41 protein-coding genes and 1 pseudogene (1 of these 42 running past the window's edge) are annotated in these 41,193 nt (G+C 72.2%); 17 read left to right on the forward strand and 25 right to left on the reverse strand.

The genetic code is table 11. The features are described 5' to 3' along the window. The 6 genes from AAH979_RS04955 to AAH979_RS04980 all read left to right on the forward strand — a co-directional run. Positions 1-1,184, forward strand: the 3' portion of a protein-coding gene (locus AAH979_RS04955; RefSeq protein WP_346256811.1) for a Pls/PosA family non-ribosomal peptide synthetase. 2,887 nt of this gene lie to the left of the window's left edge; the window shows 1,184 of its 4,071 coding nt (coding positions 2,888-4,071); the start codon falls outside the window, past its left edge; the stop codon is at positions 1,182-1,184. Positions 1,185-1,387: 203 nt separating this feature from the next. Further along, positions 1,388-2,947 (forward strand): glycosyltransferase family 39 protein, encoded by a 1,560-nt coding sequence (locus AAH979_RS04960; protein ID WP_346256812.1) that lies wholly within the window; start codon positions 1,388-1,390, stop codon positions 2,945-2,947. Between the two features lie 438 nt (positions 2,948-3,385). Further along, positions 3,386-4,372 (forward strand): efflux RND transporter periplasmic adaptor subunit, encoded by a 987-nt coding sequence (locus tag AAH979_RS04965; protein ID WP_346256813.1) that lies wholly within the window; start codon positions 3,386-3,388, stop codon positions 4,370-4,372. Then, positions 4,369-5,187: an ABC transporter ATP-binding protein gene (locus AAH979_RS04970; protein ID WP_346256814.1), complete on the forward strand. Its 819-nt coding sequence runs from the start codon at positions 4,369-4,371 to the stop codon at positions 5,185-5,187. The genes AAH979_RS04965 and AAH979_RS04970 overlap by 4 nt, the downstream gene beginning before the upstream one ends. Further along, entirely contained in the window at positions 5,184-6,503 is a 1,320-nt protein-coding gene (locus tag AAH979_RS04975; protein ID WP_346256815.1) for an ABC transporter permease, read from the forward strand. The genes AAH979_RS04970 and AAH979_RS04975 overlap by 4 nt, the downstream gene beginning before the upstream one ends. Positions 6,504-6,709: 206 nt before the next feature. Further along, the gene (locus AAH979_RS04980; protein WP_346256816.1) at positions 6,710-7,174 is read left to right on the forward strand and encodes a hypothetical protein; all 465 of its coding nucleotides are present in this window, start codon (positions 6,710-6,712) and stop codon (positions 7,172-7,174) included. 51 nt (positions 7,175-7,225) lie between these two features. Here AAH979_RS04980 and AAH979_RS04985 read toward each other — a convergent pair whose 3' ends face one another. The 6 genes from AAH979_RS04985 to AAH979_RS05010 form a co-directional block, all read right to left on the reverse strand. Continuing rightward, a complete protein-coding gene (locus tag AAH979_RS04985) occupies positions 7,226-7,438 on the reverse strand; it encodes a ferredoxin (protein WP_346256817.1) in 213 nt (70 codons plus the stop codon). An 8-nt stretch (positions 7,439-7,446) separates the two neighbouring features. Further along, a complete protein-coding gene (locus tag AAH979_RS04990; protein WP_346256818.1) occupies positions 7,447-8,640 on the reverse strand; it encodes a cytochrome P450 in 1,194 nt (397 codons plus the stop codon). Positions 8,641-8,744: 104 nt separating this feature from the next. Continuing rightward, on the reverse strand, positions 8,745-9,719 hold the full coding sequence (locus tag AAH979_RS04995; RefSeq protein ID WP_346256819.1) for an NAD(P)-dependent alcohol dehydrogenase: 975 nt from the start codon (positions 9,717-9,719) through the stop codon (positions 8,745-8,747). Then, positions 9,716-9,949 carry a helix-turn-helix transcriptional regulator gene (locus AAH979_RS05000; protein ID WP_346256820.1) on the reverse strand — a complete coding sequence of 78 codons (234 nt, stop codon included), beginning with the start codon at positions 9,947-9,949 and terminating at the stop codon, positions 9,716-9,718. Before AAH979_RS05000 ends, AAH979_RS04995 begins: the two co-directional genes overlap by 4 nt. A 2-nt stretch (positions 9,950-9,951) precedes the next feature. Beyond that, on the reverse strand, positions 9,952-10,407 hold the full coding sequence (locus tag AAH979_RS05005; RefSeq protein WP_346256821.1) for a hypothetical protein: 456 nt from the start codon (positions 10,405-10,407) through the stop codon (positions 9,952-9,954). Between the two features lie 86 nt (positions 10,408-10,493). Then, positions 10,494-11,540 carry a hypothetical protein gene (locus AAH979_RS05010; RefSeq protein ID WP_346256822.1) on the reverse strand — a complete coding sequence of 349 codons (1,047 nt, stop codon included), beginning with the start codon at positions 11,538-11,540 and terminating at the stop codon, positions 10,494-10,496. 494 nt (positions 11,541-12,034) lie between these two features. Here AAH979_RS05010 and AAH979_RS05015 point away from each other — a divergent pair, with 494 nt between their 5' ends. Beyond that, complete coding sequence (locus AAH979_RS05015) at positions 12,035-13,150, forward strand: hypothetical protein (RefSeq protein ID WP_346256823.1); 1,116 nt, start codon at positions 12,035-12,037, stop codon at positions 13,148-13,150. Here the strand turns inward: AAH979_RS05015 and AAH979_RS05020 are convergent. Together AAH979_RS05020 and AAH979_RS05025 are read right to left on the reverse strand one after the other, a co-directional pair. After that, the gene (locus tag AAH979_RS05020) at positions 13,139-13,708 is read right to left on the reverse strand and encodes a hypothetical protein (protein ID WP_346256824.1); all 570 of its coding nucleotides are present in this window, start codon (positions 13,706-13,708) and stop codon (positions 13,139-13,141) included. The two genes, AAH979_RS05015 and AAH979_RS05020, sit on opposite strands and share 12 nt — an antisense overlap. Continuing rightward, positions 13,705-14,301 (reverse strand): class I SAM-dependent methyltransferase, encoded by a 597-nt coding sequence (locus tag AAH979_RS05025; RefSeq protein ID WP_346256825.1) that lies wholly within the window; start codon positions 14,299-14,301, stop codon positions 13,705-13,707. Before AAH979_RS05025 ends, AAH979_RS05020 begins: the two co-directional genes overlap by 4 nt. 495 nt (positions 14,302-14,796) lie before the next feature. Here AAH979_RS05025 and AAH979_RS05030 point away from each other — a divergent pair, with 495 nt between their 5' ends. Further along, positions 14,797-15,768: a sugar phosphate isomerase/epimerase gene (locus tag AAH979_RS05030; RefSeq protein ID WP_346256826.1), complete on the forward strand. Its 972-nt coding sequence runs from the start codon at positions 14,797-14,799 to the stop codon at positions 15,766-15,768. A 144-nt stretch (positions 15,769-15,912) separates the two neighbouring features. Here the strand turns inward: AAH979_RS05030 and AAH979_RS05035 are convergent, their stop codons facing one another. After that, positions 15,913-16,539 (reverse strand): FkbM family methyltransferase, encoded by a 627-nt coding sequence (locus AAH979_RS05035; protein ID WP_346256827.1) that lies wholly within the window; start codon positions 16,537-16,539, stop codon positions 15,913-15,915. A 238-nt stretch (positions 16,540-16,777) separates the two neighbouring features. Beyond that, positions 16,778-17,050, reverse strand: a complete 273-nt coding sequence (locus tag AAH979_RS05040; RefSeq protein WP_346256828.1) for a hypothetical protein — start codon at positions 17,048-17,050, stop codon at positions 16,778-16,780. 118 nt (positions 17,051-17,168) lie between these two features. Here AAH979_RS05040 and nhaA point away from each other — a divergent pair, with 118 nt between their 5' ends. Beyond that, a complete protein-coding gene (nhaA, locus tag AAH979_RS05045) occupies positions 17,169-18,482 on the forward strand; it encodes a Na+/H+ antiporter NhaA (protein WP_346256857.1) in 1,314 nt (437 codons plus the stop codon). 124 nt (positions 18,483-18,606) lie between these two features. On the opposite strand, the gene AAH979_RS05050 is transcribed toward nhaA, so the two are convergent. From AAH979_RS05050 to AAH979_RS05060, 3 genes are all read right to left on the reverse strand, one after another. Continuing rightward, the gene (locus AAH979_RS05050) at positions 18,607-19,626 is read right to left on the reverse strand and encodes a nucleotidyl transferase AbiEii/AbiGii toxin family protein (protein ID WP_346256829.1); all 1,020 of its coding nucleotides are present in this window, start codon (positions 19,624-19,626) and stop codon (positions 18,607-18,609) included. Between the two features lie 67 nt (positions 19,627-19,693). Then, complete coding sequence (locus AAH979_RS05055) at positions 19,694-20,086, reverse strand: DUF4180 domain-containing protein (protein ID WP_346256830.1); 393 nt, start codon at positions 20,084-20,086, stop codon at positions 19,694-19,696. Continuing rightward, entirely contained in the window at positions 20,079-20,531 is a 453-nt protein-coding gene (locus tag AAH979_RS05060) for a helix-turn-helix domain-containing protein (RefSeq protein WP_346256831.1), read from the reverse strand. Before AAH979_RS05060 ends, AAH979_RS05055 begins: the two co-directional genes overlap by 8 nt. Positions 20,532-20,932: 401 nt before the next feature. Between AAH979_RS05060 and AAH979_RS05065 the strand changes: the two genes are divergently transcribed. The 4 genes from AAH979_RS05065 to AAH979_RS05080 are packed head-to-tail and all read left to right on the forward strand — an operon-like array spanning position 20,933 to position 24,769. After that, a complete protein-coding gene (locus AAH979_RS05065) occupies positions 20,933-22,105 on the forward strand; it encodes an agmatinase family protein (RefSeq protein ID WP_346256832.1) in 1,173 nt (390 codons plus the stop codon). Beyond that, a complete protein-coding gene (locus AAH979_RS05070) occupies positions 22,102-23,109 on the forward strand; it encodes an ABC transporter substrate-binding protein (protein ID WP_346256833.1) in 1,008 nt (335 codons plus the stop codon). Before AAH979_RS05065 ends, AAH979_RS05070 begins: the two co-directional genes overlap by 4 nt. Next, entirely contained in the window at positions 23,109-23,999 is an 891-nt protein-coding gene (locus tag AAH979_RS05075) for an ABC transporter permease (RefSeq protein WP_346256834.1), read from the forward strand. Before AAH979_RS05070 ends, AAH979_RS05075 begins: the two co-directional genes overlap by 1 nt. Next, complete coding sequence (locus AAH979_RS05080) at positions 23,987-24,769, forward strand: ABC transporter ATP-binding protein (protein WP_346256835.1); 783 nt, start codon at positions 23,987-23,989, stop codon at positions 24,767-24,769. Before AAH979_RS05075 ends, AAH979_RS05080 begins: the two co-directional genes overlap by 13 nt. 17 nt (positions 24,770-24,786) lie before the next feature. Here AAH979_RS05080 and AAH979_RS05085 read toward each other — a convergent pair whose 3' ends face one another. The 9 genes from AAH979_RS05085 to AAH979_RS05125 form a co-directional block, all read right to left on the reverse strand. Further along, a complete protein-coding gene (locus AAH979_RS05085; protein ID WP_346256836.1) occupies positions 24,787-25,704 on the reverse strand; it encodes a hypothetical protein in 918 nt (305 codons plus the stop codon). Further along, the gene (locus AAH979_RS05090; protein WP_346256837.1) at positions 25,701-28,187 is read right to left on the reverse strand and encodes an Hsp70 family protein; all 2,487 of its coding nucleotides are present in this window, start codon (positions 28,185-28,187) and stop codon (positions 25,701-25,703) included. The genes AAH979_RS05085 and AAH979_RS05090 overlap by 4 nt, the downstream gene beginning before the upstream one ends. Then, complete coding sequence (locus AAH979_RS05095) at positions 28,180-28,725, reverse strand: hypothetical protein (protein WP_346256838.1); 546 nt, start codon at positions 28,723-28,725, stop codon at positions 28,180-28,182. The genes AAH979_RS05090 and AAH979_RS05095 overlap by 8 nt, the downstream gene beginning before the upstream one ends. A 5-nt stretch (positions 28,726-28,730) precedes the next feature. Then, the gene (locus tag AAH979_RS05100) at positions 28,731-29,777 is read right to left on the reverse strand and encodes a serine/threonine-protein kinase (protein WP_346256839.1); all 1,047 of its coding nucleotides are present in this window, start codon (positions 29,775-29,777) and stop codon (positions 28,731-28,733) included. Continuing rightward, a complete protein-coding gene (locus tag AAH979_RS05105; protein ID WP_346256840.1) occupies positions 29,774-30,556 on the reverse strand; it encodes an FHA domain-containing protein in 783 nt (260 codons plus the stop codon). The genes AAH979_RS05100 and AAH979_RS05105 overlap by 4 nt, the downstream gene beginning before the upstream one ends. A 30-nt stretch (positions 30,557-30,586) precedes the next feature. Beyond that, complete coding sequence (locus tag AAH979_RS05110; RefSeq protein ID WP_346256841.1) at positions 30,587-32,734, reverse strand: hypothetical protein; 2,148 nt, start codon at positions 32,732-32,734, stop codon at positions 30,587-30,589. Between the two features lie 114 nt (positions 32,735-32,848). Then, entirely contained in the window at positions 32,849-33,445 is a 597-nt protein-coding gene (locus AAH979_RS05115) for a response regulator transcription factor (protein ID WP_346256842.1), read from the reverse strand. A gap of 26 nt (positions 33,446-33,471) precedes the next feature. Beyond that, the gene (locus AAH979_RS05120) at positions 33,472-34,659 is read right to left on the reverse strand and encodes an ATP-binding protein (RefSeq protein WP_346256843.1); all 1,188 of its coding nucleotides are present in this window, start codon (positions 34,657-34,659) and stop codon (positions 33,472-33,474) included. 77 nt (positions 34,660-34,736) lie between these two features. Then, on the reverse strand, positions 34,737-35,759 hold the full coding sequence (locus tag AAH979_RS05125) for an SMP-30/gluconolactonase/LRE family protein (protein WP_346256844.1): 1,023 nt from the start codon (positions 35,757-35,759) through the stop codon (positions 34,737-34,739). Positions 35,760-35,899: 140 nt separating this feature from the next. Between AAH979_RS05125 and AAH979_RS05130 the strand changes: the two genes are divergently transcribed. From AAH979_RS05130 to AAH979_RS05140, 3 genes are all read left to right on the forward strand, one after another. Continuing rightward, a complete protein-coding gene (locus AAH979_RS05130; RefSeq protein WP_346256845.1) occupies positions 35,900-36,241 on the forward strand; it encodes a metalloregulator ArsR/SmtB family transcription factor in 342 nt (113 codons plus the stop codon). Next, entirely contained in the window at positions 36,238-36,732 is a 495-nt protein-coding gene (locus AAH979_RS05135) for an SRPBCC family protein (protein ID WP_346256846.1), read from the forward strand. The genes AAH979_RS05130 and AAH979_RS05135 overlap by 4 nt, the downstream gene beginning before the upstream one ends. Before the next feature lie 68 nt (positions 36,733-36,800). Beyond that, positions 36,801-37,208 (forward strand): VOC family protein, encoded by a 408-nt coding sequence (locus AAH979_RS05140; protein ID WP_346256847.1) that lies wholly within the window; start codon positions 36,801-36,803, stop codon positions 37,206-37,208. A 190-nt stretch (positions 37,209-37,398) separates the two neighbouring features. On the opposite strand, the gene AAH979_RS05145 is transcribed toward AAH979_RS05140, so the two are convergent. Genes AAH979_RS05145 through AAH979_RS05155 form a run of 3 tightly spaced genes read right to left on the reverse strand, consistent with a single transcriptional unit; the run spans position 37,399 to position 40,629 of the window. Next, on the reverse strand, positions 37,399-38,970 hold the full coding sequence (locus AAH979_RS05145; RefSeq protein ID WP_346256848.1) for an ABC transporter permease: 1,572 nt from the start codon (positions 38,968-38,970) through the stop codon (positions 37,399-37,401). Positions 38,971-39,020: 50 nt separating this feature from the next. After that, positions 39,021-39,944 carry an ABC transporter ATP-binding protein gene (locus tag AAH979_RS05150; protein WP_346256849.1) on the reverse strand — a complete coding sequence of 308 codons (924 nt, stop codon included), beginning with the start codon at positions 39,942-39,944 and terminating at the stop codon, positions 39,021-39,023. Next, on the reverse strand, positions 39,937-40,629 hold the full coding sequence (locus AAH979_RS05155) for a helix-turn-helix domain-containing protein (protein ID WP_346256850.1): 693 nt from the start codon (positions 40,627-40,629) through the stop codon (positions 39,937-39,939). Before AAH979_RS05155 ends, AAH979_RS05150 begins: the two co-directional genes overlap by 8 nt. Before the next feature lie 288 nt (positions 40,630-40,917). On the opposite strand from AAH979_RS05155, the pseudogene AAH979_RS05160 reads away from it, so the two are divergent. Further along, positions 40,918-41,193: pseudogene (locus AAH979_RS05160) on the forward strand (SWIM zinc finger family protein); the annotation flags it as partial.

A 41,193-nucleotide genomic window follows, 5' to 3' on the forward strand; every position in this document is an offset into this window, starting at 1 on the left:
GCTTCCAGACCGTCTCCCGGTTCAGCAACGTCCCGTACTTCAACCTCCTCTTCGGAGACAGCTCGTACGTGATCGGCTACCTCCGGGCGATCGGCTGGCGGTTCCGGCAGGTACGGCAGACCGGCTCGAACTTCGGCTGCGGGCAGCGGCACGACACGCCGTTCCTCTGCGAGGTGCGCGGCGGGGTGCTGGTCTCCGACGGGCTGTCGATGGGCAACGCCCGGTACTCACACACCTCGTTCGCGCTGTCCCGGGTCACCATCGGCGCGGAGAACTTCCTCGGCAACCGGGTCGTCTTCCCGGCCGGGGCGCGGGTCGGCGACAACTGCCTGCTGGCGACGAAGGTGATGGTACCGGTCGACGGCCCCGTCCGGTCCGGCGTCGGGCTGCTGGGCTCCCCGCCGTTCGAGATCCCCCGGTCGGTACGCCGGGACGCCGGCTTCGACGACCTGAGGGCCGGGGACGGGTTCCGCCGCCGGCTGTCCCGGAAGAACCGCTCGAACCTGCGCACCATGGGCTGGTACCTGCTCAGCGGCTGGCTGCTCTTCTACCTCTCGATCCAGACCGTGGTCCGGGTCGAGGGCATCCACGACGGCGCCCGGCCGAACCTGGTCACGTTCAGCGCCGGGCTTCTGCTCGCCCTGCTGCTGATCGTCGGCTACTCGGCCCTGCTGGACTGGCTCTGCCTCGGTTTCCGCCGGCTGCGCCCGTTGCGCTGTTCGATCTACGACCCCCGGTACTGGCGGCACGAGCGCTACTGGAAGCTCACCGGGGTCGGGCACCTCGGCCTGTTCAACGGCACCCCGCTCAAGCCGTTGCTGCTGCGGCTGCACGGCGTACGGGTCGGCCGGCGGGTCTTCGACGACGGCTGCGGGATACCGGAGCGGACCCTGGTGCGGATCGGTGACCACTGCACGCTGAGCGAGGGGTCGACGCTGCACTCCCACTCGCTGGAGGACGGGACGTTCAAGACGGACCGGATCCGGCTCGGTCGCGGCTGTTCGGTCGGCACCGGCGCGCTGGTGCACTACGGCGTCGAGCTGGCCGACGCGGTGGTGGTGGCTCCCGACTCGTTCGTGATGAAGGGCAGCAGCCTGCCGGCCGGCACCGTCTGGCGGGGCAACCCGGCCCGCCAGGTGTCGGGGCCGGGCGCCGCCCCGATCGGCGGTCGGCCGGCGGAGTAGCCGGGACGCTGACCGGCCACGGAGGACGGACCGTGGCCGGCGTCCTGGCCGGAGTCTGGCGTCCTGGCCGGAGTCTGGCGCGGAGCCCTGGTCGGAGCGCGTTTGACAGCCGATACATAACGGTTAAGCTATAACCGTTATGTATCGGCCGGCAGGGCTCGTGCCACGGGTGGCCGGCACCGCCACCAGGGGAGGGACGACCCATGACCGAGCACGCCGTCCGGCCCGCCGCGACCGCCGCGCCGCCGGACGTACCCGGAAGGACCGTGACCGACGGCGGCGGGCGCCGCTCGCTCGCGCCAATCGCCTGGCGACCGCTCGGCGCCGTCGCCGGCCTGGTCGCCGCGTTGCTGCTGGCCACCAATGGCGGCTACGGCTACCACCGCGACGAGCTCTACTTCCTGATGCTCCGTCCCGACTGGGGCTACCGGGACCAGCCGCCGCTCACTCCGGCGATCGCCCGGCTGGCCGACACGCTCTTCGGCGGCTCGCTCTGGGGCCTGCGGGTGCCGGCCACCCTCTTCGTGCTGGCGGCGCTGCTACTGGCCGCCCTGCTCGCCCGGGAACTCGGCGGCGGCGCACTCGCCCAGACCCTGGCCGCGTTCGGCCTGGGCACCGGGGCGACCACGCTGATCTTCGGGCACGTGCTGCTGACCGCCGGCTTCGACCTGGTGGTCTGGCTCGGCATCGTGCTCTGCGCCGCCCGGGCACTGCTGCGCGACCAGCCGCGCTGGTGGCTGGCGGCCGGAGCCGTACTCGGGATCGGGCTCTACAACAAACTGCTCGTGGTGCTGCTGCTGATCGGGCTCGGTGCCGGCCTGCTGGCGGTGGGACCGCGCCGGATCCTGGCCGGTCGCTGGCTCTGGGCAGGCGTCGCACTCGCCCTGCTGATCGGCGCGCCCAACCTGGTCTACCAACTCACCCACGAGCTGCCCCAGGCCGACATGGCCACGGCGCTCGCCGACGACAGGGGTGCCGAGTCGCGGAGCACGTTCGTGCCCTTCCAGTTCCTGCTGATCGGACCACCGCTGGCAGCGGTCTGGATCGCCGGCCTGGTCGGGCTGCTGCGTCGCCGACCGTGGCGACCGGTACGCGCACTCGCCGTGGCGTACCTGGTGGTCTGCGTACTGGTGCTGGTGTCGGGCGGTCAGCACTACTACTCGTACGGGCTGCTCGGCGCGCTCTTCGCCGCCGGCTGTGTGGTGCTGGCCGACTGGCTGCGGCGGGGGCGACGGCGGCTGCGCGCGACCGTGGTCGGCACGGCATACCTGGTCAACGCGTTGGCGAGCGCGGTAATGGCACTGCCGCTGCTCCCGGTCGAGGTGCTCGGGGACTCGCCGGTGCCCGGGATCAACGTCACCGCCGCCGACTCGGTCGGCTGGCCCCGCTACGTCGACCAGGTGGTCCGGGCGTACGACGAACTCCCGCCCGCCGACCGGGCCGCGGCGGTCGTGCTGACCGCCAACTACGGCGAGGCCGGCGCCCTCAGCCGGCTCGGCGCCGACCGGCTTCCCCCGATCTACAGTGGACACAACGAACTGGGCTACTACGGCCCGCCGCCGGAGTCGGCGACGGTGCTGGTGGGAGTCGGGGTGGGCGAGGTGGGCGAACTCCGCCGATACTTCGGCGAGTGCCGGATCGCCGGACGGCTCGACAACGGAGTCGGGGTCGACAACGAGGAGCAGGGCGTGCCGATCGTGGTGTGCCAGGACCGCCGGCTGGCCTGGGCCGAGCTGTGGCCCCGGATCCGGCACTTCGACTGACCGTGAGCATGGCGGGGTCGGTTCGTCGGTGCTGAGCTGATCTGCCGGCAGTAGTGGGTGTGACCCTTGGCCTGACTGGCCTCGTGCCTTCGAGCTGACGTGTCCGCCCGCTGCTGCCGGCGCCGGCCCGGGGCTGACACGGGACAGTGCCCCGGCGGCCGTTCTGGTTTGATACGGCGGTAGCGGTGCGGATGGCACCGCACCGTCACGTGCCGGTCGTTTGTCGCGAAATCATCCCGTCCCGAGGGCAACCGATGACCGGCAGGCTGCGTCGTGTCAGATGTCGGTCCGGGATTAGGACAGTGAGGGGTACCGGTGCGAAGGCGACTACCGAACCTTTTTCCACCTCCCCTTGCGGTCCGCAGTGGCCGCAGGTGGAGGCTGGGACGCGCGCGCCACGCTGTCCAGGTTGGAATAGGTTGGCTGCTGCGCTCGTGCGTGCTCGTGGTGCTCGTCGGTGCGGGCGCCGCCTGCAGCGAGTCCGATCCGGAGGCCCAGACCCCCGGTCTGGCGGCCCGGGGCACCACCATGACCACGGCGAAGCCGGCCCGGCAGGATCTCGACAACCGGGTCAGCCTGGCCGGCAAGGTCACCATGAACCCGGTATTCGGGGTGGTGGCCCCGGTCGCCGGGCAGATCCGCTACCGCGACATCGAGCCGCCGGAGAGCCCGCCGAGCAAGGCGACGCGGGTGGCCAGCATCTGGGCGAAGGGCAGATCCCACCGGGTCGACGTACCGGCCGGTGCCGTCTTCGCCGGCCGGCTGGTGGACGACCGGTCCACCGTCGCCGCCGGGATGCCGGTGGTGTCGGCGAAGCGGATCGGGTACGCGCTGGTCGCGGAGATCGACGGGGCTCAGGCGTACCAGATCTCGGACTCGCTGGCGACCGTGCAGGCCCAGATCAAGAACGGCCCCGGCCCGTTCGCCTGCAAAGTCCTCGGCACCATCGCCGCGCTGCCGGCCGGGACGATCCCGGACCCGCCGGCACCGGAACCGTCAACCGGCCCGTCGACCGGCCCCGGGGCGCCCCCGGTCGTGCCGGTCGGCCCGCCACCGGATCCCCGGCAGCCGGTCGAGCCGTCCGAGCCGACCGGCATGCGGGTGGTCTGCACGGCGCCGTCCAACGTCAAACTGATCAACGGTGCCACCGCCACCCTCGAGGTGGTCACCGCCCGGGCCAGGAACGCGCTGGTGCTCCCGGTCGAGGCGGTTGCCGGCGGTCAGGGCCGCGGCAAGGTGGACGTGGTCGGCCCGGACGGCAACCGGGAGACCCGGGACGTGGTGCTCGGGCTCAGCGACGGCAAGGTCGTGCAGATCACGTCCGGGCTGACCGGTGAGGAGACGGTCGCCGTACCCGGCCCCGACCTGCCGCCGGCCAAACCGGCGCAGCCGGGTGGCCCCGCCGACCCGATGGGCGGGAAATGACGGCGCTGCTGGAGCTGCACGGCATCACCAAGACGCTGAAGGGACAGCAAACGCCACGGACCATCCTCGACGGCGTCGACCTGACCGTCGAGAGTGGAGAGAGCGTGGCGATCCTCGGCCGGTCCGGCTCCGGCAAGAGCACCCTGCTCAGCCTGATCGGCCTCTTCGACCGCCCGGACGGCGGTCGCTACCTGCTCGGTGGCCGGGACATCACCCGGCTGCCCGAACGCCGGGCCGCGGCCCTGCGCAGCGCCGAGTTCGGCTTCGTCTTCCAGCGGTTCTTCCTGCTGGGGCACCTCACCGCCGCGCAGAACGTGGCGATGGCCCTGGTCAACGGGCAGGGCTGGCTGTCCCGCGGCAAGCGCCGGGCCCGCACCATGGCCGCACTCGACCAGGTCGGCATCGCCCACCTCGCGAAGCACCGTCCGGCCCGGCTCTCCGGCGGCGAACAGCAGCGGGTGGCGGTGGCCCGGGCCCTGGTCCGGGAACCACGTCTGCTGCTGGCCGACGAGCCGACCGGCGCGCTGGACACCGAGACCGGCAACCTGGTGATCGAGGTGATGCGCTCGGCCACCGAACGGGGCTGCGGGCTGATCCTGGTCACCCACGACCGGGACCACGCCAACAAGATGCGCCGGGTGTTGCGGCTCAGCGACGGGGTGCTCAACCCCGTGCCCACCACCCCGGACGAGGGGTGGACGCCGGAGTCCGCCACGCCCGGGTCCGCCACGCCCTGGACCGATCCGGCCGCCGCGACGCAGGCCGCCCCGTCCGGGACCGCTCCGATCGGCGAGTTGGACGGGGCGACCCGGTGATCCGGCTCTCCGGGCGGTTCCGGTCCGCGCTGATCATCGGCGTCCAGGGCATCCGGGCCCGCAAGATGCGTACCTTCCTGTCGATGGTCAGCCTCTTCCTCGGCGTACTGGCCGTGGTGGTGGTGCAGGCCGGAGCCGAGACCCTCGAACGGGCCCAACTGGCCAACCTCGCGCTACAGGTGGGCAAGGACGGCACCCGCCAGGCGTACCTGCCGGCAAGTCCGGAGAGCGTCCAGGTCAGCACGGACACCCTGGCGAACCGGCCGGACGCGGTGGCGATCTCCACCCGGCGGGCGGTCGTCGGCGAGCCGGGAGTTGCCCCGATCAACCCCGGCGGAGCCCCGTTCGACCAGCCCGGCGGCTACGGTGGCCCGGGCGGCCCGATGTACTGCGACCAGTACGGCTGCCGGCCGATCTTGCCCGGCGGTGACGCGGGGACACCCGTACCGGGTCAGGCGATCGAGCTGACCCTGAACACGCTGACCGGCGACATCCGCCAGTTCAAGCCGTTCCGGAGGGTCTCCGGGCAGTGGCTGGACTTCACCTCGGCGCCGTCCCTGGCGCCCCGGCTGGTGCTCAATCTGGAGGCGGCGAAGGGCTTCAACCGGTACCAGGTACCGGCCGAGATGCGCATCGACGGGGCGACCGCCAACCCGACGCCCCGGATCGTCGGCGTGGTCGACGACGGCAACCCGCAACCGGTCGCCTACTCCCGGGCGGACGAACTGGCGAACTGGTTGTCCCCGGCGACCGGCCCCAGCGAATTCGGTCCCGGACTCCAGGTGATGATGGCTCCGACGGCGGGCGAGCTGGAACGGCTGCTGGTGCTCCGGCTGACCGCGACCGGAATACCGGCGGACCAGATCCACTTCGAGACGATCCAGGCCCGCAAGGAGATCGCCCGGGACCTGGCGTTGATCCGCTGGATCTTCCTCGGCATGGCGAGCCTGGTCCTGCTGATCGGGGTCGCCGGCATCCTCAACGTCGGGCTGGCGACCGTGGGGGAACGGGTCGAGGAGTTCGCGCTGCGCCGGGCGGTCGGCACCTCGCGGCTGCTGCTGGCCGGCATCGTCCTCGCCGAGACCCTGCTCACCGGCCTGCTCACCGCGGCCGCCGCGATCGGGGCGTCCGCGCTCGCCCTGAGCGTGGCCGGTACCCTCTTCGCCGACCAGGCGCCGTTCCTCGAAGACATGGTGTTCCCGTGGCGCGCGGGAGTCGCCGGCGTCGTCGCCGGCCTGGTGGCCGGGCTGCTCGGCGGACTCATCCCGGCCATCCGGGCCGCCCGCATCCCGATCGCGACCGTCATGCGCGCCTGACCGGCTGTACCCCCTTCGGCCCGTCCGACCCGATCTCGTCCGTCGCGCGCCGCCGTGTCGGCTTCTGCGCGCCGCCCGAGGAAGTGGCCGGGAGATACCTTCCGGTCGGCCGCATGCTTGGCGACCGGCCGGGAACGGCACACGCACCGGCACCGGGTCATCCGGGCCGGCTCGGCGGGACGACTCGGCAGCGAGGGTGGTGGGGGATGAGCGCGAAGAGGCGACCGGTGGACGAGGACCCGGGCGGGCAGCTCCAGCCGGACGACGCGGACGGCGTTCCGGCCGCCCTGGACGGGCAGAACCGTGGTCCGCAGTCGGTCGGGCCGTGGGGGACCACCGGCGGCACCGAGGATCGGGACGCCCCGTGGGGCGCCGCCGAGGACTCACCGCTGGACGAGGGTAGCGAGGAGGCCGGCCTGCCACCCGCGCGACGCGGCGAACGGCGGGCCGACGCGCAGCCGCCCCAACCGTGGGCGCAGGGCGCCGGCAAACACGGGTTCGGCCCGGTCGAGCCGACCCGTACCCCGGAGGCGGGACCGGGCGGCGCCCCGTCCGATCCCGCGCCGGGACGCCGGTTGTTTCCCGACGACACCGCGCTCGACGACCTCCGCAACAACCCGCTGGAGGAGCAGACCGGCATGCACTCCGAAGGCGTCAGCCGGCACGAGTAAGCGCGTCACCCCCTGGACGTGGCACCCCGACCGCCGCGCTCGACCGGAGGATCAGGGCGTGGCCGAGGGATCGGCGAGCGCCAGGGCCTGGCTGGGGCAGATGCGGATCGCCTCGCGTACCCGGCCGATCGTCTCCGCGTCCTCCGGGGCGCTCCGGAGGACGATCACGGTGCCGTCGTCGTCGCGCTGGTCGAACACCGTGGGCTCGGTGAGTACGCACTGGCCGGCGCCGACGCAGCGGTCCAGATCAGCCGTTATCCGCATCGCGTCTCCTACCAGGTGACCGGGAGGGAGTGCAGGCCGTAGACGGTGGAGTCGTCCTTGAACGACAGCTCGTCGGTCGGCGCGGCCAGCCTGAGGCCGGGAATGCGGGTGAAGAGGGTGTCGAAGACGATCTGGAGTTCGACCCGGGCGAGATTCTGTCCCAGGCACTGGTGGGCGCCGAAGCCGAACGCGATGTGGTGGCGGGCGGCGCGTTCGATGTCGAAGGTGTCGCCGTCGGTGAACGCGGCCGGGTCGCGGTTCGCCACGTTGCCGAGCGTGACGACGCCCTCGCCGGCGCGGATCAGTACCCCGCCGATCTCGACGTCCTGCACCGCGATCCGGGAGGTGACGTACTCGGCGATCGTGAAGTACCGGAGCAGTTCCTCGACGATCTGCGGCGTACTGGCCGGGTCTCTCCGCAGCGCGGCCAGCGCCTCCGGCCGCTCCAGCAGCGTCATCGTGCCGAGGGAGATCATGTTCCCGGTGGTCTCGTGCCCGGCCAGCAGCAGCAGGAACCCCAGACCGGCCAGATCCTCGTGATCGGCCCCCTTGGCCAGTTGCCGGCTCAGCAGGTCGTCCCCGGGCGTCTTCGCCTTCTCCGCGATCAGCGTGGCCATGTAGTCGCGGATCTCCTTGGCCGCGGCGAAGCGCTCCTGGGCCGGGGTCGACCGGAGCAGCAGGTTGGCCGAGCGGTCCTGGAAGAAGTCGTGGTCGGCGTACGGCACGCCGAGCAGTTCGCAGATGACCAGGGACGGCACCGGCAGGGCCAGCGCCGCAACGAGGTCGGCCGGACGTGGCCCGGCGAGGACGGCGTCGACGCAGTCGTCGACGATCTGCTGGATGCGCGGGCGCAGCGCGTTCATCCGCTTGATGGTGAACTCGCCGACGACGGCGCGGCGGGCCTCACCGTGCTCCGGCGGGTCGAGCCCGATCAGCAGCGGCCGCTCGTCGGCACGGCGCTGCTGACCGGGGGGCTGCAACGGATATCCCTCGCGATAGCGGTCGGAGCTGAACCGTGGATCTGTGAGCATGGTGCGGATGTCTTCGAGGCGGCTCAGCGCCCATGCGGTGGAGCCGTCCGGGAGGGTCACCCGGGCCACCGGCTCCTCCCGTTGCAGCCGCAGGTGTTCGGCGGGTGGCGCGTACGGGCAGGTGCGCTTGAGGGGAAGTACCGGAGAAGCGGCCATCGTGTCCTCTCCCATCGCCAGGGATGATCAAGCATACGAAGTTGCTCTCGCCGAACCGAGCGTACCGTCATCCGGAAGTCCCGCCGTCCACGTTGGTGGCCCGGCGCCGCCGGTCCGGCTCAGCCGGCTCCGGTCATGGTGACGACGAGGTTGCCGTACTTGCCGCGGTCCAGGTGGCGGTGCGCCTGTGTGATCCGCTCCAGCGGGTAGCGGTCCGCGATGACCGGCCGGAGCGTGCCGGCCTCCGCCAGCTCCCGCACGAGCTGCAGGTCGCGAGCCTTGTCCGCCGCCTTCCGCAGCCCGGTGAACGCGACGACCGCCTTCTTCCTGCCGAACGCCGCGGTCCACGGCATCTGGACCAGCAGGCCCAGCGACGGCACCGGGCTCAGATAGCGTCCGGCGGGGTTGAGCACCCGGCGGCAGCGCCCGAACGAACTGGTGCCGGCCACGTCGAAGACGACGTCGTAGGTCTGGCCGGCGCGGGTGAAGTCCTCCCTGGTGTAGTCGAGGACCGTGTCGGCGCCGAGCTCGCGTACCAGGTCGAGGTGGGGTGTGCTGCACACCCCGGTGACCCGGGCGCCGAAGTGCCGGCCGAGTTGCACGGCCGCGCTGCCGACACTTCCGGAGGCGCCATTGACCAGGAGCGTCTGGCCGGGGCGCAGTCGGGCCCGGTCCCGCAGGAACGCCAGCGCGGTGCCGTCGGCCAGGGCGACCGCCTCGGCGAAGTCGAGATTGGCCGGCTTGGGCGCGAGGGCACCGTCCTGGTGGACGCGGACGTACTCGGCGTGCGCGCCGAAGTCGGGCCCGGTGATCCCGACGACCTCGTCGCCGACCCGCAGCCGGGTCACGCCCGGCCCGACCGCCTCGACCACACCGGCGAACTCGGAGCCCAACACCGTCCACTTCGGCCGGCGGAGCCCGAAGAAGAGCCGGGAGAAGCCCGGCGAGCCGCGCCGGGCGGTGCCGTCGGTCACGCTGACCGTCGCGGCGTACACCCGGACGAGGACGTCCTCCTCGCCGGGAACGGGTGTCGGGACCTCCTCGACCCGGACGAGGTCGGCGGGACCGTACGTCCGGTACACGGCTGCTCTCATGGCTGCTTACCTCCGGTGTCGGGGTACTGGAAGACCTCTTCGAGCGGCACCGCGAAGACGTGGGCGATCTGGAACGCCATCTCCAGTGACGGCGAGTAGCGGCCCTGCTCGATCGCGATGATCGTCTGGCGGGTCACCCCGATCCGCTCGGCGAGCTGGGCCTGCGTCATTTCGCCGGCGGCGAAGCGCAGGGCGCGGATCGAGTTGGTGACCCTGGTGGGCTTGACCACGGCTACATGCCCCTGCGGTAGGCGCGGAGCTTGACCACCGACCCGACCACCGCGGAGGCGACGAAGCCGAGGTAGAGCACGTTCGCGATCCAGAAGTGCTCGGCCTCGAACAGCGCCAGGCCGAGCGCCGCGAGCGCGGCGGCCATCAGCAGCCGCTGCCCGATGCGGTCGCCGAGCCAGTGGATCTCCCTGTCCCGGACGTCGCCGGAGTGGCTCTCGCTCGGGCGGGCGATCTCGACCGCGATGCGGACCACCATCGACGCCACGATCGAGACGCCGATGGCCAGCAGCAGCGTCGACACGTATGTCACCGCGGACACCGGTGTGCCGGCCAGCCGGCCCAGCACCACCGCGAGATAGCCGAGATAGACGGTCACCGCGACCACCAGGTCGACCCAGGTGCCCTTCTCCTCGTACGACATCCTCGCCACCTTCGAGAGGTAAAGAATCTTTGACATGTCGAAGAGTAAAGAACGGCAGACACCATGTCAAGCTTTCTAGACACGACGGGATCGGGTGCACGGCTCCCCGGCCCGCCGGTGCGTCAGCTTTCGGCGGGCAGTAACCGCAGCCGGCTCGCGGCGTCACCCCAGATCGAGTACCCGTCGACGTACGGCCGCAGCAGCGCCGTCAGTTCCGGATCCCCTCGGCCGTTGAGGTCGTCCGAGGCGATCCGTCGAGCCGTCCCGGCGAGGAAGTCGGCGACCTGCACCCGGGGATCGAGATGCGACTCGGCGAACCTCAGGCCGGTCAACCGGCCGCTCGGGGCGTACCGGAGCAACGCCGGGTCCGGCTTGCCGAACAGTTCCCGCAACTGCGCCACGGACTCGGCGGTCAGCGCGGTCTGGATGTCGTGGACGATCGACACCGGACGGTCCGCCACGCTCCAGTACGAGACCGCCCGGACCAGTGCCGGCAGGATCGGGTTGAGCGCCGGAACCGCCCTCGGATCGGCGTGCAACCGTGCCACCAGAGACTCCAACCGTGGCCGGGCCGCCCTGAGCGGCTCGAGGATCTCGCCGACCGGCCCTGCCGGACCACTCGCCCCGACCACCTCGACCAGCTCGAAGAACGAGTCGACCGAGACCCGTACGCCGCGCCGGTTCCTCGGCCGCAGCAGATAGTTGAACGAGCCCAGCAGCGCGGTCCAGCGCTGCGGTCCGAGCGCGGCCGGACCCTCCCGGTGCAGGGCACGCGCCAGGGCCGTCGCCCGGTGGCCCTGGTGCAGCCCGAGGCTCGCCTCGTAGCCGAGGTCGTCGACCAGCAGGTTGACGAGCTTGCCGACGACGAAGAACGTCTTCTCGGTCAGGTGCACCCGGGCGTACCCGGACAGCGGCCCCTCGGCACCGAGCAACCAGACGAGCACCGGGCGGTGCTTCTCCCGCAGCAGGTGACCGGCCTTGTATTCGGTGGCCGGCGAGCGGATCCGGTCCCGCAACTCCAGGACACAGGTCGTCGCCGTCTCGGTGTCCAGTTCCGTGCTGGCGTGCGCGAAGACGTCGGTCACCCCGCCGACCAGCCGTTCGCCCTCCGAGCCGGATTCGTCGCAGGCGATCTCAAGGGGTTGGTCGGCCGTGTCTGACCCTGCCATCCGGCCTCTCCGTCCCGGTCGTTCCGCCCGGCCACCCGACCCCGCGCCGGTCGACTCGCCCAGCTCGCGCAGATCCAGCCTGCTGACCCGGGCCGAGTCCGGCAAGCGGAATTTCAGGCCGGCACCGCGACCGCCGGCGGCCGCACCGGTCACGGACGGGCCCGGCCCGCGACCGCCGGCGCTCGTCCCGTCGGCCGGCGGCCATCCGGCTCCGCCACCGCGCGGCCTGCCGGCCCATCCCGCCGCGCCCCACCGGGGCGGGCCGCCGCGACACCTCTCTCACCGGAGGGCCGTCGCTGGTCGACCCGAGCCATCGACTTTGGTTCAGATGAATTCGCCCAACGGCCGTTCCGGTCACCGGCACCCACCCGGAACCGTGGCATGGGAAGGCGCGCCGCCCGGCCCGAGACGTGCACCCGGGTCCTCCCGGTGCGGTGACAGTCCCGGGGCCGAGCAGCGTGGAAGCCGCGATGGCGAGCAGCGAGGAGCCGCAGATGCCCGACCCCCGAGTCGTTCCGGCCGATGTCCCGGCGACACCAGCCGGCCCGGACACGAGCGTCCCGGGCCCGCCCCCGTCCCGGTGGCGCCGGATCGGCCCGGTCGTCGCGCTCTGGCTGCTCGCCCCGTGGGCGGCGGAGTGCGCGTGGGGCGGCTTCACCGTCGACGACTACCCGCTGGTCCTGGTCTTCCTGGGGCCGCTCTACGGCTCGGCCGCGCTGCTCATCCGGGAGACCGCCCGGCGGACCGGTGGCGGGTGGCCGGCGATCGTGCTGCTCGGCGCGGCGTTCGGGATGATCCAGGCCGGGCTGGTCGACCAGTCGCTGTTCAACGACGCCTTCCTGGACGACACCGAGTTCGCCGACGCGGCCGCCGCCGCGCGGGCGACGATGGTACCGGGGCTCGGGTTCAGCGCCCAGAACGCGCTCGGGTATCTCGGCGGGCACGTCGTACTGAGCATCTGCGTTCCGATCGTGATCGTAGAGTCGTTCGTCCGGCCGGCCCGGCGCGCCGAGCCGTGGCTGGGCCGGTTCGGTCTGCTGGTCGCCGGGGTCCTCTACCTGCTCGGCAGCCTGCTGGTCTTCTCCGACGACGGCGGCCGGAAGGGCTTTTTGGCCAGCCCGCTCCAGCTGTCGTTCGCGGCGTTGACGGCGCTCGCCCTGACCGGCGCCGCGCTGCTGCCCAGGTGGCGGCGCGGACGTCGACCGGGCGGGCCCAACGCCCCGGCGGTCGCCCGAGCGCCGCATCCGATCTGGGCCGGGCTGGTGGTGTCCGGTGCCCGGCTCGCCGCCGACCCGGTGCCGAACTGGATCGGCGTCGCGATCGGAGCGGCGGCCAGTACGGTCGCCGCAGTGCTGATCGTGCGGTGGTCCCGGCGTACCGGCTGGGGGCAGCGGCATGTCCTGGCCGCCTGGGGGGCCGGGCTGGTGGTGGCGGCGGCCGGGGCGTACGTGGTACCAAGCTACGCCGCCGCGTCGCCGACCCAGGCACTGGTCGCCGACCTCACGGTCAGTCTGCTCACGCTCGCGCTGCTCGGCGGGGCCTTCTGGCGGCTGCGTGCCGAACGGCCCGGCACGTCCGCACCGTTGCCCGGCAGTGCCTCAGCGGGGTAGCGGCCGGTTGGTGTAGACGGTGATGCCGTAGCCGGTGCCGTGCCGGACCCAGCCCACCGCGTCGTAGAAGGCGGTGGTGCCGGCGACCTGCGGGACGGTCAGCAGCCACGCCGGCCGGTCACCGGTCAGCGTGGCCAGCAGCCGCCGGCCGAGCCCGCCCCTCCGGACCGCCGGATGGACGGCCAGCTCGGCGACCTCCAGCCAGTCGGCGAGCGTCTCGGCGGCCGGTCCGAGCAGCCGGCGTACCTGCCCGTAGGCGCGGTCGCCGGGGAACGGCGTCGGGGTGGTCAGCCCGACCGCGAACCCGGGAACGGCCCGGTCCGGGCGACCGGTTCCGACGGTCCCGCCGTCGTCGGCCAGGACGGCGGCGAAGCCCGGCTTCCCGGCCCAGTCGGTCAGCAGCTCACCGAACCGGGCGGCCCGCTCGGGGGAGTCGTTCCACGGCGGCGCGCAGAACACCGCCGCGTACGTCTCGACCAGCCGGTCGTGCAGGGCGAGCGCCTCCGGCCCGGTCAGCCGCCGCAGTGCGGGTACACCGGTGCGCTCCGGTCGGGTCACCCGGCCGACCGGTGGGCCCGGACCAGGATGTCGATCGCCGCCCGGTCGGCGTCGACGACCGGGCGGCGTACCCGCTCGGCCCGGTCCACCGACGGGCCCGGCAGCCGGGCCGTGATCCCCTCCGGGCTGTACAGCACGGCCGGGTCCTGCGGCCCGCCGACGCCGTGCCGCAGATTCTCCACGTCGTGCCCGACCACCAGCAGCACCCCGCCCGGGGCGAGGGCCCGGGCGGCCCGGTCCAGCACGGTGCCGAGCTGCTCGGACGGCAGTTGCAGGTACGCCACCAGCACCAGGTCGAACCGGTCCGGCTCCGGAACGTGGTCGAGCAGATCCGCGATGACCCACTCCACCTCGACGCCCGCCGCCTCGGCGAGGGTGCGTCCCTTGGCGATCGCGACGGCGGAGAAGTCCACGGCGCTGACCTGCCAGCCCCGGCTGGCCAGCCAGATCGCGTTGCGGCCCTCACCGGCGGCGAGGTCGACGGCCGGCCCCGGTGGCAGATTGGCCAGCTCGGCGTCGACGAACCGGTTGGGTTCGGCGCTCCAGAGCAGCTCCGTCGCGGCGTAGCGGCGGTCCCAGTCCGAGGCGTCCACGATCCGGCAGCCTACCCGCCGCCGGTGACGCTCCGAGCCGGATCGTCGATCAGGTCTTCCGGAGAGCCCGACCGGACGGGGCCGCCCGAAGCCGGAGGTGAGCACGGGGGCGCCTTCCCAGACATTCGCGGCCATGAAGCAGAACATTCAGCAGCCTAGATCGGAAGGAGGTTTACAGCTTTGAAAAGTTTCGATAGCTTGACCATAACTTTCGGTTCGGCGGCCAAAAGTTGCCAGGAGACAGTTCGGGCGAGGTCGCGGCGCTCTGCGACTCCTCGCCGGCCCCGTCGCTTTGGCCTGCGCCGGGTAGACCGATGGGAGATCCATGCTGGACATGCGATTCCTCCGCGCCGGCCCCGGCCCGGTCGAACCCCGACCGGCCGTCACATCGCCACCGCCGTACCGCCGCCGGCGGGGACGGCGCCCCGGCCTGCGCCTGCTGCCGAGACCGGCCCGCTGTCGAAGAGGGGCCCGGTGTTGAGGAGGATCGGAACAATGGGTAAGCACAGCATCGACCGCCGCGCATTCCTGCGCGGGCTCGCCGGCACCACCGTCGCGGTCGGCGCCGCGACCCTGACCGAGGTGCCGGCCGTGGCCGCCCCGGACGGTCGGGGCGGCGGCGGTCGGCTCATCCCGAAGGAACGGACCGGCATCCAGCTCTACAGCGTGCGTGACAAGATCGCCGAGTACGGCTTCGCCCGGGTCTTCGAGGAACTGTCCCGGATCGGCTACCGCGAGGTCGAGTTCGCCGGTTACACCCAGGGCAGCGCGGGCGCCATCACCCCGCAGCAGATCCGGCGGCTGCTCGACTGCAACGGGTTGCGCGCCTCCGGCAGCCACCGGGGGCTGGGCGACTTCCGGAACAACCTCGACCAGGAACTGGACATCGCCCGTACCCTCGGCATGCGCTACCTCGGCACCGCGCAGGCACCGACCGAGGACCGCACGGTCGACGGTTACAAGGCGGCGGCCGAGGAGTTCAACGGCTGGGGTGCGCGGGCCGCCCGTTGGGGCATCACCATGTACCAGCACAACCACACCATCGAGTTCAGTTTCGCCACCGACCAGCCGTCGGTGCGCCTGTACGACGTCTTTCTGGAGCACACCGACCCCCGAGTGGTGGCGCTGGAGATGGACATCCTGTGGGCGTACGGCGGGGCGCGCAAGTACCCCGGGTTCCGGCCGATCGACTACGTGAACGCCCACCCGCACCGCTATCCGCTCTTCCACGTCAAGGACGGGGTACCGCTGCCGGACCCGCAGCAGGGCAACTCGTACGCGGACGTGGAGTTCGGGCTCGGCGAGATCCCGTTCGCCGAGTTCTTCGCGGCGCTGCGCGGGCACGGCCGGCACGGATACCTCTGGGAGCAGGACACCGCGCCGGCCGTACAGCCGAATCCGCCCGGCTCGCTCGGTGCGGCCGAACGCAGCTACCGGCGCATGCGTGCGCTGCGGAGGAAGCGCTGAGCGAGTTGGTGGACGCCACCGGGGTCGGTGCGCCGCACCGGCTCCGGCGGGTCCGGCTCCGGCGGTCGATCCGGTCGGGGCGACGGACCGGGCTGGCGCGGTGCCGGGCCGAGCTGACCGGGGGATGACCCTCGTGGCCCCGGCTCAGATCGATGCCCGGGGCAGAAGGGCGTAGACGTCGCCGGATCGACCCAGCGGGCGGAAGCGTTCGAGCAGTCCTGTCAGGTCGGCGGCGTCCAGCCAGCGCTCGCTGGCGAACCGCATCGTCTCGATGGGCGAGTAGTTGTAGCGGTACCCGCCGGCCGTCGTACCCAGCCGGTCCACGATGTCGAGTGCGGTGAGCGCGGCATCGTGTGCCGACGGGAGGTACTCGAACGACAGCGCGGGCAACGGTCGGCTGAGCCCGGCGAGCACGTTCGGCTCGAATCCCTCGACGTCGATCTTGCAGAACGCCGGTACCCCGTACGCCGCGATGAGCTCGTCGAGGGTCGTCACGTCGACCTTCACCGCGCGGTCCCAGCGCACCTGCTCGAAGCTGCGGTCCCTCGTCACCGACCGGATCCAGTCCGCCGACATCGTCGAGACCGTCGGGGTGGCGGTGGAGAGTGCCATCGTCGCCCGACCCGGTCGAGCGCCGAGCGCCGCCGGCACGATGCTGACCCTCCGGTCCCGCCGGAAGCCCCAGCGCAGGACGCGCAGGCAGTCCGGCTGCGGCTCGACGGCGACAACCCGGGCGCCCAGCCGCCGCCAGATGCGTACCCGACCGCCCACGTGCGCCCCGATGTCGAATCCGACATCCCCGGCCGGAGGAACTGGCCGTAGAGTCGTGCGGCCCGGCGCTGGGTGACCGGTCGGCAGTGGTAGAGCAGCAGGGACCGGGCGATACCTCTGGCCCGGGTGAACATGGTCTCAACGTAACAGCGGCGATTGCTCCCCGCCCGCCGACGGGACGCCGGTCAGGCCCAGGTGAGGCGCTGGCGCAGCAGCGACTGCTCGGCGGGGTTGGCGGTCAGTGCCAGGGCGCGCTCGTCGGCGGCGCGGGCCTCGTCCGGACGGCCCAGGTCGCGCAGCAACTCGGCCCGGGTGCCGTGCGGCAGGTGGTAGCCGTCCAGCGGGCCTGCGCGGGGTCGGCGGCGCTCGGCAGGTACGCCTCGTTGAACAGCAGGTACACCACGGCCAGGACCTCGGCGAGGCGCTCGCCGAGCTCGTCGTCGGCCGGAATCCGGTACGGGATGCCCGCGTCGGCGATCTTGCGTTTCGCCCGGGTGATCCGCTGGCCCACCGAGGCAGCGCCGCCGGCTTTCGGTTGGGGTGATGATCGCGGGTTCGGTAGGGTGGGAGCCGGTGTGCCGGGAAGTCTGGTCGGCGGTTCATTCGTCGACCCCACCGGAGGCACCGTGATGGCCACCCCTGGCAGCCGCATGCCGAGCCTGTTCTCCCGGGGGAGTTGGCCCGAGGTCCGCCGGGTCGGCGACATCCTGCGTACCGAGACCGTCGGCGGGGTGTTGCTGCTGATCGCCGCCGTACTCGCGCTGGCCTGGGCGAATTCGCCGTGGTCCGAGGCGTACCGGTCACTCGGCGACTTCACGATCGGCCCGGCCGCCCTGCACCTGGACCTCTCCCTGGCGACCTGGGCGGCCGACGGCCTGCTGGCGATCTTCTTCTTCGTCGCCGGGCTGGAGCTCAAACGCGAGTTCGTCGCCGGGGACCTGCGGGAACCCCGCCGGGCGATGCTGCCGGTCGCGGCCGCCCTCGGCGGCATGACGGTGCCGGCCCTGATCTACACGGCGTTCAACCTCCGGGCCGGGGACGGGGCGCTGGCCGGTTGGGCGATCCCGACCGCCACCGACATCGCGTTCGCCCTCGCCGTACTCGGGGTGATCAACACCCACCTGCCGGCGGCGATGCGCACGTTCCTGCTCACCCTCGCGGTCGTCGACGACCTGCTGGCAATCGTGATCATCGCGGTGTTCTACACCAGCGCCCTGCACTTCGGCTGGCTGCTGCTGGCGCTGGTCCCGCTGGCACTCTTCGGCCTGCTGGTCCAGCGGCGGGTGCGGTCCTGGTGGCTGCTGCTGCCGCTGGCCGCGGTGACCTGGGCGCTGGTGCACGCCTCCGGGGTGCACGCTACGGTCGCCGGGGTCGCGCTCGCGTTCACCGTGCCGGTGTCCCGGCGCACGCCGGGGCCCGGCCCGGGGCTGGCCGAGCACTTCGAGCACCGGTTCCGGCCGCTGTCCGCCGGGGTCGCGGTGCCGGTCTTCGCGTTCTTCGCCGCCGGGGTGTCGGTGGTCGGCGCGGGCGGCCTGGGTGCGTCGCTCACCGACTCGGTCGCCGTCGGGGTGGTGGTCGGGCTGGTCGTGGGCAAGGCCGTCGGGGTCTTCGGGGCGACCTGGCTGGTGCAGCGGTTCACCCGGGCCCGGCTCGCCGAAGGACTCGGCTGGTGGGACGTGTTCGGGCTGGCGCTGCTGGCCGGGATCGGCTTCACCGTGTCACTGCTGATCGGCGAGCTGGCGTTCGGTGCCGGCAGCGAACGCGACGACCACACCAAGATCGGCGTACTGCTCGGCTCGCTGCTATCGGCACTGCTCGCCGCGGTCGTGCTGCGCGCCCGTAACCGGCACTACCAGGGGATCTGCATGGTCGAGGAGCGCGACAGCGACGCCGACGGGGTGCCGGACGTCTACGAGGACGAGGACCAGAGCACTCGGGGATGAGCCGGGTACCGGCTGCTGGTCGGTCTCTGCGACCCGCCGAGCCCGGCCGCCGTCGCCGGTCGGCTCCTCCGGCGGTCCACATCGGCGCGGTACGCTCCGCCGTGGTGTGCCGGGAACGAGCTGACTACGGCGGGAGGTCCGGCGCCAGCGCGGCGGCCAGCCGGTCGAGCCAGGGCGCCGGATCGGCCCCGGCCGGCGGATGCGCGCCGGGCAGGGCCGACCAGTCGACCGTCCAGCCCCGGACCGCCGCCGGCCGCAGCAGGTCCGGGTCGGGGATCCGGCGCAGCAGCGTACGGAGCAACCGGGCCGGCAGGCGTACCCCGGGCAGTTCGGCGAGCAGCACCGCGTCGTAGAGGTCCTTTCCGGCCGACAGCCCGTCGGTCGCCTGGTCGGTGCAGAGCCACTGGAGTTTCCAGGCCAGCGAGAGTTCCGGCGTCGCCGCCCACACCACCGTCGGCGGGTCGGTCCCGTCCCGCCGGGGCACCGCGAGCAGCCGGGGCGGCTCGGGCAGCCGCTCGTCGTACGCGAAATCGAGCTGTACCGTGCCGGAGAGCGCGTCGCCGACCCGCCAGGGCACGAGGAGACGGCTCCCACCGCCGCCCTCCTCGGCGAAGTCGCGGTATCCCGAGTCGTACGAGTAGCCCCGGGTGTTGTCCTCGGTGATCGCGTCCGGGTCGATGCGGAGGTCGTCGCCCGCATCGGGATGCCGGCGCAGCAGTTCGACGACGTCCTGGTGCGGACTGGGCAGCAGCGCGGTCTCCGCGGCCTCGACCCAGTGCAGCCCCTCCGGGGGCAGCCGCGCCGGCAGCCCACCGGTGTCGAAGTCCTCGAACATCCAGGGCTCGTCCGGGGGTACCCCGTGCACCGTCTCCGGCCAGAGCCGGACCGGGTCGAGGCGGTCGATGTAGGGGTGCGGGTGCAGGTCGTCGAGCGGGATCGGTGCGCCCGGCCGGACCACCCAGTCGAGGTCTCCGGGCTCGCGTGCCCGGTCACCCACCCACGACCGCATGGTCATGCTGCCGCGCAGCACCAGGGCATCGCCGCAGGGTGCCGCCGCGACCAGCGCCAGTATGTGATCGAGCACGGCACGCCGGGCCGCCCGCTCGTCGGGCAACCCGACTCCGGCCCTCGCTGGGCTGTCCACGCCGGGCAGGCTACCGGGCCGGTACGACGGGCAGTCCCGCCCGGGCGTAGGCCGCCGGCGAGCGGCGTCAGGCCGGGCGGCGACCCGGCCGGTCGGTCAGGGCGCGGAGCCGGTCGTCGAGGGCGTCGAGATCCGGTACGAACCAGACGTGGTCCGCCTTGTTGGACTCCTCGACCAGGGCGCGCAACGCCGAACTGGTCGCGAGCTGCGCGGAGATGTCGCCGACCACCACCAGCCGCAGCCGGTAGTTGACGAACTTCTGCATGACCTCTCCGGCGAAGCGGGTGCCGAGGGAGAAGAAGCTCGGGTCCAGCCGGCTCGCCGGCACCGCCACCACCGTGGCGCCGAGGAAGGCCGCGCCGATCAGGTCCAGTGCGTCCTGCTCGGTGGCGATCGGCGGGCCGCCCGGGTCGCAGACCAGCACCGACACCCCGGCCCGGTCCTGGATCTCGTCAGGCATCCGCCACCTCCCCGCTGAGCAGGCCGTTGTCGCCGCGCAGCACGGCGTCGAGCAGGTGCAGCAGCTCGGCGGTGGCGGCGGCGTCACCGAGTATCACGATCTTCATTCGGCCTCGTTCCTCGTCGTGGACGGTCTGTACCCGCAGCGGGCGCCCGGGGTCGTGATTGGTGTTCGCCCCGGCGAGCAGGAAGGTGCCGAGCCGGTCGGCTCCGGACCGGTCGATGCCGTCGATCTGCACGATGCTCGACACCTCCACCGCAGCGGGGCCGCCGGGCCGGGTCGGGCCGGTGCCGGTCAGCGCGTCGAGGTCGGCCCGGGCGATCCGGTACTGCTTGCCGATCCGTACCGCCCGGAGCCGGCCCGAGCGGATGTAGCCACGCACGGTCCGGACGTGCAGGCCGAGCCGGTCAGCCACCTGCTCGACCGAATACATCTCGTTACCCATCAGCACCTAACCTACCCACGATAGGGCCTAATAGGGAACTTTGTTGGCACCGTCACTCGTGCGGTGCGTTCCATCGGGTGCTCGGACCGCCGCGCCGACGCCGGTCCGGCGACGGGGAGCCGGGGCGCGGCGCGGCGGCACCCGGGCGTGATGTCGATCGCGGCCGATACCTGCCGGCAACGGGCGGGCAAAACGCGGGAAACTCATGGCCCTTACGTTTCGATGCGACTCATCCACTGAGGCGCGCCTAGGGTTCCGTCGCCCCGGACAGGGGCGGGACTGGTCCGAGAGGCGCAGGCGGGGCCGGCGGCGCGGTCGGCGCCGTTCCACGGCGGGACAAAAGCCCGGGAGACAGCCACACCCGGCTGTTCCCGGCCGGGCGACCTTTCCCGGAGGTGCCCATGGGTTTCGCACACGATCAACATCCGCATGGCCGCTCGGACGACCGTCCGGGTGAGCCCGACCCGCTGCTGCACGACAACTACGGTCCGGAGGCCCGCTACGCGGTGCGGCGGGAGGCGGAGCTGCCGACCACCCGGTGGGAGGCCGAGGTCGAGCGCGGCCTGCGGCTCGGACTGCCCGGCGCCGACTCGATCGTGGACCGCCGGATCCCCACCTTCTCCCGTGGCGAGCTACCGCACTTCGCCGGCATCAACACCTTTCTCAAGGCGCCGTACGTCGAGGACGTCACCACCTGTGGCGAGTACGACGTGGCCGTGCTCGGCGCCCCGTTCGACGGCGGTACGACGTACCGGCCCGGGACCCGGTTCGGTCCGCAGGGCATCCGGAAGATCTCCGCGCTGTACGGGCCGTACAGCTTTGAACTCGGCGTCGACCTGCGTGAGTCGATCACGATCGCCGACCTCGGCGACGTCTTCACCATCCCCGGCAACATCGAGAAGACCTTCGACCAGATCTCCAAGGCGGTCAGCCACGTCTACGCCTCGGGTGCCTTCCCGGTGGTGCTCGGCGGCGACCACTCGATCGGCTACCCGACCGTACGCGGCGTCGCCGAGCACCTGGACGGCAACCTGGGCATCATCCACTTCGACCGGCACGTCGACACCCAGGAGACCGATCTCGACGAGCGGATGCACACCACCCCGTGGTTCCACGCCACCGACATCCCGAACGTGCCGCCGAAGAACCTGGTGCAGATCGGCATCGGCGGCTGGCAGGCGCCCCGGCCCGGGGTGAAGGTAGGCCGGGAGCGCGGCACCACGATCATGACCGTCACCGACTGCGTCGAGATGGGGATCGAGGCCGCCGCCGAGAAGGCCCTGGAGGTCGCCTGGGACGGTGCGGAGGCGGTCTGGCTCTCCTTCGACGTCGACTGCCTCGACGCCGCGTTCGTCCCCGGCACCGGCTGGCCCGAGCCGGGCGGCTTCCTGCCCCGCGAGGTCCTCAAGTTCATCCAACTCATCGCCGAGCGGCCGCTCGCCGGCATCGAGGTGGTCGAGTGCTCCCCGCCGTACGACAACGCGGAGATCACCTCGCTCATCGCCACCCGGGTCATCTGCGACACCCTGGGCTGCCTCGTGCGCGCCGGCCACCTCCCCGGGAGGAAGTCATGAGAAGACGCCCGCTGACCCGGCTGTTGGCGGTGGCCGCCTGCACCGCCCTGCTCGGCGCGACGGCCGGCTGCGGTGCCGGCGGCGACTCCGGCGCCGCCGGGTCGACGACGGTACGCCTCGGCTTCAGCGCCTGGCCGGGCTGGTTCCCCTGGCAGGTCGCCCAGGAGAAGGGGCTGTTCGAGGCGAACGGCGTCGACGTCGAACTGACCTGGTTCGACAGCTACACCGACAGCCTCCAGGCGCTGAGCACCGGCAACCTCGACGCCAACAGCCAGACCCTGAACGACACCCTCACCTCGGTCAGCGGCGGGGCGAAGCAGACCATCGTGCTGGTCAACGACAACTCGACCGGCAACGACCAGATCATCGCGGCGCCCGGCATCGACGACGTGGCCGGGCTGCGCGGCAGGAAGGTCGCGGTGGAGCAGGGCACCGTCGACCACTACCTGCTGCTCCTCGCGCTCGAAAAGGCGGGACTGGCCGAGGAGGACATCACCCTGACCCCGCTGCTGACCGACGCCGCGGCGGCGGCCTTCGTGGCCGGGCAGGTCGACGCGGTCGGGGCGTTCGCGCCGTTCACCACCACCGCGCTGGGCCGGGCGGGGAGCCGGGCCATCGCCACCTCGAAGGACTTCCCGGGGGCGATCCCGGACCACCTCGCCTTCGACAGCGGCTACCTGCGGGACCATCCGGAGCAGGTGCAGAAGGTGGTGCAGACCTGGTTCGACACCCTGGAGTGGATCGCGGCCAACGAGGCCGAGGCGGTAGCGATCATGGCCCGTCGGGGCGGGGTGAGCGAGGCCGACTACCGGACGTACAACGCCGGCACCACGATCTTCACCCGGGAGCAGAACATCGCCGCGTTCACCCCGGGCGGGGACCCGACCCACCTGGACTTCCAGGCCAACCGGATCGCCGAGTTCCTGGTCCGTACCGAGCTGGCTCCGGGCAAGCCGTCGCTGGACGGGTTGCTCGATTCGACGTTCGTGCGCGCGGTGACCTGATGGAGCGCCTGGTCAGCCCCGACATCCCCGAGCGGACGACGGCACAGCGCCCGCCGACCGCCCGGCAACTCTTCGGATCGCTGCCCCGGCGGCGCCCGGCCCGGCCGCCGGGCAGGGTGCTGGCGTTGCGTACGCCGCTGTCGGGCCGGACCCGAACCGTCCTGGTGCTCGCCTCGGTCGCGCTGCCGCTGCTGACCTGGCTGCTGCTCGGCGCGACCGGGGCGGTCGACCCCCGGTTCCTGCCACCGCCGGGTGCGGTCTGGTCGGCCGGGGTCGAGATGGCCGGCACTGGGGAGCTGTTCACCGACGCCTGGGCCACCGTCCGGCGGATCCTCTACGGGTACGGGCTCGGCGTGGCCGTGGCGGTACCGCTCGGGGTGGCGATGGGCAGTTTCGCGGCGGCCCGGTCCGCCCTGGAGCCGGTCAGCGGACTGCTGCGCTATCTGCCGGCGGCGGCGTTCACCCCGTTGCTGCTGATCTGGCTCGGCATCGGCGAGGCGCCGAAGATCGCGCTGATCTTCATCGGCACCGTCTTCTTCAACATGCTGATGGTCGCCGACGCGGTCCGGCAGGTGCCGATCGACCTGGTCAACGTCTCGTACACGCTCGGTGCCCGGGGCGGTGAGGTGCTGCGCAAGGTGATCCTGCCGTACGCGCTGCCCGGGATCGTCGACGCGGTACGGGTGAACTTCGCCGCCGCCTGGGGCCTGGTGGTGGTCGCCGAGCTGGTGAACAGCCAGGAGGGTCTGGGCAAGCGGATCCTGCTCGCCCAGCGGTTCACCCAGACCGACAAGATCTTCGCCATCCTGGTGGTGATCGGGCTGATCGGGGTGACCGCCGACGTCGTACTCCGGATCACCCGGGACCGGCTCGGGCGGTGGGTGCCGTGACGGCCGGGCTGCTCGAACTCGTCGGCGTCGACCGGGTGTTCCGGCGGCACGGCCGGGACGTCCCCGCGCTGACCGACGTCCACCTGCGGATTGCCCGTACCTCCTTCGTCTGCGTCGTCGGCGCCAGCGGCTCCGGCAAGTCCACCCTGCTCTCCCTGGTCGCCGGCCTCGACCGGCCGTCGAGCGGGGAGATCCTGCTCGACGGCAACCCGGTGCGCGGGCCCGGCCCGGACCGGGGCCTGGTGTCGCAGAGCGGCGCGGTCTATCCGTGGCGGACGGTCGAGCGCAACGTCGCGTTCGGCCTGGAACTGCTTCGGATCGACCGGGCGGAGCGGGCCCGCCGGGTCGCCTGGTATCTGGAGGAGACCGGCCTGACCACACTCCGCTCGGCGCTGCCGAAGCAGCTCTCCGGCGGGCAGCGGCAGCGGGTGGCCATCGCCCGGGCACTGGCCTGCGAGCCGGAGGTGCTGCTGCTCGACGAGCCGTTCGGCGCGCTGGACGTGCAGACCAAGGAGGACATGCAGCTCTTCATCCGGCGGGTGTGGCGGGACACCGGCACCACCGTGCTGATGGTCACGCACGATGTGGAGGAGGCGGTCTTCCTCGGGCAGCGGGTGGTGGTGCTGGCCAGCGACCCGGGCCGGGTCGCCGCCGACATCACGCTGGACCTGCCGGACGATCGGGATCTCGGCCTCAAGCGGACGCCGGAGTTCCTGACCCTGCGGGCCCGGGTCGAGGACCTGGTCCGGACGTTCCACCACACACCGTGAAACTCGACTACTCCTGATCATGAGGGGGTGAGGACGAGGCTCGCGGTGCGGTTGCGGGCCGGCTCCCGGAACGGGCCCTCGGACTGGTCGGCGGAGCGCAGGGTGAAAGCGGTCAGTGGCAGGTCGCCGGCCTCCGCCAGCTCCCGCGCCGCGACCCGGGCCCGGCTCAGCGCCGTACCCGAGCCGCCGCTGGTGCGTCCGCCCGGCACCGGCACGCTGTGCCCGACCACGGTGACCGCCACGTCGAGGTCGGGCAGGCGGCGGCCGACGGCGGCGAGCAGCTCGGCACCGTTCGCGGTCAGCCAGGCGTCGCGGCTGAACAGGCCCTTCCGGAAATAGACCTCCACCGTGTCCGGGCGGCGCTGCACCACCACGCCGGGCAGGGTGACGCCGCGGGCAATAGCGTCGAGCCGGGCGGCCAACGCCTGGGCGGCGGCCGCCCGATCCGCCTCGATCTGCTGGAGCCGGCCCTGCAACTCCGCGGCACGGCGCCGCTCCGCGTCCAATGCCGCGGTGTCCGGCGTGGAGGCGGCCACCGACGCGACGGGCTTCGCGGGCGGCGGGGCTGACAGCGACGGGAGCACGATCGCGGTACCGGCGGCGACCGCGACCACCACCACCCCGGCCGCCGCGAGGCCCACCCGCGGCGCGACCGGACGCGGCCGGCGATCACCGGCGAGGATGGCGGCGACCGCCCGCCGGCCCGCAGCGGCGCCCTCGTGGCCCGGGTCGATCGCCTGGACCGCCGCCCAGGACGCGTCCGCCTCCTGCCAGCGTCCTTGCTGGGCGCGGATCCGGGCGAGCAGGTCGAGGGCGGCCGGCTCGGCGCCGTCCAACGCGGCGAGAGTCTGGGCCGCACCGTCCAGGTCGCCGCGCCGGGCGGCGGCCATGGCCCGGCTCAGCGTCAGGTCGGTACCCAGGTCCGGCGCGGTCACCGGCCGACCAGCCCGATGATCTTCGGCTGCTCCTCGCGCGGCAGCAGCCGGACGAGCCGCGAGTTGACCGCGTCGAGCGCGCGTTCGTCACCAGCGGCCAGCGCTTCCTTGCCTTCCCGGACGAGCTTGCGGGCCTCACCGGACGGCTGCATCCGGCCCTGCTGCTCGCACAGCGCGTAGAACAGGCGTACCGACCAGCCCGGCTGCCGCCGTTCGAGCTCGATGAGGAACTCGGTGACCCGCTCGGTCTCCGCCTTGATCCGCGCCGAGCTGCCGCTGTCGATGGCCTCGTTCGCGCGCCGCTCGAACTCGGCGAGCGCCGACCGGTCGGCGGGGTGCCCCACCTCGGATACCAGCCGGCCGGTTTCGGCGAGCAGGTCACGCAGCTCCCGTACCAGCGCTGGTTGGTCGGCGGCCTCCTCGATGTCGTCGAGCTGCGCCTGCACCTCGCGCAGCCGGTCTTCGGCCGTGGCGGCCGCGCCCGCGTCCACGGCGGCGGCCCGGACCTGTTCCCGCGCGGTGGTCAGGGTGCCCTCGTCGTCGAGCCGCCGCAACCGGTCGCGTACCTCCGGTACCTCCGACGCGTGCGACTCGTGCAGCGCGGCCATCCGCTGCTCGGCCTCGGCCAGCGCGGACGCCAGCTCGTCCGGCTGCGGCGTGCGCACCTCGTCGAGGTTTATCTCCGCCTCGAACTGGGCCTGGATCAGCGGCACGTCGGCGACGACGGTGACGAGGCTGGAGGCGTCCACCTCGAACGTCACCTCGACCTCGGTTCCGGCGGGCAGGTCGATCCGCACGTCCAGCGGGCGGATCTCCAGCATGCCGACCGGGCGGTTGCGGTCGGCGCGGTCCCGTTCGCCCTGCACCACCGGGATCCGGACCACGGCCTCGGCGTCCGAGCGGCGCAGCGCCGCGGCAGTGCGGAACACCTCGCGTGCCCGGGTTGGCAGCGTCGCGCCCTTGCGCAGCAGTGGCGCGAACGCGCGGTCGGCGAGCTGGATGCCGAGCGAGTGGGTCAGCCGGGCACCGCCGAATTCGACCTCCCGGTGCGTGATGGACAGCGAGTCGGGCGACACCTTCTGCGGTACGCCGGACCCGTCCGTGAGCTCCACCGTGAACCGCGAGGTCCGGTGTGGATCGATGGCGACCTCGGTCAGGAAGGCGCCCTCGGCGTTCAGCACCACCCGTCCGGTGCGGAACGGCGGCTGCCCGTCCGGGTTGCTGAGCGTCACGCCGTACCCGGTCCAGTCCACCGGTGCGGTGCCGTGCACCTTGCCGGCGACCACGGGTGTGGTGGTCGTGACGCTCGGCTCGTACGCGAGTTGGAGGGCGAACTCGCCGGCGGCCGGTTGGAACGACGGTGGGTCGGGGCGCCGGACGGTACTGGCGAAGATGGCGGCACCGCGGGCGACCACGGTGGTCGGATCCAGGCTGGTGTCGAGCGCGATGCCGAGGCCGTCGCGGCCGTCGGCGAGGCGCTCCCGCAGTCCGGGCGCGAGGGTGGTGCCGCCGACGAGCAGCAGCCGGTCGATGTCGTCCGCACTCAGCCCACTGTCGGCGAGCGCGCTGCGGCACAGGTTTGTCGCCCGGGCGTAGAACGGCTCGGCGACCCGGTCGAGCTCGTCCCGCCGGAGCGTGTACTCGAACGTCTCGATGTCACCTCCGCCGACCGTCAGGTCCACCACCAGGTCGATCGCGTCCCGGCGGGAGAGCTGGATCTTGCCCTCCTCGGCGAGCCACTTCAGCTTGGCGAAGTTCAGCCGCCATTCCGGGTTCTCGCGGTGGAAGTCGGCGAAGCCGAACTCGGCCGCGGCGGCCGGGGCCAGGATCCGCTCCACCACCGCCCAGTCGATGAGCTTGCCGCCCAGGTACGGGTCGCCGGCGTGGTTCAGCACCCGCAGGTCGCCGTCCCGCTTGCTCACGACCGCCGCGTCGAACGTGCCGCCGCCGAAGTCGAACACCATCCAGTACGCCCGGTCGTCCGCGTCGTGGAAGCCGTACGCGAAGGCTGCCGCGGTGGGCTCCTGGACGAGCGGGCAGGAGGCGCTGAGCCCGGCGAGTGCCGCCGCCTCCAGGGTTGCCTTGTTCTGGTTGAGCGAGAACGCGGCCGGCACGGTGATGACCGCCGCCTCCGGCGGGCTGCCGCTGTGGTGCGCGGCGTCCGCCCGCAGCGACTTGAGCACCTCGGCGGAGAGCTGCGGCGGCGTCAGCGTGCTGCCGGCCTTGCCGAACCGCTTGCCGGCGTCGGCGAGTCCCATCTCCAGCTTGAACTCGGCGGCCGCGTTTTCCGGGTCACTCTGTACCCGTTCGCGCGCGCGGCGTCCGACGTGCACGACCCCGGGCTTCGGGATCCACACCGCCGACGGGGTGAAGTCCCAGCCGTCGTTGTTCTTGATGACGGCGACGCTGCCGTCCTCCTCCACCACCGCGATCGCGCTGTTGGTGGTGCCGAGGTCGATGCCGAAGTCGATGGTGTCACGCATGCTCGTTCCTTCCGTCAACCTGCTGAGTGGGAGTACCGACGATGACCTGTCCCATCTGGATGAGGCGGCCGTGCAGATAGACGGACGGCCGTACGGTCTCGATGACGGTCTCGGTGCTCAGGGCCGGGTTCTCCTGGTACACCAGGACTTCGAGCTCCCGCCCCGGGTTGAAGACGTCGCCGTCGTGGTCCTGGACGACCAGGCCGGCGTCGGCCAGCGCCTCGGTGGAGGTGCGCAGATACCGGGTGGCCTGGCGGTCGCGGGGCGAGGGCCGCTCGCCGGCCGGGGCGAGCTTTCGCTGGGCCCGCCACAGGTTCGTGACGGCCGTCGCGAGTGCCGCCCCGTCCGGCTGCGCGGGCGGCGCTTCCTTCTCGTCCGGTTGCGCGGGCGGCGCTTCCTTCTCGTCCGGCTTCGCGTTCCGGACCGCCGTCAGCAGATCCTCCAGCCGGGCCCGCTGCGGCTCCGTCCACATCGGAGGCCCGATCCGGAACTCCCGATGATGCCGGCGCTGGCGAAGCTCCTCGCGCAGTCGGGTCATGCGTTTCACATCGTCACCCCTCGTCGCCACAGGTTCAACTTGGGCAAGTAGCGGGCGCGCAGGCCCGGCGACAGTTCGAGCGCCTCCGCCATCAGGCCCGCCGCCCGGTCGAGCTGGCCGGCGTGCCGGGCCAGTGCCAGCGCCTGCTCGGCAAGCCGCAGGGCCCGGGCGTCGGGCGGCTCTTCCCGGCTGCGGGCGGAGTTGCCGCCAATGCGCCGGCTGCGCAGTCTGGCGGCCAACACGCCGGCGGAGGCCGGCCGATCGGCCGGGTCGACCTCCAGTGTGGACAGCAAGATCTGGTCCAGCTCCGGGTCCACCTCTGGGTGGTACCGGCTGGGCGGCAGCGGCACCCGCGCGAACCGACCCGGCGAGTACGACGACAGCGGCCCACCGTCGTCGTAGGGCAGGCGGTTGGTCAACAGCAGGTACACGATCGTGCCCACCGACCACACGTCGCTGGCCCGCGAGTACCCCTCGCGGCGCAGCACCTCCGGCGCCATGAAGGCGAACGTGCCCTGGGCGCTGGCCAGCATCGTGAACGGGTCGGCGCGCTTGGCGAGCCCGAAGTCGCTGATCCGGATCCGCAGGCCGCTGCCGTCGTATCCGACGAGGATGTTCGCCAGCGTGAGGTCGCGGTGCAGGATCGGCGGGTCCTGTTCGTGCGCGGCGGTCAGGCCGGAAGCGATCTGTTCGGCCGCCTCGACCGCCAGCGCCACCGGCATCGTGGGCGCGTGCGCGCGGATCAGCCGTTCGAGGCTGCCCCCGGCCACGTACTCCATGGTGAAGAATCCCCGGACGCCCTGCGGCGTACGCACGGTGCCGGCGTCGAACACCCGCACGATGTTCGGATGGCCCAATGTGGACAGCAGCCGGGCCTCCTCCAGCAGGGTACGGGTCTCGTCGAGGGAGGCGACCCGCTTGAAGACCTTCATGGCCTGCCAGCCCAGGTACTCGTGGCGTACCCGGTGCACCTCGGCGAACGCGCCCTCACCGAGCAACCGGTCCACCACGAGCGTTTCGGTGACGCGGTCGCCGCTCTCCAGCAGACTCACGAGTCTTCCTTGGGATCTTTGACGATGAGCCGGTACCCGATGCCGGTGATGGTCTCCAGGATGCGCGGCACGGACGGATCCGACTCGATGGCGCGGCGCACCGCGCGTACGACGCCGGCCAGGTCGGCACGGGTGTAGGCGCGGCCCGCCGGCCACTCCTCCCGTGGGCCCCAGAGCGCGGTGATGAGCTCCTCGTGCCCGCACGCGACCGCCGCACCGGCGCTGCTGCGACCCACCATGTACCGCAAAAGCTGGTGGCCCTGTGGCCGCAGCCCGCTGACCGGGGTCTCACCGCTCTCGTCGATCCGGTACGCCCGCGCGGCTACCCAGTCGTACCGCAGGCACGGCCCGCGGGTCGGCACCGCCGGCGCCGGCTCGAACGGCGCGGCCTGCGTGGTGTGCGGGTCGAGCAGCGTCAGCTCCCAGTACAGCGGTTCGCCGTCCGGGGACATGTCGCCGAGGATCAGCAGCGCGTCGCCGTGCCGCAGGCGGCAGCTTCCCACCAGGCGTTCGGTGCGTCCGCTCAGGGAACGGAGCAGCGTGCCGTTGACGCTCGCGTTGTCGGTGACCGTCCAGCCGCCGTCGCGTGAGTCCAGTGTGCAGTGCAGGCGGCCGACCCAGCGCTGCGGGTCCGGCTCCAGGACCACGTCCGGCGTGTGGTCCGCCGCCGTACGCCCGACCGTGATGGGCCCGTCCGTCAGCTCCACGCCCCGGACCCTCCCCTCGGGGGAGGTGACGCGCAACGTCACGCTCCCGCCCGTGCGGGCTTCCGCACCCACCGTCGACTCCTTGTGCGGCACCATGCCGGCCTACCGGGCTCGCCCGTCGAAGGGCTGGTCGTCCTTGCGGTGTGCCACGCAGGCCGCGTACATCCGCTGCTGACTCTGCTCGGTCCACCAATCGGAGCGGACCGGCGTGACCGTGAACGTGCTGGGCACCCGAAGCTGGCTCGCGAGCTGCTGGCACGCCCGGCCCGCCTCCTCCGCCAGCCGCACCCGGGCGGCGTCCTCGGTGAGCCGTGGCCCGGGCGGGGGCCAGTTCAGGGCCTGGTAGCCGAGGATCTCGGCCCAGTGGGGATTGTCGCAGCGCACGATCGGCCACACGTTGTCCGCCCCGTCCGGCTCCTGCTTGAGTTCCACACAGTATCCGGCCGGCGCGTTGTGGTCCCGGCCCTGGCGGGACGTCACCGGCCGCGGTACGGCGAGCTGGGCCCCGGTCTGTTGCGAGGCCGCCAGGAACGACCAACGCTCGCCGTCGGCACGCACCACCAGGCACGTCGCGTAGTTGGACACCGAGTCTGGACTGACGACGACGTCCGGGTCGGGGAGGACGACCTCGGTGGTGTACGGATCCGACGACAGTCCGAAGTGGATCGCGTACTCCCCGCAGCTGAAGCGCGCGAGTCCGGCCAGGTAGTCGTAGTCCGCGCCGGGCCAGGACGAGATTGCCTCCCGCAGTCCCAGATAGGCGATCACCTCGCCGGCGTGTTCCTGCCCGCAGGGCACGGTCGTCACCGCCGTGTCGCCGTCGCGCCAGTCGTTCGCGTCCCGGACGCAGATGATTTCCTGCGAGACGTCGCCGTAGTCGACCGGGTGGATGTCGACAGAGTCCTTCCCCGCGTCGGTCACGGCGTTGACGATCAGCACGAGCGCCACCACCACGACCGCGCAGAGCGCGAGGACACCGAGCACCCGGAGCCGCTGCCGCCGCGCTTCGTACTCCTCCCAGTCAGACAGTCGGATCGGCGTGCGGTACCGGAGCGGTCGGCTGGGCGTGTCGTATGAGACCGGCGCGCCGGCCTCCAGATCGGACAGCATGGCGCGGATGGCCACCGCGAGCGCTTCGTCGGTGACCTCGGCGAGGATGCCGCGCAGGAACCTCGCGGCCTCGTACCGCCCGCGGGTCCGGCGGATCTCGTCGACCCTGAACCGGAACTGGTTGAGCGCGCCGTCCGCCTCGTCGAAGCCACGCAGGTTCTCCCGGACCCGGCGCCGGGTCTCCGGGTCGGTGGCGAGCTTCTCCGCCTCCGCCAGCCAGCCCTTGACCTTGCCCTTGTACTGTCCGGTGGCCCGGTGCCGGGCGAGTGCGCAGTTGTTGAGCAGCACCGCGACCTTGTCCCGGACGGCCTCCGTGCGGCGGTGCTCGTCGCGCGGCGCCAACCCCTCCAGCCGGGCCAGCAACGGCTTCACCCGCGCGCGCATCTCGGTCACGATCTCGTCGGCGTCACCCGACTCCAGCCGGGTGTGCAGGTCCCGGACGGCGGACTCCAGCTCCGTATACAGCGGCTCGGCGGCTTCCTCGATCAGCCGGTCGCGTTCCCGGGCCGGCACCGGCCACTCACCCAGGTTCTTCCGCAGCGCAGCGGGATAGGCGGCGGACGCCGCCAGCCGCAGGAGTGGGCGCACCAACGCCACCGGCAACTCCGCGCGCAGCGCGTCCACGGCGGACGCGTCGAGTTGCCTGTCGTCGAGCCGCTCCACGCGGTGGTGCAGGTGCCGCCAGAACGACGCCGACCGGAGCGTCTTCGTCCAGGCCGTCGCCGCCGCCGTCCACTGCCCCGGTAGCCCGCCGGCGATGGTCGCGGCCAGCAGGTCGGCCGGCTCCACGTCGAGCGCCGCGGCGTGTGCCTGCACCGCGGCGTCGTGGTCGTAGTGCACACCCGCCGGGCACTCGCACCCGTCCGGCGTGCCCCACACGGCGAACACCTCGTGCACCAGGCGGCGGCGCGGATCGCCCAACACCCCGTCGAACGCGGCGCGTACCTCCTCGGCGGTTGCCGAGGAACCCTGCCAGCCCACGTCCGCGCCGACCCGCAGCGCCGCCGTCAACTGCTGCTGCCGCGCTCGCGCGGTGCGCCGGTCCACATCCACCGGCAGGCCGGTGACCCGGAAGGCGTTGCGCCGGTACAGGTCCGGCCCGGCCATCTCCCGCAGGCTGGCGACCGCCACCTCACTCACTCGTGCTCCCCAGGACGACATCGTTCAGGACTCGGATCGGCTCGGCTCTGCTCTCAGGATCGTCGCGTCGCGCGCCGCGCACCACGGCAGACAGTTGGAAACCAGATGTACGGCCTAGGGCAGATCACCACGGATCGGGTCCTCGCCGACGCGCTTCAGGTAGTCACCCGGATTGGTGATCGGCCGCCCGTCGTCCCGGTACTTCTGCCGAACCCGCTCCAGGTGGGTCTTCACCGTGCTCTTCTCGATGCCGAGCCGCCGCGCGATGGCGGCGTGCGTCATGCCCTCCGCCACCCCCAGCAGGATCTGCCGTTCCCGAGGTGTCAGCGACGGACCGCGGCGGTCGTCGTCGCTCAGCAGGAACGCGTGCTCCGGCGACGTTGGCGTCTCGCCGCGGTGCACGGCCCGGATCGTGTCCGCCAGATCGTTGAGATCGCGTTCCTTGGGGATGTAGGCCACCGCGCCGGCCTCGGTCGCGGAGACCACCCAGCGGCGGTCCTTCACCACCGAAATGACGATCACCTGGCGGCCGGTGGCGGTCAGTTGCGCGACGTTGTGCGCCGGGTCGGTGAAGTTGCCCAGGTCGAGATCGAGTAGCACGATCGCCGGAGCGTCGGGTCCGGCAAGGTACTCGTCGACGGACGCGGCCATCGCCGTCAAGCGGATGTCGGGCGTGCTGCCGAACCAGTTCGCGAACGACTGGAGCAGCATCTTCTCGTCGTCGATGGCGCCGATGGTTATGACGGTTTCCATGTGATCTCCACGGTGGTGCCCTCGCCGGGCGTACTGGTGATGTCGCACTGGCCGCCGGCCTCGACCACGCGGTGCCGGATCGAGCCCAGCAGGCCGTACCCGCTCCGCGTGGCCGCGGGCACGAAGCCGGCGCCCCGGTCGACGACCGTGACGCGTACCCCGCCGGCGTCGTCGCCTCGGGTCGTCAGCCACGCCTGCCCGGTGCCCGCGTGCTTGCGGGCGTTGTTGAGCGCCTCCCGGGTCGCGCCGAGCAGCGCCTCGGTGACGTGACCGGGCACGCCCGTCGGCAGTTCCGCCGCGTTGTGGTCGATCCGCAGCCCGAGAGCCGCCAGGTCACGCATGACACGCCCGAGCCCGGCGCCGAGGTCCGTCGACATCGCGTCGTCCGACCCGGTGATCAGGGAGCGCAGGTACCGCGCGTCGCGCTCGCACTGGCTGCGGAACTGCTCGGTGTTGAGGTCGATCTGCCCCATCGCGCCCACGGTCAGCGTGGACAGCACCGTGTCGTGCAGGTTCCGGTACTGCCGCCGCCGCTCCCAGTCCCGGGCCTCGACCGACGCCATCCGGGCGGCCGCGTCGGCCGCCTGGCGCTGGGCCGCCAGCGCGGCCGCGTGGGCCTCGTCCGCGGCGCGCGCCGACGAGCGTACCCAGGCCGCGGCGAATCCGGCGGCGACGGTGAACAGGACCAGCGAGCCGATGTTGCCGGTCGCGGACGCGAGGGGCGAGGAGCCGGCGGCGAGATCCCGCCACACCCCGGCGAGGTAGCAGCCGGACAGCAGCAGGATCGACGGTCCGGCCAGCCGGCGTGGGCTGAACACGACGGCGAGCACGCCGGCCGCGTTTGCCGGCCCGACGGTCCAGTTCGCCCACCCGATCGCGTGGCCGGGCGCGGTCAACCGGCCGATGACCACGAGCGCGACCCCGATGAGCAGGACGTCGGCGACGACGGCGAGCGACGTGATGCGCCGCCCGCGCAGCGCGGCTCCGTAGAGCACCAGCGACCACACGGCGGCCACGGCGTAGAGGCCGAACACGACGCCCGGCCGCAGGTATGCCGACCGGTCGGTGGAGACGGCGGCCGCCCCGGCCGTGGCGTACTGCGCGAGCCGGAGCGCCCCGAACCCGCGGACCAGCACGCGTTCGGCTTGTTCCCGCCCGTTGACCTCCGACACGCTCCCAAGATTTCAAACCCCGGCGATACGCGGAAGTCCGCTCTGCGGCGGACTCCCACGATCAGGACGGTGTCCGGCTAGGAGGGCACCGCCGGCAGGTCCAACGCCGCGACGGCACCGCCGTGCAGGCTGCCCAGCCAGACGGTGGCGCCGTGCCGGCGTACCCCGGTGACCATCGAGAAGCCCGGGACGCATGCCTGGAGGTCGTACCGGACCCGGCCCTCGGCGTCCACCGCCTGCACCCAGGCGGTGTCCGCCGGCTTCGGTTGCAGGAAGTCCGGCAGCGCCCAGACCGCCCGCCGCACGGCGGGATGCCACGGCGAGACCCGGTCCAGCAGCGCGTTCCGGGGCGAGCCCATCGCGATCCAGAGCAGCCCGTCGTCGTCGGGGGCGAGGTTGTCGGGGAAGCCCGGCAGGTTGTCGGCCAGCTGGTCCACGTCTCCGGTACGCGGCCCGGTCAGCCACACCCGGGTCAGCCGGTACGCCCCGGTCTCGGCCACCACCACGTACGACTCGTCGGCCGCCAGCGCCACCCCGTTGGCGAACTGGAGCCCGGTCAGCACCTCCTCGGTACGCCCGTCCGGACGCCACCGGAGCAGGCGTCCGGTGCCGGAGTGTTCCAGCAGGTCGGCCTTCCAGTGCGCCAGGGCGAAGCGCTGGGACGAGTCGCTGAACCAGATCGACCCGTCGCCGGCCACCGCCGCGTTGTTGCAGAGCCGCAGCGGTGCCGACCCGACCGGCGTGCCGGCGGCGACGAGGGTGCTGACCCGGGCGGTGTCGGGATCGACCCGGAGCAGTCCACGCCCGGCGTCGCAGACCACCAGCCGGTCGTCACGGTCCACCTCGACGCCGAGCGGCCGGCCGCCGGTCTCGGCGACCACCCGTGGCCCGGTGCCGTCCGTCGACAGCCGCACCAGCCGGCCGTCGGCGAGCCCGGTGTAGACCCGGCCGGCGGAGTCGACCGCGACGTCCTCCGGCCCATGGCCGGGCAGGGCGTGCAGGCGTACCGGTGGCATCGGGTCGGTGCCGCTGTGCTGACGGGCCCGGGCCGGTGCCCGCTCCGGTCGCCACACGACGGGATCGATCCGGGGTCTGGCCATGGCCCATGGTATCCATCCGGATCGCTGCCCGCGCCGGTCCGGCCCCGTCCGCCCTGGACAGCTCCGGGCGGGTCGGCTTGACGGCTGCCGCCGGGCAACGATATAAACCATCTGGTTATAGAACTGAGAGGTTACGAAAGATGAGTGCGGACCTGCTCGACGCGACCTTCGCGGCCCTGGCCGACCCGACCCGGCGGGCGATCCTCGCCCGGCTGGCCGCCGGCGAGGCCAGCGTCACCGAGCTGGCCGCGCCGTTCGCGATGAGCCAACCCGCCGTCTCCAAGCACCTCAAGGTGCTGGAGCGCGCCGGGCTCGTCTCCCGGGGCCGGGACGCGCAACGCCGGCCGTGCCGGTTGGAGGCCCGGCCACTCAAAGCCGCCCTGGACTGGCTGGAGAACTACCGCGACTACTGGGCCGAGAGCTACCAGCGGCTCGACGGCCTGCTCGCCGAACTCCAGGCCGAGGGCGGCGAGGGGCGGTGACCAGCGGCGACCGGGAGCTGACCGTGACCACCCCGACCGACCGGGAGATCGTGCTCAGCCGCGCCTTCGACGCCCCGGCCGGGCTGGTCTTCGACGCGCTGACCCGTCCCGACCTGCTCCGCCGCTGGTTCGGCGCGCGGGGCTGGCAGCTCGTCGACTGCCAGGTGGACCTGCGGGTCGGCGGCGCGTGGCGGTTTGTCTCCCGGGGCCCGGGCGGCGAGGAGATGGCGCACGGCGGGATCTACCAGGTGATCGAGCCGGCCCGGCGGCTGGTCTACACCGAGCGGTACGACGACCAGTCGTACCCGGGCGACACCCTGATCAGCCATCGGCTCGCCGAACGGGCCGGAGTGACCACCCTGACCAGCACGATCCGCTACGCCACGCCCGAAGGCCGGGACCGGGTGCTCCGCTATCCGATGCGGCGCGGCGTGACCGAGGGCTACCACCGGCTCGACGACCTGCTCGCGGAGCGGACCGCGGCCCGCTGACCGCGAGGACCGCCGGTCCCCGGCACCGGCCGGACACCGATGTCGACACACACAGAGAGGCAGTCACCGTGAACTGGACCCTGGAAGTGGTGATCGTCCCCGTCTCCGACGTGGACCGGGCCAAGACCTTCTACGCCGACCAGCTCGGCTTCCACGTCGACCACGACACCCGGCCCGGCGACGGGGTGCGCATCGTCCAGCTCACCCCGCCGGGCTCGGGCTGCTCGATCGTGATCGGCACCGGCGCCGTGCCGGACATGCCGCCCGGCTCGCTGCGCGGGCTGCAACTCGTCGTCGCCGACCTGGCCAAGGCGCGCGCCCAGCTCGTCGAGCGGGGCGTCGAGGTGAGCGAGATCCAGGTCCTCGGCGAGAATCCGGGGCCCGTCGACAACCCGCTGGACAACGTCGGATTCGTCTTCTTCAGCGATCCGGACGGCAACGGCTGGGCCGTGCAGCAGATCTCCTCCCGGGCTTAGCGACCAAAGATCGTCAGCCGCAATGCGAGCGTACGCGTGCGTGACGGCACACGCTTCTCTGGCGCGAGTCGGCGCTCGGGCGCGCCGCCTGATCGGTCGCTCCGGGTCCCTGACTGGCGATGGCCTCCTCGAAGGAGGGGGCCACCGCCAGCGGGGTTTGTCGCAGGCAGGCTGCGTACCCGAGTAGGTCTTACCCGAGTAGGTCGCGGCGCCGTACCCCGGCGAGCCCGATCCCGACGAGTACTGCCGCGATCAGGGTGAGGGTGGCCAAGGTTAGCGGGCTCGGAGGCCCGTGGAAGGGCAGCACGTGGGCGAACGGGGAGAACGTCGTGAACGTCCATTCGGGCCAGCCCAGATGCTGCCCGAGTTCCACGAGTAGGACGGCGATCAGCGCGCCCCAGCCCACCACGGCGGCACCGCGGTGCAGCAGCCCGAAGCTGGCGACGGTGATGCCGACCATCACCCACACGGCGGGGATCAGGCTCAGGGTGGTGGTGACCATACTGCCGAGTTCGCCGCTGCCCAGCCCGAAGCACAGTCCGAGGATCAGTTGGAGTACGGCGGGGATTGCCAGGGCGATCAGCAGGTGGCTGAGGGCCCAGCGGGTCCGGTCCACGGGAGCGGACAGCAGCGTTTCGGCGTGCCCGACGTTCTCCTCCTGGCCGAGGCGTAGCACTGTCATGATCGCGTAGATGGTGATGGGGAAGCCCATGGCGAAGGCGATGTAGGCGAAGAACGCGTCGCCCGGGTTCGAGGTGCCCATCGCGTCGGCCCATTCCCGCATCCGTGCGCTGCCGGCGTACTCCTCCATCGCATCTGCTCCCACGAACCCCGTGGGCAGTGCGATGGCGATGGCGGCGACCGTCCACACCAGTGCCATCGAGCGGTGCAACCGCCAGGCCAGGCCGAACGGTCCGCTCAGGCTCCTGGCGGCTCTGGCCGGCCCGGGACGTGTTGCCAACAGTCCGGCGCCCAGATCTCTGCGCGCCGAGAGCGCGTAGGCGATCCTGACGAGCGCCACCACCAGCGCGACGACGAGAAGGAACGTCCACCAGCGCTCGTCCGCAAACGGCCGGCTACGTTGCAACCAAGCGTTGGGCACCAACCATCCGAGCCGCCGGACGGCATCGTCGCCCATGTCGAACGCGCCCCGGAGGAAGTGCATCCCCATGAACAGCGCGAACGCGCTCGCCCCCGCCGCGCGGGAACTCTCGGTCAACTGGGCGACCACGGCGGCCAGGGCGGCCGCGAGCCAGACCGCACCCGCGACGACCAGGCCGAACGCGATCGAGCCGGCGTCGGGCAGGCCGGCACCGCGGAGGCCCGCGGCCGACAGCACACCGAGGATCGCGCCCGCTCCGAGTACCACGATCAGCGCCGCGGTGAGCTGCGCGTGACGGCCGACAGCGGCCGAGCCGACGAGTTCCCTGCGGCCGGACTGCTCCTCGCCACGGGTGTGCCGAACCAGGAAGACCGCGGCACCGAGTGCGGCGACGACCGTGGCGCCACCGATGGTCTCCTGCGCGACCAGCGCGGCGGCGGTGTCGTCGTACGCCGGACCCTGGAACAACTTGAACATGGGGACTTCCGCCATGACGTCCCGGTAGCGCTCCTCGCGGGCAGCCGCGTCAGGATAGATCGATTCCATCGAACTCGCCCGGCTGGTCACCAGGCCCAGGGTCAGCGCCATCCAGACGGGCAGCCACACCCGGTCGCGGCGCAGGATCAGCCGGATCAGGACAGGAGTTCCCGCCGTGGCCATTCTCGGGGAGCGGGCCGGACGGTTCGCACGACGGGGGACGAGGGCCACGCTCATCGGACCCCCGTCCTCTCCTGCTCGTCACTGGTCTCTGCCGTGTCCTGGTAGTGGCGTATGAACAGCTCTTCCAGGGTCGGCGGCTGGATGGCGATGTCGCGCAGTCCGAGCGAACCGAGATGTGCGACGACGGTGCCGATGTGTTCCCGGTCGACCTCGCACCGCACCCGATGATCCTCGATCCGCAGCTCGTGGAGGCCCGGCAGAGTGGCCAGGCCCGTCGGCGGACCCGTGACGTCGGCGGTGACCGACGAGCGGGTCAGGTGCCTCAGCTCGGCGAGTGTTCCGGCCTCGACGATCCGGCCGTCCCGGATGATGCTCACCCGGTCGCACAGCGCCTCCACCTCCGAGAGGATGTGGCTGGAGAGCAGCACCGTTCGGCCGCGGCGGCGTTCCTCCTCGACGCACTCGCGGAACACCGCCTCCATCAGCGGGTCGAGGCCGGACGTCGGCTCGTCCAGCAGCAGCAGTTCCACGTCGGAGGCGAGCGCCGCGATCAGCGCGACCTTCTGCCGGTTGCCCTTGGAGTAGGTACGCGCCCTCTTCCTGGGGTCCAGCCGGAACCGCTCGATCAGCTCGTCACGGCGTCGCTGCTCGGCACAGCCGCGCAGGCGCCCCATCAGATCGATCACCTCGCCGCCGCTCAGGCTCGGCCAGAGGGTGACATCGCCGGGTACGTACGCGAGCCTGCGATGCAGGTCGACCGCGTCCTGCCAGGGGTCCTTCCCCAACAGTCGAGCCGTGCCGGCGTCAGCCTGGAGGAACCCGAGCAGGATGCGCAGGGTGGTGGTCTTGCCGGCGCCGTTCGGGCCGAGGAACCCGTGCACCTCTCCCGTGCTGACGTTCAGGTCCACGCCTTGCAGCGCCCGCGATCGCCCGAAGCTCTTCACCAGACCGGCGATCCTGATCGCCTCACTCATCGGCGTCTCCGTTCGTGGGAAGAGAGTTGTGCGGCTGCTTGACGACCGCGTCCCGGATGCCCTCGCCCACGCTGGAGCTGGCGAATTCCCCCACGCTGGCGTAGATGTCGAGCATCGCCGTGGCGACGCGGCTGGAGTTCTCGGGGCTGAGCACGTTCGCACCCATGCGCTGGGACAGGTGGTCGTGCAGGACGATGGTCGACAGGTGCATCGCCGCCATCACCGTCGCGGCATCGCGCACCCTGCTCGATCCCGGTGGAAAGCGGTCGGGCCAGAGTCTGCTCAGGAAGTCCTCCGAGACCGAAGCGCCGGTCGCGAAGAGGGCCGACGCGGCGGGCGTCCTCTCGACCATGGCTCGCGCGATGTAGCGAAGGATCAGCGGGCTTCTGGCGAACAACTCGCCCATGAAGTCGGCGTTGGTGATCTCGCCGCTGATCACGCCGAACTTGTCGAGTCCGTCGAACGCCCCCAGCACGTACTCGTCACAGACCCGTTGCAGGTCGTCCTTGGAGCCGAAATGGTGCTGCAGCAAGCCAGGTGACACGCCTGCGGCCTCCGCGATGCTCTTGATCGTCGCGGCCCTGAACCCTCGCTCGGCAAACTGCGTCAGCGCCGCGTCCCGGATCCGTGCGCGAGCGGTCAGATCCTCCGGTGGCCGGTCGCCCCAACCAGAAACTGGACTCATGACCAGGATGCTATACGTTCATATTGGAAAGTGGAAGATCGTATGGCGTCGCCGTCGGCCGCGCTCCACGTCACCAGCCCATTGACCTCCGGGCACGACTCCCGCCAGCACTGGATGCCCGGTCAGACGTCGGGCGGCGGCGATGTTGGCGACGCCGGCAGTCCGGGGCCGCGTTCGGACATACTCACCACAGCCAGCTTGAACAGCGGCCCACCGCCCTCACCACGCGCCATTGGGGATAGCCGGCCACACCTCGGATGTCGGTACGCCCGCGTAGCATCCGCTGCCGTGACCGCCGTCCAGACGTACCGGTATCTCGGCCCCTCCGCGCTCCGACCCGATGGTCTAGCCCTACAGACCAGTGGCGGGCCGGTGGCCAACCCCCGGTTCTTCTCCGGGTTCCTGACCACGCCCCGGGCGGCCGCCGCCGGCCTGCTCGCGGTGGCCGAGGTCGCCCGCAGCCGCTACTACCGGCCGGCCGACCCGGCCAGCCTCGACCCGGTGGTGACGGGCAGTCGCGACCGGCTGCGCTTCGAGTCCTTCTCCGGCTGCTGCGGGGTTCGG

Source organism: Plantactinospora sp. ZYX-F-223 (assembly GCF_039649625.1).
In the GTDB taxonomy this organism is placed as follows: domain Bacteria; phylum Actinomycetota; class Actinomycetes; order Mycobacteriales; family Micromonosporaceae; genus Plantactinospora.

Excerpts from the sequence above, each read along its gene's own strand:
- AAH979_RS04980 (WP_346256816.1), top strand. The coding sequence starts at position 6,710 with ATGAGCGCGAAGAGGCGACCGGTGGACGAGGACCCGGGCGGGCAGCTC.
- AAH979_RS05060 (WP_346256831.1), bottom strand. The coding sequence starts at position 20,531 with ATGGGTAACGAGATGTATTCGGTCGAGCAGGTGGCTGACCGGCTCGGC.
- nhaA (WP_346256857.1), top strand. The coding sequence starts at position 17,169 with ATGGCCACCCCTGGCAGCCGCATGCCGAGCCTGTTCTCCCGGGGGAGT.
- AAH979_RS04960 (WP_346256812.1), top strand. The coding sequence starts at position 1,388 with ATGACCGAGCACGCCGTCCGGCCCGCCGCGACCGCCGCGCCGCCGGAC.
- AAH979_RS05125 (WP_346256844.1), bottom strand. The coding sequence starts at position 35,759 with ATGGCCAGACCCCGGATCGATCCCGTCGTGTGGCGACCGGAGCGGGCA.
- AAH979_RS05155 (WP_346256850.1), bottom strand. The coding sequence starts at position 40,629 with ATGAGTCCAGTTTCTGGTTGGGGCGACCGGCCACCGGAGGATCTGACC.
- AAH979_RS05065 (WP_346256832.1), top strand. The coding sequence starts at position 20,933 with ATGGGTTTCGCACACGATCAACATCCGCATGGCCGCTCGGACGACCGT.
- AAH979_RS04985 (WP_346256817.1), bottom strand. The coding sequence starts at position 7,438 with ATGCGGATAACGGCTGATCTGGACCGCTGCGTCGGCGCCGGCCAGTGC.
- AAH979_RS05145 (WP_346256848.1), bottom strand. The coding sequence starts at position 38,970 with ATGGCCACGGCGGGAACTCCTGTCCTGATCCGGCTGATCCTGCGCCGC.
- AAH979_RS04990 (WP_346256818.1), bottom strand. The coding sequence starts at position 8,640 with ATGGGAGAGGACACGATGGCCGCTTCTCCGGTACTTCCCCTCAAGCGC.
- AAH979_RS05130 (WP_346256845.1), top strand. The coding sequence starts at position 35,900 with ATGAGTGCGGACCTGCTCGACGCGACCTTCGCGGCCCTGGCCGACCCG.
- AAH979_RS05005 (WP_346256821.1), bottom strand. The coding sequence starts at position 10,407 with ATGTCAAAGATTCTTTACCTCTCGAAGGTGGCGAGGATGTCGTACGAG.
- AAH979_RS05090 (WP_346256837.1), bottom strand. The coding sequence starts at position 28,187 with ATGCGTGACACCATCGACTTCGGCATCGACCTCGGCACCACCAACAGC.
- AAH979_RS05070 (WP_346256833.1), top strand. The coding sequence starts at position 22,102 with ATGAGAAGACGCCCGCTGACCCGGCTGTTGGCGGTGGCCGCCTGCACC.
- AAH979_RS05010 (WP_346256822.1), bottom strand. The coding sequence starts at position 11,540 with ATGGCAGGGTCAGACACGGCCGACCAACCCCTTGAGATCGCCTGCGAC.
- AAH979_RS05075 (WP_346256834.1), top strand. The coding sequence starts at position 23,109 with ATGGAGCGCCTGGTCAGCCCCGACATCCCCGAGCGGACGACGGCACAG.
- AAH979_RS05015 (WP_346256823.1), top strand. The coding sequence starts at position 12,035 with ATGCCCGACCCCCGAGTCGTTCCGGCCGATGTCCCGGCGACACCAGCC.
- AAH979_RS05150 (WP_346256849.1), bottom strand. The coding sequence starts at position 39,944 with ATGAGTGAGGCGATCAGGATCGCCGGTCTGGTGAAGAGCTTCGGGCGA.
- AAH979_RS05030 (WP_346256826.1), top strand. The coding sequence starts at position 14,797 with ATGGGTAAGCACAGCATCGACCGCCGCGCATTCCTGCGCGGGCTCGCC.
- AAH979_RS05095 (WP_346256838.1), bottom strand. The coding sequence starts at position 28,725 with ATGACCCGACTGCGCGAGGAGCTTCGCCAGCGCCGGCATCATCGGGAG.
- AAH979_RS05115 (WP_346256842.1), bottom strand. The coding sequence starts at position 33,445 with ATGCTGCTCCAGTCGTTCGCGAACTGGTTCGGCAGCACGCCCGACATC.
- AAH979_RS04970 (WP_346256814.1), top strand. The coding sequence starts at position 4,369 with ATGACGGCGCTGCTGGAGCTGCACGGCATCACCAAGACGCTGAAGGGA.
- AAH979_RS05055 (WP_346256830.1), bottom strand. The coding sequence starts at position 20,086 with ATGCCTGACGAGATCCAGGACCGGGCCGGGGTGTCGGTGCTGGTCTGC.
- AAH979_RS04995 (WP_346256819.1), bottom strand. The coding sequence starts at position 9,719 with ATGAGAGCAGCCGTGTACCGGACGTACGGTCCCGCCGACCTCGTCCGG.